The sequence below is a fragment of the Sneathiella sp. genome (genome assembly GCF_002694385.1).
GTDB lineage: Bacteria > Pseudomonadota > Alphaproteobacteria > Sneathiellales > Sneathiellaceae > Sneathiella.
In genome coordinates, this window is record NZ_NZMB01000023.1 from 57,672 (window position 1) to 115,342 (window position 57,671).

The window sequence follows — 57,671 nt, forward strand, 5'->3', positions numbered from 1 at the left end:
TCGTCTTCATCATGAGCATCATGATCGGCGGTATCACGCCGCCGGTCGGCATTACCCTTTATGTGGTCATGGCGATTGCAAAGGTGCCGCTGCCGGATTTCATGCGGTCCATCTGGCCTTTCTATTTCGCCATCGTTGCCGTCATCATCCTACTCGTGTTTTTCCCGGCTCTCTGCCTCTGGCTGCCGGATATGGCTTTCGGGTAAACGGCAGATACAGAATCAGAAACCGGAAAACGCATCCCGATGACAGAAATTATCTATTGCCAGCTCGGCTATGCCGCAACTGGCGCCGCTTTCAATCTGGTCAGCTGGTGGCGGATGAAGCAGGGTATGAAACCCCTGACCGCCACCAGCCCGGCCAAAGGTATGGTGTCGATGCTCGTGGTGGCACTCATCACCTTATCCTTCCCGCTGGTTGCGGGGTGGATTTATCGCGCGGGCTGGATCTATCTCATCCTGCGCATCGTTCCGGGGGGGATACTTAAACATTTGAAATCACTCTTTATTGACAGGGACATGACGCACTATGCCTCCTTTAAGGCCGGGGTCATTGCCGCCTCTATCAATATTGTCGGCATTTCACTCGGGATAATCGGGCTGATATACAGCTTTATTTCAGGGCTGCCCACATAAGCCTCGCCTGCCATCGCTGGCTGTATGCGGGAGTTGGCCCTCTTCTGTGCTTTGCACGTCATGCCGCTTAAACGGCAGCATGTCCCCTAAATGGCAGCGGACGACCCATTGAGCGAATTATGCTTGACAGGGTCGTCCTTGCCCGAATATAACAAACAAACATATTTGTTTGTTATTTAACGAGGCCATCAAACAGACAAACTGCCGGGAATGTCCGGCGGGCGGGAGGTCCGAAACATTGTTCAGACTGTTTGCATCCATCTTCATCGCCAGTGTTATGGCGTTTCTGGTGTTGCCAGTCATTTTCATTGTCTGGGTGGCTTTCTTTGACAGCTCATTCCTCACCTTTCCGCCGCCGGGTTATACTCTCAAATGGTTTGCCGCGGCTGCGGAAACCCCGGTTTTTCTGAATGGCTTTATCACCAGCATGATTGTTGCCGCCATTTCCTCGACCATTTCCGTCATTTGCGGAATTATGGCGGCGATGGTGCTTGTCCGGCATGAATTTCCGGGGCGGGATGTACTGAACGGTTTGCTGCTCTCTCCGCTCATTATTCCGAACATCGTGCTCGGCGTCGCGCTTTACATCTTTTTTATCGCGGTGACTGACCTTTTTGCCTTTGATCCGATCTCCAGCAACGTCGGCCTCATTCTGGCCCATTCCATGCTGGTGATGCCCTGGGCGGTACGTCTGATCGGCGCGAACCTCCTCGGCATGGATCGTTCCGTCGAAGAGGCCGCGCGCAATCTCGGCGCCTCCAGCAGCACGGTTTTTTTCCGCGTTACCTTGCCGCTGATGCGCGGTGGTATTGTTGCCGCCGCCCTCTTCAGCTTCATCATCTCCTTTGAAAATCTGGAACTATCCCTACTGATTGTCAGCCCGGGACGGACGACACTGCCGATCGCGCAGATGCAGTATCTGGAATTCAACATGGATCCCACAATCGCCGCCGTCAGCACCGTGCAGATCATTGTGATCGCCGCCCTGCTGCTGATCACCGACAGATTCTTCAAATTGAGCAGGATTGTGTAATGGCCTCTCTCCACATCGAAAATGTGACGAAAAACTTCGGCTCGGTCAAAGCGATCGACAATCTCTCCCTCACAGTAGAAGGTCCGGAACTGATTGCTCTTCTGGGGCCGAGTGGTTGCGGCAAGACGACACTGCTCCGGATGATTGCCGGTTTTATCGACGCGACTTCAGGCATCATCCGCATCGGCGAACGGGATGTCACCAAGGTCCCCCCGAACCAACGTAACACCGGCATGATTTTCCAGAGTTATGCCCTCTTCCCGCATATGACGGTCGGAGAAAATGTTGGCTTCGGGCTTGAAATGCGCAAAATCGCCAAGGAAGAACGCCGGAAACTGGTGAAAGAGGCGCTCTCTCTTGTCCATCTGGATGGTTATGAAGACCGCTATCCCAAACAGATGTCCGGTGGACAGCGGCAGCGTGTCGCCATTGCCCGCGCGCTTGTCATCAGGCCCGATGTTTTTTTGCTGGATGAGCCGCTCTCCAACCTGGATGCAGTTCTTCGCCAAAGTGTCGGCAATGAAATCCGAGCGCTCCAGCAGCGGCTTGGGCTGACTTCTGTCTTTGTGACCCATGACCAGAAAGAGGCCCTGATGCTCGCCGATCGGTTGGTCGTGATGAAAGCAGGACGGATCATGCAATCGGGCAGTGGGGCTGAAGTCTACAACCGGCCTAATTCGCGCTTTGTTGCCAGCTTCCTCGGGAAATCCAACTTTTTCACGGGCCATTGCAATGGCGGTGGTCATTTCAACACGACAAGCCATTTACAGCTTCATTGCCCGAAACCAGCCAACGGGACCGCCGATTACACCTTGCTCAGCGTTCGACCGGAAAGCATCCGTCTCGGCCCGGAAGCCAGCAGCTTTGATAACAGCTTCGAGGGCAAGGTGGAGCGGGTGACCTATCTCGGCTCCCTCACCGAAGTCGAGCTCAGACTGACGGCGGAGGATCTGATCACGGTTCAGCTACAGAACCGGCCCGGCCAGACTTTCAGCGCCGAGACCGGCGCAAATGTCGTCGCCGGCTGGTCTTCGGACAGCACACATCTGATTGCCGATACGGAAACCGCCGTACCGGCCTGAGAAAAGACAGAGTTTAACAGGAGGAGAGAAAATGAACAAATTCAACATCGGAAGACGCACATTCGTTAAGGGGGCGGCAGCCCTGACCGCCGGGGCCGCATTCGCGCCTGCGCTACCTGCTTGGGCCGCCAAGGAAATTGTCATGGCCACATGGGGCGGCGATTATTCCCGCCTGCTCACCGAAATTGTCCAGCCTCTCGCCTTGAATGCCGATGGCGTCTCGGTCGTGTTTGATACCGGCAATACCAGTGCGCGCAAGACCAAGGTGATCGCCCAGGCGTCTCGCCCGACCAATTCACTGGATGTCATCAGCTTTGGCGAATCCGACATGCATCAACTGCATGAAAAGGACTGCCTGGCCCCGCTCACATCGGCTGACGTCCCGCTGCTCGACAGTATCTTCCCGCAATTCGAGACCGGCTATTCCATCCCGCATATCTATAGCGGCATGGTCATTGTTTATAACAAGGACACCGTTGCGGCGCCAAAATCCTACAAGGATCTGTGGAACAAGGAATATGAGGGCAAGATCGGTCTCGCCAATATTCTCTTTGGTCAGGCAATTGTCGCTTCCGCCCTCGCCCATGGTGGCAGTAATGAAAATTTTGACCCCGGATATGAGCCGCTTCTGGAGCTGAAAAAGTCGGGAGTCAAAATCCTGCCCTCGAACGAGGCTGTCGCCAATGCCTTCAAGAGCGGGGAAATTTCTGTCTCTCTGATGTGGCGCGCCCGCGCTTATCAGTGGCAGCAGATGGGCCTACCCCTGGCCTTTTCGGTCCCGAGTGAAGGCGCCTTGCCTGTCGTTTTTGAAGCCGCAATGACCAAAAACGCCGCCAATCCGGACGCCGCGAAGGTTTTCCTCAATGCCATGCTGGATCCGAAAGCGCAGGCCGGATTTGCAGCCAATATGGGCTATGTTCCGACAGTAAAGGGCGCGGAGCTGCCTGCTGAACTGATCGAAGCCATCAGCTTCACCGATGCGGAGCGCGAGAATTTCTACAAGTCCAACTATGCCTATGTCGCAGAGCAAGGACCGAAAATGCTCGAATGGTGGAACCAGACCTTCAAGGCCTGANGCAGAAAGNATAATCTGATGTCCAACTCCAATGGCCTGACCCTCACTGCGTCNACGATGCTGATGCCGGCNACGCTCATCATCATCGTGGCGCTGGTCATTCCGACATTGATCCTGCTGCGATACAGCTTCAATGCCTTCGATCCGCTTGAATTGATGGTNGAAGCCTTCACTTGGGAAAATTACGCCCGCTTTTTCAGNGAGCCCTATTTTCAGAAGGTNCTTCTCACCACCCTGACGGTCTCGTTGGAATGCACCATCGTCAGNNTGNTGCTTGGATATCCGGTTGCCTATTTCCTGGCGACGACGAAGTCGCGATTTAAAAGCCTGTTTGTCATCCTGATCATTTTCCCACTNCTNGTNGGGAATGTGGTCAGGGCGGCNGGCTGGATGACGCTGTTCGGCGCCAAAGGNTTTATCAATGTGGTGCTGATGCATCTCGGCCTGATNGANGAGCCNATCAAGATGATGTACACCACCTTTTCGGTNTTTGTCGGTATTCTCTGCGTCATTCTCCCTTTCATGATCCTCACCCTGCAGGGGGTGCTGGANAGCATTGATTATTCCCTGACNGAGGCGGCGGAAAATCTTGGCGCAAGCCCGCTNACCGCCTTCCGTCGNGTCATCCTNCCCCTTTCGGTTCCCGGAATCGCAACGGGATGCATCATGGTGTTCATCCTCTGCATGAATGCNTATTCNACGCCGGTACTGCTNGGCGGNCCCAGTTTCGCNATGATGGCNCCNGCGCTTTACGAGCAGGTGACNGCCATGTCCAANTGGCCCTTCGGTGCGGCCCTNGCCTTTATCCTGACACTGGCGACCATTCTCGCAACCCTGGTTTCCAGCCTTTATTTCCGGCGGCGTCTGAAGGCGCTCGCCCTGTGAAAACGNAATGCCATCCTTATCAATAGTNAAAAACAAGACCAGAAAGGACAGAAGATGAGCTTTTTATCCACTGCCGTGTATGATTATCGGNGTAACATGCTGGACAAGATGATGGACGACANNGGGCTGGACGGTGTTGTCCTGTTCGGAGCCGATTTCTTCCAGTTCTTNTCAAACTTCCANGTNGANGTGCAGACATGGGAACGGCCTATCGCACTGNTCATGCCGCGCAAGGGNGAACCGGTTGCCATTATGAATGCGCTCTCNACCCATCATACNGGCTTCGCCACCGAACGCGGNAGCCTGTGGACGAAAAATGTCCGCTTCTATTGTGAATTTCCNCTCGGCCATGGCGACAACCGCGACTCTCGCNGNTTNCTGGAACAGCTTGGCGATACCATCGGAATGCTTGGNCTNGGAAATGGACGCCTCGGGGTTGATACNGGCGCCGGATGGCTCACAAAAGTCGCAGAGACACATAAGGGNCTTTCGGTCGAAACNCTGNCATCNGANTTCCGGCAAATGCGNTGGATCAAGCATGCGGAGGAAATCGCGATCATGAAGGAACTNTGCGCCCTCAGCGANTGGATGCAGGANTTTTATCGTGATGGCATTCGCCCCGGTCGCCTTGTGCACGAACTGGATTACTCCATCGCCACCAAGGCGTTCGAGGAAGCGGCAAACCGNTATCCCGGNGAGAATTTCGAGCTCCGCTTNTTTGCNCTGAGNGGCCCCTCCTCCTCCTCCCCCCATGGGGATACGGGACAGGCTGGCGCNCGCATCAAGGANGGGGACGCTATTGTCAACATCATCATTCCGCGCCTGAATGGCGTGACGATTGAGAATGAGCGGACCTATTTCTGCGGCAANCCCAGNGATATACAGGTTCGNGCCTTCGAGGCTGCGCGCCTCGCCAATCAGGCCGCCATTGACAACCTTGTCGCCGGCAATGCNCTCAGCAATGTGGACNAAGCCCCACGNCANGTGTTTGTNGANCACGGATTTGCCAGCAATATCATGCACCGCACCGGCCATGGAATGGGTTTGATCGGGCATGAGTTCCCCGAAGACATGGCCTTCAATNCCCGTCCNCTCATCGCNAATGAAGTCTATTCGGCGGANCCCGGTATTTATCTTCCCGGCNTCGGCGGCTTCCGTTTTGATGACACGGTTGTTGTCGGCGAANNCGGNCCAATTGTTCTNACCAACGCCCCGAAGGANCTGNCGAGCCAGACAATCCTTTANGGNGTGCAGATAAGGANATANNGCAAACGCANCNTCGGGACNNGCGCTATNTCCGGTTACTTTTATCTGGCAAGTGGTTCCTCCCAACCTTCTTGCTTTGGCGCCCGGCAGGTTTTTCTCATTGTGGCCTGCTGTGCGCGCCTTACTTGACCGGAAGGGGATAGGCTCCCTTCCGGTCTTTTTTCGACGCAACATAACCGCATCAAGCGACCAAAAAAAAGGGCTGCCCATTCGAGCAGCCCATCAAGGGAGGTTCAAAGATTAACCAGCCGTGCGTAACCGGCATAGACGAAGAGCAGTCAACGGACCCTTTACTCAGAACAGCAGCCTGCCGGCATCATATATTCAGCGCCTTACGGACAAGCTTGCTGCGGAATTTTTGGACGAAACCGGGTTTTGATGCAAAGGTCAGTGCATCCAGACTATCGGGGCTGCGTGTCAGGCATTCGTATCCATCGTCGGTCACCAGAACCGTATCAGAATGACGGACGCCCCCGACCCCACTCCGATAGATGCCAGGCTCATTACTGATCACCATATTCTTGGCAAGAACATGCGTGCTGCCCTCGGCGATCCAGGGGGCTTCATGCGCCCCAAGACCAAAACCATGACCTGTGCGATGCAATCTTACCTCGTCCCCGGAAAAGCCCTCTTCAGCCAGAAAACGGTTCACGGAAGCGTCGATATCGTGACAGCTTTGCCCCGGGCGGATCATCGCGAACATCCGGCGACGCGCCTCCTGCATTGCCTTGAAAGCAGCGACCGACCAGCTATCCGGGACGGCGGTGAAAAAGGTGCGCTCCACCTCCGCTGAATAGCCATTCACACGGGTCAGCACCAACGCCACATGCGGCCCTTCCTTCAGCGGATCGGAAAAGGCGGGAATCGAATGGGGCTGCGCACTCCTCGGCGCGGCCCAGGGGGCCATAAGCACACTGGAGTTGACCGGATCATAATCGGAAACGTCACGGATCATCTCCCGTGTAACCTTGCTTGTTTCGGCAAAACCCTCTACCGCAAGGGAGCCATAATAAGCCGCATTCAGCATACGTGACATGGCCCGGTCCGCATAATCAGATGCCCGCCGGATCATGGCGATTTCGGCCGACGATTTAATTAGGCGCAGTTCTTCAATCAACGGAGCTGTTTTCGGTTTCAAGATCCGGATCTCTTCATGCACTTCCATGGTGAGTCCCGGCTCCACTCCGATAGCCGTATATCGCTCAACCTGCTGGCGCAGAATTTCCGGCCAACCCCGTCCTGCCGGAGCCGGGTATTCCCAATAGCTGACCGTATTTTCGGCGGTGATATTCGCACCTTTTTCCATATGCGCCTTATCCAGCATCGGGGCGATCAACACCGGCGCACCGTTCGGCTTGACAATCATGAAGAAGGGTCGCTCAAGCGGCTCATATCCCGCCCCCGTGAGGTAATAAATGCTGTCTTTGCAGGAAACGATGAAGATATCGAGCCCCTCACGGGCGATGATCCGCTGTAAGCTGCCAAGACGTGCGGCAAATTCGGATGGCTGTATTTTCGGCATGTCTCTTATTCTCCGCATCTTGGAATAGGTCTACGTCATCCGCCCGCCTGGGTCTTACCAGACATATAATATTTTTGTGCATTTTATCCCGCTAATGTAATTTTTAGGATAATATCCCTTTTCCACATCTATTGGAGGATCTGATATCAGGCGGATACAATTAAGACAGGACGATTTCAGTCGCCTGTTCACACGGCTTGGCGCCGCGGAAATCACTGCCTTTCTGAAAAAAGGGTTAGCCGCGAAGTTCGATGGAAGCTTCCAGTTTCTAAGTGGAGTCCCGGGGGTAATCGGGTGGTATCTTGAGGGCGTGCTGTCTGAAGATATTCTCATCGAAATGCGGATGGCCAGTGGTTTGTCGCTGCAATTCGTTCAATCCATGGACGGGGCACGGCAAATTGACAGGCGTCGTGTGCGACATTTCACCGGGGGAAACTACTATCTTTCCTGTTTCCCGGATGGCGCGTTGCAACACCGGCATTTACGGAAAAACGCGCCTCTCAGATATGTCGGCATTTGGGTTACTCCCGATCTGCTTACCGCACGATATCTTGACCCCGAAGCCATACAGAATAAGGAATTGGATGATTTTCTGGATGGCCACCTTAAAACAACGCTTGATCTGGATGCGCCGCTCTCCGTCCGCATGCAAAACTGTATGGACGACCTCTTTGCGAGTGAATTTGAAGGGCTGCTGCAGCAGGAATTTGTCAAAATTAAAATGAGCGAATTGATCTGCGCCGCCTTGCCTCTCCTGATATCAGATCGTCAGCCTTCCGGTGATAATGTTCGGGCAGCACGGGAGTCGATTAAAATACAGCGGGTCGCCGCGCTGCTGGAAACCCGTCTGGCCGTGCCGCCAAATTGCCGGGCGCTTGCACGAGAGGTATCCATCGGTCACAACCGTCTGGCCGCCCTGTTTACGAATTATTACGGATGCAGCATCCATCAGTATTCAAAGCGATGCCGTATGAAGCAGGCGGAAATCCTGATCCGGAGCGGCAAGCACAGCATGTCCGACATCGCGGCCTGGACCGGATATAATGACCAGTCATCATTCAGCCGCGCTTATCGCGCCTATTTTGGCCACAAACCTTCCGATAGTCGAAAATACAAATGATAAATATTTAAATATTAATTTTAAATAAAAGAGAAATATATCATCACATAAGTAAATAAAACACGTCCTTTCAAAGTCAAATTGACAATAATTAATTTGAAAGGACTGAATATGTCAGACAAACCTGTCGATTTTCCAAAGTATGCCCCCCTCACTGTTGCCGGGCCGGAATATGATGGAGATCCAGAGAAAAATCCATTTAAAGGATCATCTATTGAAAATTACTTTTCAAAGCAATTCGTTCTGGAGTTGAAGCAGAGAAGAAAAGACGTCGGCATTTCAAGTCGCATCGCTTATATGCTCGACTTGGAAAGAGTCGCTATCGGTTTTATAAAAGGTGATGCTGACACACTTAATGCTGTCAGCCCACTCGTCATGAATATCAACCCCATACATCCCTTTCTGGAACCAAGCGGCGCCATTCGGGTTCAGGTTCCCCTACCCCAGAATATGGAGCAGCTTTATATCCTCTGCGAGCAGATTCTCGGCAACAAAACTGTTAATAAAATGCCCAATCTGGATAAATACAAACTAACACCGAAAGGTCTGGCCGACCCCGGATTTCCCTTTCCCTGGGTGGAGATGGAGAAAGAAGAAATCTACCTCAAGAAAGGCCAAAAGCCCTATAAGCGTGGGCTGATGATCTGGGATGATCCAAGCGGATATGCGGGTATCAACCCGGGCATTCGTTTTCCAAACCTGACCCTATTGCTCCTCAGCATCATATTCCAGCAGACCGACGTGGATGCCTATGGCGCACGCGGACGGTATGGAGATGCAACCCTGAAACGTCTGCTCGACGGACATGGCATCCAGTGCAGCGACGAAAAGCCGTCACACCGCATGCTGTCATTAATCTCCTTTGATTGCGAAAGCGGCATGCCCAAGGGATATATCTCCGCCGCGGTATACAAGACAACTGTTCCACTTCAGAGCGGAAAAACAGTTACGGTGGATACAATCTTCAACCACTATGCCTTTGTGCCAAATTGCAGCCCGACCTTCCGGTCAAATCTTAAAATGACGCAGGCGATGTATATTTACATGCTTGGGTATGTTTCCTGCTATATCACGGGTAAACCACTGCTGGATCATTATCTGGTGGCACATTCGGACAAGAGCCCGGCCATCAAGGCGGTTTGCGATGCCGGTAAGTATATCTCGGCGAATAAAGAGATTTATGCCAAAATCGCCGATGATGCCTTTGACGCTATCACTCCGATTGCCTCTCGCGGCAGTACATTTAAGGAGAAAGCCTCCATTGCGGAGTTTCCGCATATCCAGTTTTACGATCAATCCACTGTCCCGCGGGATGATCCGGGCGAGGAAGTCCCTGTCCCGAGTGATCGGTTCTACATCCCTGTGTATAGGGATTACATCAATCTGATTAAAGCAAAAAAGCCGGAAACCAATATGCCCGCCATATTGCTCAACGGTAGCCTGGAAGAAAAGCATCTTCCGGCACTGAGAGAGATTGCTGTGAGATATGGATATAAGGATGAAGCGCCCCTTCTCAAATGGATGCGAACACCTGGCAGCTACAAACCGTTGGGGGCCAGAGTATTGTTGCCGCTCCTTGATGACACGGATACCGTTCCGGACAATTTCCCGATCAATGACAGGAAACAGATTTTCAGGGTTGACCCGACCGGTTTGGACCCGCAACCCAACTCGGAAAGCGGAAAGCTTGAAGATTTCCGGGCGGATATCCTGTACTTCCTGATCAAGGTCGCCAAAGACGGTAACACGGGTAACATTGATTATCCGGGGGCGCTTCCACGCTTGACCGACTTTGCATTTATGGTGACCTATCAAATCCCGGCCGGATATAGCAGTGCAATTGCCTGGGGGACGACCTATGCGACATCGCACCTCATCACGTCGTTCTCACTGCTACAATCGAACAAGATCAAATATCTCGGCAAAACCGCCAGTGATCTTCACAACAGCCTCATAACAGTTGGCGCGTCTGCGATGCAAACTGCCGTCTTTAACCTCATGATAGGTACTTTGGGCGTTGCTCAGGGTGTCGCGGAATATATCCGCAGCAAACCCAAGAAAACAGAGAAAACTCCCAGCAAACTTTAGCATGCGTAAAAGTGGCTGCCGAGCAATCCGGCAGCCACCCCCTCCTGTTACACAACAGGAATCCCTCGCTATCCATCACATAAATAAAAGTCATAAGAACGATGGCTGCCTTTGACTTTCAGCGCCTATTGCGGTAGAAAATACCGGCCTGATTTTTCAACAAACCCGCCTGCCAACACTACCATAAATGGCTACTTCACCTCCGCATATCCCACGCCGCCATCTCCCCTCGCACGCGGTGCTGCGCAGTTTTGAATCCGCCGCCCGGCATCAGAATTTTACGCTTGCGGCAGAAGAATTGCATCTGACCCAAAGCGCCATCAGTCGTCAGGTCAAGGAGCTGGAGGCCTTGATCGGTTTCAGTCTGTTCCGCCGCGTCGGTCGGCAGGTCGTTCTGACGGAAGCCGGGCGAAATTTTGCCAGTGAGCTGGCCGTTGATCTCGAAAATATCCGCCAGACAGTGATGCGCGCCATCTCCGCCGGAGACGTTGGCGCAGCTTTGCGAATTGCCACCCTGCCCACCTTCGCCTGCCGCTGGCTGATCCCCCGCCTGCCTGATTTCGCTGCCCGCCACCCGATGATCGAAATCGGCCTTTATACGCGCCTTAACCCCTTTGATCTGGAACGAGAACATTTTGACCTCGCCATTCATTTCGGCGCCGATGACTGGCCACTCACGGACATGCAGACGCTCTGCTCCGAAACGATGATTCCGGTTGCCGCGCCCGCTTTCGTTGCCGCACAAGAAATTGAAAATGTGGCCGACCTGGCCCGCACGCCGCTTCTGCATATCGACTCCCGGCCGCTGGTCTGGCGGGATTATTTCCGGCAGGCGGGCCTGACGGGGGAGCCACTTCTCGCCGGCAAGTATTTTGACCAGTTTTCCATGATCATTGCGGGCGCCCTATCCTCGCTGGGAGCCGCTCTCGTCCCCAGTTATCTGATCGAGGAGGAACTCGCCGAAGGCAAGCTGATCGCGATCAGTAACGAGCCACTCACTACCCGCAACAGCTATTACCTCGTCACACCACAGGGGCGAACCAATGACAATGTCGAGACATTTATCGAATGGATAAAAAGCTGCGTCGGCAAACAGCTTGAATAGCTTTTTCATTCATTCCTTTTTAGAATGAAACCAGAAGTTTTCATTGCTTTCAAACGCACCGTCTAAAAGACTATAATCGGCATGCGGAAACAGCTTCAGAAATATCGTTTAACAAACTCGGGACAGGAAAGAATACCATGACCATCGCGCACCTCACCGAAGAAATTCTGAACCGTCTGGGGGTTGAAAAATCCGCATATTCCGGAGGGGACATTCGCGTCCAAAGCCCTGTTACGGGCGAGCAGATCGCTGCGGTGAAAGCCCAGAGCGTTTCGGACGTCAACAAAACTATTGCGATGGCAAAATCCGCCTTCAAAAGCTGGCGGACTGTTCCCGCGCCGGAGCGCGGGGAACTTGTCCGCCTGCTGGGAGAAGAACTGCGCAAAGCGAAATCCGATCTCGGCAAGCTGGTCTCCATTGAAGTCGGCAAGGTTCCTTCCGAAGGGGAAGGCGAAGTGCAGGAGATGATTGATATCTGTGATTTTGCCGTCGGCCTTTCGCGGCAGCTTTACGGCCTCACCATTGCAACCGAACGTCCTGGTCACCGGATGATGGAACAATGGCACCCCCTTGGTCCCGTTGGTGTGATCTCCGCGTTCAATTTTCCCGTCGCTGTCTGGTCCTGGAATACGGCGCTTGCCCTTGTCTGCGGCAATCCGGTGATCTGGAAGCCATCGGAAAAGGCGCCGCTGACCGCGCTTGCCTGCATGGCAATCGTGAAACGCGCACTTGATCGTTTCGGCAAAGCACCGGAGGGACTTCTCTCTCTCATAATTGGGGCGAGCGATGTGGGCGATGCGCTGGTTAGCAGCCGCGATGTGCCCCTGATTTCCGCCACTGGATCCACCCGCATGGGCCGGATTGTCGGCCCGAAAGTGGCGGAGCGCTTTGGCCGCAGTATTCTGGAATTGGGCGGCAACAATGCGGGCATCGTCAGCCCAAGCGCCGATCTCGACATGACCCTTCGTGCCGTTGCCTTCGGCGCCATGGGAACGGCGGGTCAGCGCTGCACCACTTTGCGCCGGTTGTTTGTGCACAGCTCAATCTATGACAATCTCGTCCCTGCTCTTCAGAAAGTCTACCGTTCTGTCTCTGTCGGCAATCCGCTCGAAACCCCGTCACTGGTCGGGCCCCTGATTGACAAAGCCGCCTTCGACAACATGCAGATCGCCCTCCAAAAAGCACGTGACACGGGCGCTACAATCACGGGCGGGGAACGCGTGGAGACCGGCCATGCCGATGCCTATTACGTCCGCCCGGCCCTCGTCGAAATGCCCACGCATGAAGGCATTGTGCTAGAGGAAACCTTCGCGCCGATCCTCTATGTGATAAAGTATGACGATCTCGATGACGCCATCGAGATGCAGAATGCGGTTGGAGCCGGGCTTTCTTCCTGCATCTTTACTCTAAATATGCGGGAGGCGGAACAGTTCCTGAGCGCCGCCGGATCGGACTGCGGTATCGCCAATGTGAACATCGCCACCTCGGGCGCGGAAATCGGCGGCGCCTTCGGCGGCGAGAAAGAAACCGGCGGCGGACGGGAAAGCGGATCAGACGCCTGGAAAGGGTATATGCGCCGCGCCACCAACACCGTCAATTATTCAAGCGCCCTGCCCCTCGCGCAAGGGGTCTCCTTTGATATCTGAGACTGCTATGATCTCTTTTCGCAAAAGTAAAAAGCGACAGGACGCGACCTTCGGCAAAGATTCCGGTCGGCCCGTCCGCCCCTTTGAAAAACGCTGAAGACGAGACCTGTGACCATGCCGGACCTGATCAGTGAGAGTTACTGGAAACAAGGGGTAGACAAACCGGCGGGCGATCAGGGTAATCTCCCGACAGAATGCGATGTCGCTATTATCGGCGCCGGGTTTACCGGTCTCACCGCCGCGCTGCATCTTGCCCGTGCGGGTCGATCTGTTACCGTTTTCGAGGCCCATGACATCGGTCATGGCTGCTCCGGACGCTCCGGCGGGATGTGTGGCCCCAGTTTCCACAAGCTTGGCCTTCAGGGGCTGACAAAAAGATACGGAGAGGCGAAAGCCTGGGAAATTCTGCGCGAGAGCCTGGCGTCGCTCGATTTTTTCTTTTCATTTGTCGAAGCCGAAGGCATTGACTGCGATCTGCAACTCGTCGGCCGTTTCCGGGGCGCCGCCACGGCCAGGGAATATAACGCACTTGTCAAAGATTCCACCCTGCTGGCAGACAAAATTGGCCTCAAGTTTCATCCGGTCCCACGCGATATGCAAAAAGCCGAGATCGGGACGGATCTTTATCATGGCGGCGTTGTCTATGAACGGGACGCCGGTCTCAACCCTTACAAACTAGTGACCGGCATCGCCACGCGCGCCATTGTTGCGGGCGCACACGTTTTTGAAAACTGCGCCGTTCTCGGCATTGATCATACGGGCAGCGTCAAGACCCTGCGGACGGTACGCGGGGAAATCCGCGCGAAAACCGTCATTATCGCCACGAATGGCTATACCGGACCGGAATTTCCTTATTTCCGGCGGCGGCTCATCCCGGTGACGGCTGGTGTTGTCGCGACAGAGGATCTCGGAATTAAAAAAATCCGTGAGATATCTCCCAAACTCAGAATGCATGGTGGGACACACCGTCTGGTTTTCTGGTACCGGCCGACGCCGGATGGCAAGCGGATGATATTCGGCGGCCGGGTCATGGACCGCAAGCGACGGCCGGGGCCAGTATCAAATGATCTGATGGTATTGGCACGGCGTGTTTTCCCGCAGCTTGAGGATGCCCGCGCGGAATATTGCTGGCATGGCGATGTCGCCTATACCTTCGATCATGCGCCGCATCTTGGCGAGGCGGACGGGATCCATTACGCCATGGGATATTGCGGGTCCGGCATTACGCGTTCGATTTATTTTGCGCGGCAGCTTAGCCGGAAAATCCTTGGGCAGGCGGATGACACGACCGCCCATGACGATCTGAAGTTCACAACCCTGCCCTTCTATTCCGGCAACCCCTGGTTCATGCCCTTCGTCCTGCGCTGGCATGCGCTGATGGACAAACTAGCTGGTCACTAAGATGATTATGTGTCGCTGTCCCCGAGGTCCCAGTAAAGACCGGCCATGACACCAAGCGCCTCCCGCGCGACGGAGCCAAGCATATGCTCATCCGGCGCATGCTGGGAACAGCCGGGATAGGAATGCGGTACCCAGACTGTCGGCAGGCCCAGCACGTCTGTAAAACAGCCATTTGGCAGCGACCCGGCGAGGTTGGGGAGGAGAACAACCTCCTTCCCCGTTGTTAGTTGTATTGATTTGCAGGCCAGCCGGACCCATGGATTATGCAGCTCCGTCCGGGTGGCGTCCAGATTTCCCTTGCCTTGCGGCACGACCTGCACATTTTGAAATCCATTCGCATCCAGATGGCGGCGTAAATTTCCGTCCCAGTCCTGCATGTCCATGCCCGGGGGGAAGCGCAAACCGCATCGTGCCCAGGCGTGCCCCGGAATGGCGCCGACAGGATGCGCAGGAGTGCCGGTCTCAAACGCCATAACGGCGAAGGAACTCCAGGCGTAAAGCTTTTCCGCCGTGCTTAATCCCGGCTCCCCCCAGTTATCCTCAATCAACGGTTCGCCGAGATTTTCCCCGCCATTAAATGTCAGGCCGGAAAGCACATGGCGCACATCGTCAGGTATTCCGGCCGGCCGCCATCCGGGAACCTGTATGGCGCCGTTTTTGTCAACGATGCAACCAATTGCCTGCGCAAGAACTGTCCCCGCATCGGCAATCACACCGCCCCAATTGCCGGAATGATGCGCACGGTCACGCAGATCGACAACCAGGTCGAAGGATCGATGCCCGCGTGACCCCAGATAGATAGTCGGCTTGTCCGCCTGCTGACGCGGCCCGTCAGAGGCAACAAGGAGATCCGCGCTCAATAATTCTTTCTTCTCAGCGCAAATCTCCAGAAGACCGGGAGAGCCAATTTCCTCGCCGCATTCAATCAGATATTTTGCGTTGAACCCGAGGGCGCCTTTCATCTTCAGGACAATGGCCAGCGCCGCCAGATTTATGGCATGCTGTCCCTTGTTATCCGCCGCGCCCCGGCCATAGAGACGATCCCCGTCCTGCTCCAGAACCCAGGGAGAGCGGGCATCGCGCCATTTGTCTTCCATGCCGAGAACCACATCGCCATGCCCGTAACCCAGTATGGTGAGACAGGCCGGATCCTCGATCCGTTCAGCATAGAGAAAGGGATAGGCCGGATTGACCGGATTATCCAGAATTTGACAGTCAAACCCCATCTCCCGGAATGCAGGGATCAGATTATCATCATAATATGTCAGCATAACCGCATGACGATCCGGATTCTGGCTTTCCGTCATGATGCGGACCTTGCCGGACAAGTCCGTCAAGTAGGCCCCGGAATCATAATAATCAAAGCCACACTGGATGGCGGCGTCACGCGAACACTCCATAACGATACGCATTCCTTTCAAGCGTTTTCAAATTCCGTCGGGATAACCCAGTCCTTGCCCGGCTCCGCCGCGAGGAGGGTTTTGGTGTAGGGATGCTGCGGCGTGCCGAAAACCGCCTCCACCGTGCCCCGTTCGACAATTTCCCCGTCTTTCATAACGATCAGATGATCGCAAATCTGGGCGGCAACACGCAGATCATGGGTGATAAAAACAACGGTCAGGCCAAACTCGTCGCGGATATCCGCCAGAAGTTTCAACACTTCCTTCTGCACGGAGACATCAAGCGCCGAGACAGACTCATCGGCGATCAGGACTTTTGGCTCCATGGCAAGGGCGCGGGCGATACAGATACGCTGCCGCTGGCCGCCGGAAAACTGAACCGGATAACGATCCACGCAGTCGGGATCGAGCCGCACGATTTTCAAAAGCTCGCGCGCTTTTTTCATGGCATCCGCCTTGGGCACACCGAAGTTTCGCGGCCCTTCGGTAATGATACTGCCCACGGTCCGACGCGGATTAAGAGAGCCATAGGGGTCCTGAAAGACAATCTGTACATCCTTGCGATGACGTCGCAATTCCGATGTTTTAAGCGTCGCAAAATCCACATCGCCAATGCGGATTACTCCACTGTCCGGATCAATCAGACGGATCAGGCAGCGGACCAGAGTCGTCTTCCCCGATCCTGATTCCCCGACGATGCCGAAGGTTTCCCCTTCGTTGACTAGGAAACTAACATCCTTGACCGCATGCACCGTCCGCGCCTTCTTGAACATTGTTGCGGGCGTGACAAAGGTTTTGCAGATATTTTCCGCCCGCAGTGTGACCGGCTTGCCAACCCCTCGCGCCTCAACAACGTCGGGCTTGCGGGGCACCGCCAGGATCAGCGACTGGGTATAAGGATGCTTTGGCCGGTTCAGGATTTCGTCTGCACTGCCCTGCTCCACCACCCTGCCGTGCTGCATCACAACAATACGGTCAGCGATTTCGGCGACGACACCGAAATCATGAGTAATAAACAGGATCCCGGCGTTGTGTTTCTTTTTCAACTCCTTGATCAGATTAAGTATTTGCGCCTGTGTCGTCACATCCAGCGCCGTGGTCGGCTCATCGGCGATCAGCAGTTTCGGATCCAGCGCCAGCGCCATGGCGATCATGATCCGCTGCCGCTGTCCGCCGGAAAGCTGATGCGGATAACTGCGGGCAAGCTGCTCCGGATTGGGCAGCCGGACCTCCTCCATCAGATTGAGGATGCGTGCCCGGCGGTCAGCAGCGGGCATATTGCGATGCCGCTGGATGACCTCCTCAATTTGCTCCCCCACCGTATAGCAGGGGTTGAGGGCGGACATCGGCTCCTGAAAGATCATCGCCATCTGGCTGCCGCGCAATCGCCGTCTGTCCCGCTCCGGCAAGGATAGCAGATCACGCCCGCCAAACAGTATCTTCCCCTCGCTCGGCTTCAATATCCGCGGTAGCAATCCCATCATGGAAAAAGAGGTCACCGATTTTCCCGATCCGGATTCGCCCACCACACAGAGCGTTTCCCCCGGGCGAACTTCCAGATTGAGCTTCTCGACAGCATATTGCCTGTCCCCATGGACCGGCAGCGGGATGGAGAGATTTTCTATGCGCAATATCGGTTCGATATCAGTCATATCCGTCTCCTTCTGCAAGTGAAACATGCACCCGATATGATGACCTTCATCTCAATTCCTCCCCTCCGGCGCGGTGACATCCCGCAAACCGTCGCCCAGAAGATTAATCGCCAGCACAACAATGAATATCGCCGTGCCCGGAATAGTAATCAGCCAGGGCATGAAAAACATGAAAGGCCGGGCTTCCGACACCATTAACCCCCAGGACGGTAGGGGCGGCTGCACGCCAAGCCCGAGAAAGCTCAGCGATGCTTCAAGAAGAATGGCATGGGCCATTTCGATGGACGCGACTACCAGCAGATGATTGGAGACATTCGGCAGAATATCCCGAAAAAGAATTTTGCGAACGGGAGAGCCCAGCACCTCCGCCGCCGCGACATACTCAATGGCCCGCACCTGCATGGTCGCACTTCTGAGAACAACGGCAAACCTGTCCCAAAGCAGAAAGCCCAACACCAGAATAACAATGATCAGCGAACTGCCGAACAGAGAGACCACCGCGAGCGCAACCAGAACCACCGGCATGGAGAGGCGATTCAGGATAATAAAGCTGATCACCATATCAACCCGGCCACCAAAATAACCGGCGGTAATGCCCATCACGGTTCCGATCAGGCCGGAAATCAGCATGGCGGAAAAACCAATTACCAGAGAAATCTGCGCGCCATATATCAGGCGGCTCAGATAATCCCGGCCAAGGGAATCCGTTCCCAGAATATGCGCCCAGCTTCCCTTCTCGCTCCAGACTGGTTGAACAAGCCGGTTGGCCAGATCCTGGGCATAGGGATCATGCGGCGCAATCCAGGGAGCCAGAATGGCAACAAGCGTAAATGTCACCAGCACGATGAGCCCGACCTTGAACCCGAAATGCCCGCGCATACGCGCGATCAACTGCTGCTTTGGCGATAATCTGGCGACAGGCACGGCGGCTATTTCATCCGGCGCCGTCTGGAGATGATTTTCAACTGTGTCAGACATCTCTCCCCTCCTCACGATATGCGAATGCGCGGATCGAGCCAGCCATTCAGAATGTCGGCAAACAGCGTCAGCAGGATATAGAGAATGGCCAGCGTCAGCACGATCCCTTGAATCATCGGAAAGTCGGACCGTTCAATACTGAGAAGGGCCAGATGGCCAACGCCATTGATGGAAAAAATCGTCTCCACCACCACGGATCCCCCCAGCATGAACCCAAGCTGAACAGCCAGCAGGGAAACCACCGGAATGATCGCATTCCGCAAGGCATGCTTAAAAAGGACGGCATGCGTGTTCAGCCCCTTCGCCTTCGCGGTACGAATATAGTCGGATTCCAATACCTCGATCATGCCGGCGCGGGTGATGCGCATGATTGCCGGGATCACATAATACCCCAGAACAATGATCGGCATGATGAAATGTCGCCAGCTATCGGTACCCGAAATCGGGAAAACCGGCCAGATCACCCCGAACATGAGGATCATCAGCAACGCAAACCAGAAAGATGGTGTTGCCTGCCCCAGCACGGCAATGCCAAGACAGATGCGATCTATTATACTGTTGGGAAAAACCGCCGCCAGCACGCCGAGCGGAATGGCCAGCAGCATGGCAAACCCAAGGGAGAGGATGCCAAGCGTCATGGTAACCGGCATTCTCTCGACCAGAAGCTGGACCACCGGCTCCCGATAGAAAAGCGAGTCGCCTAGATCTCCCGTCAGGACATCCCCCGCCCAGTCGAAATATTGCACAACAAGCGGACGGTCAAAGCCGAATTGTTGACGGATCGCCTCAATATCCGCATCCGTCGCCCCTTCACCGGCAACTGCAATGGCGATATCACCCGAAGCCCGGACAAGTGTAAAACTTATGATGGAAACGGTAAGCATAACGATCAATGCGAGACCCAGCCGTTTCACGGTATATTTCAGCATTGCCGATCTCCCCAAAAAAAGGAGGGGGAGGTTGCCCTCCCCCGAGGTGGAAGGGAAGGGTCTTACTTCCAGGAAGCCATAAAGAAGCGCGGAATTTCATCAGCCGACGGCTGGAAATCCAGATCTTTATTAAATGCATACAGATAGGAATAGGTGAACATGGGCAGCCAGTAGGCGTTTGAAGATATCTTCTTCAGCGCATCAGCATAAAAGGCTTTTCTCTTCTCCGGATCGACGGAGGTATCGCCCTTTTCCAGCAGCGCTGCAACGTCGGCATCCCGCGCCAGATCTTCCGGTCCCTGGCGGAAGAAGTTACTCGTGATCGCCGATACATCATTGATCGAATAGGATCCCCAGGTTGAGAAATTCAGCGTCACCTGACCATTTCTGACTCGATCCCGGGCCGCAGAATACTTGTTATAACTCAAATCCGCCTTAATGCCGACAGCACGCAGATCACCGATAATGGCTTCGGCCAGATCACGGTCCCGATAGGCATCAATAGTCACCTCGAAACCATCAGGATAACCGGCTTCGGCCAGCAATGCTTTCGCCTTTTCAGGATCATAGGTGTATTTCGTCACATCGTCGGTACAGCCAAACTGCTTGGGATAGCAGGCCGCATGGATCACACGCCCACCCTTGGGCATCAGATTATCGACAATCCCCTGCCGGTTGACCGCCATGGCGATCGCCTGCCGCACTTTCAGATCCTGCACCGCTTTGACACCGGAACGGCCGGCCGCATCCATCGACATAAAGCCGACACGCATGGTCTCTCCCCCGACGACATCCAGATTTGGCGTTTGCCCAAGCATTTCAGCCTGGTCCGCATTCACCCGCCAGATCCAGTCGACGCCCCCCGTCATCAACTCGGCAACGGCGGTATTGTCATCCGGAATAGTCCGCATTTCGAGCTTGCCGATTTTGGGCTGGCCTTTCGGGCTATCCTTGTAATAATCCTCATTCTTTTCGAGTTTGACGGACTTCGCCTGCTCCATCGCAACAACCTTGTAGGGTCCCGTTCCGACCGGGTTGCGGTTCATCCCCTCCGGCCCGACTTCCGCATAGTAGGCATGAGGATAGATCGGCAAAGGTCCGGCCACGAAGTCAAGCGCGGCGGGAAACGGCTTACTAAGATTGATACGGACCGTGTAATCATCGATTTTTTCCACATTCTTGATCCAGTCCACATTCCGTCGGCTGACGACCTTACTGTCCGGACTGGAAACAAAGTTTAATGTGTAAACCACGTCATCGGCGCTGAAAGAGGCGCCGTTATGGAAGGTCACTCCCTCCCTCAGCTTGAATTCCAGCGTCAGATCATCAATCCATTCATAGGAAGTAGCCAGCGCCGGTTTGTAACTGAAATCCTCCGGATCCCGATACAACAGATTATCCCAGATATGACGCGCCAGAATGATGCCAACCCGCGCATTGTTATAATAGGCATCGAGATTTTCGAGATCAGTTTTGGTTGCAAAAACCAACGTATCGTTGTCCTTGCCTGCCGCTGCCGGAGTTATCGAGAACAGAACAGCCATCGCCGCCGCAGCGATGGGAAGAGAGATTTTTTTCATGTCGAACCCCTGTTTGTATTGCAAAGAAGTATTTTATTGATATACTTAGTACATTATTTATAGATATACTCTCAAATTAATATATATAATGTCAATAAAATAAACTCGCTTTTCAAAATCCGGAAATGCTCTACCATGGGCAATCTGCCGGTGATCGCCAGACTCAACTGTGGAGAAACCTAAATTGACAAACAAAACCATCACCAAGAACGGCGATAATCTGACAATCGGAGCGCTGGAAAAAGGCTTTCGGGTTCTCGATGCATTTTCCACCTCACATCCTGAACTCGGCCTGTCGGAGATTGTCGGGTTGACGGGCCTCAGCAAAAGCTCAGCGCAGCAATATACGCATACCCTGCACAGGCTCGGGTTTCTTGATAAGAACCCCCAGAGTCGCCGATATACGCTCTCCCACAAGGTGTTGCGCCACGCCCATGCCTTTCTAAGCACGAACCGGCTGGTAGAGCGGGCAACACCCCATGTGGCGGAGCTGCGCCGGCAGTTCCACAATCGCGTCGGGTTCGGGTATCATGACGACACGGAGGTAATCTATCTGATTGCCCTGCAAAGCAACCGCGCCGTTTACGCCACGGCGCATCCCGGCTTTCGCATCCCTGTCTATTGCACCGCCACCGGAAAATGCATTCTGGCGTTTTTGCCTGAAGATCAGGCACAGGATATCATTAACCGGTCGGATCGCGTCAAGCGGACCGATATGACGGTCGTTGACCCTGAGGAAATCATGGAAGATGTCCGCCTCGCCCGGGCGCAAGGCTACGCCACAGCCAGAAACGAATTCAATCCGACCGAAATCAATATATCCGCGCCAGTGTTCAACATCTCCGGTACGCCCGTTGGCGCCATCGCCACCACCAGCCATAGTATTGATGGGGATAATGCACAACGGGCCGAAGAGCTTATTCAGGCCCTCCTGGAAGCGACCCGCGCCATATCCCACCAGAACCAGTCGATAACCTATGAAGGCATATAGGACGCCGCCCCGCTTTGCGCATCACCCGAACAAGCGACGAGCGGCAGGTTATCCTACTCCCGCATCAGGACTTCCTTGACCTTGCTCGCCACTTCCTTGAGAGAGAAGGGCTTGGGCAGGAAGTCGATTTTGCTGACATCGAAGTCGAGGTCTTTGCGGAAGGCATCCTCAGCATAGCCGGAAATGAAGATGACCTTAAGGTCCGGCGTTTCTTTCAGAATTTCCTTCACCAGCGCCGGACCATCCATCACCGGCATCACCACATCGCTGATCAGGAGATCAATCGCCCCGTCATGGGCTCGCGAAACCTCCAGCGCCGCTTCGCCGCAATCGGCCTGCAAAACTGTATAGCCCACATTTTCGAGCGCCCGGGCGGCAAAAAGCCGGACAGGATCCTCATCCTCCACCAGCAGGATTGTTCCTTTGCCGGTCAAATCCCGATGCGCCGCCTTTTGCGGCGCGTCTGTTGTGTCGCCTGCCCTTGCCTCTTCGGTGTATCGAGGCAGAAATATGCTGAAGGTTGTACCGATATCCTCATTATTTTCAGCAAAGATAAACCCGCCCGTCTGCTTGATGATACCGTAGACCGTACTGAGCCCAAGCCCCGTTCCCTCGCCGACTTTCTTCGTCGTGAAGAAGGGTTCGAAAATTTTGACGAGTACTTTTTCGGGTATGCCGGTACCGGTATCAGAAACCCTAACGAGGATATAATCGCCCGGTGGGATCAGATCATTGTAGTCTTTCTGGCCGGGTGATATGGTCAGATTTTCCGTACTGAAGGTGAGCAAACCATCACCCGACATGGCATCACGGGCATTGACGGCCAGATTGATAATCACCTGTTCAAACTGGCCGCGGTCCACCTTGACCAGCCATAAATCGCGCGCATGAGTGATTTTAAGCTGGATCGCCTCGCCGATCAGACGGCGCAGCAGGTTTGAAAGCTCGGCCAGTACATCGGTAAGATCCGTCACCTCCGGTCGCAATGTCTGCTGGCGGGAGAAGGCAAGGAGCTGGCGCACAAGTCCCGCCGCGCGGTTGGCGTTCTGTTTGATCTGGTTGATATCGGAATAGGACGGGTCGCCAACCTGATGGCGCAGCAACAACAGGTCGCAGAACCCGATCATCGCCGTCAGCAAATTATTAAAATCATGCGCAATACCGCCCGCAAGTTGGCCAACGGCCTGCATCTTCTGGCTTTGTGCAAACTGTACTTCCAGACTGCGCTGAATGGAGGTGTCCACCACATGGATCAATAGACGTTCATCCGCCGGGTCTTCCCCCGCAATGGCACTGATATAGAAGCTGGCCGCCCGCTCCTCCGTTGCGCCAAGGAGTTTCACCTCGATCGCAGGCGCTGCCAGATCGCTTGCCGATGCCTCCATCAGCTTTTGGCGAAGCGATTTCTGATCGGCCGCATCGACAAGGTCCGTTACATGGCTGCCGATCGCCTTGTTGAGAACAGTCCCGGTCAGGGCGCGAAATGCTGGGTTGGCTTCCATCACCACGCCTTTCGCGTCCAGCAGCAGAATGCCGATAGGCGCCGCCTCGAAAAACCGGCGAAAATGCAGCTCGGCATTAGCCACCCTCTCGCGCCACTCCTTTTCCTGCAGCAACTCCCGCACAACGGAGCGCGAACCGATCACTGCGCCCGCCTCATCCCGGACAATCGTCTGGGTAACATGAACCGGCAGCAGCGTCCCGTCTCGCCGTTTCAATGTCAGCTCCCCTTCATAAAGGGGGCCATCGGCCGTGACGATTTCCATCAGATCAAGTTGCGCTTCGTTCGCCTTGATCACCAGATCGCTGAAAATAAGCGCGCCCGCATTCAGCTCTTCCTGGCGATATCCGAGCCAGTCGGCGAACATACGGTTGGCGAACAACAGCCGCCCCTCCCCATCGAGAGAGTAAAAGCCGACCGGCGCATTATTGAAATATTCTGACAGCTTCTCGCGGGCAAGGCGTTCTTCCTCTTCCAGCCTGTGCTGCCCGGTTGTTTCGGTGACATACCAGATAATGCTGTCCGGGAGCGCCGCCAGCGAATGGGCAAGTATGGACAGCCAGCGCCCTTTCGCGGTTTCCAGATCAAATCGCCCGCCTGTCGTCCCGTCATAGACAGCGGCCTTCAGCATCCTCTCCAGCTGCGCCCTTGCCTTCTCATCATCGGCAAAATAGTCACCAAGGGTTATTGCCTCTTCCAGCCCTGAAAGATCGAGCAATTCACGATAGGCATCATTGGCATAGATGAAACGGCCATCCTTGGTCGTCAGCAGCCGCCCCTCCGGGCTGGAGGCGATCAGGTCCGCCATCATGTCAAGATTGCCGCTCGCCGCCTGTCGAAGCCCGTGAAAGATCAGGTACCACAGGCCGAGCCCCATCGCCGCGACGACCATGGCGCTCAGGATAATGATATTGACAAGGCCAAGCTCCCGTCCGAGAAGCGCGGATATGACAATCAGTACGGCGACCAGAAAGAAAGCCGCGGCAAGCTGGCGGGCATCCACGCCCATAAAGAATTTGCGGTTTCTCCGTCGCCTGTCGATTTGCTGGTCCATCGCGCCCGTCTAATTCTTCAGTCTTGATTTGTTAAGGCGCATGACATAGCTGATGATTTCAGCCACCGCCTTAAAATGTTCATAGGGTATTTCCTCATCCAGGTCACAGGCCTTGTGCAGGGCCCGGGCAAGCGGCGGATTTTCAACAATCGGGATTTCATTTTCCGTCGCAATTTCACGGATTTTCGCGGCGATATTGTCCATGCCCTTGGCGACAACGACAGGCGCGCGCTCCTCTTCCGGTTTGTATTGCAGGGCGACAGCGAAATGCGTCGGGTTGGTGATCACCACATCCGCCTCCGGCACCGCCTGCATCATGCGCTGCCGCGAACGTTCAGCCCTGAGCGCCCGTAGCCGCGCCCGCACCATAGGATCGCCTTCCGTCTGCTTGAACTCGTCCTTGATCTCCTGCTTCGTCATACGCAGCTCTTTATAATGATTAAAGCGCTGATAGAGAAAGTCGAGCCCGGCAATGACGCTCATCACCGCGACAATACCGGCGATCAGCAGCAGCGACTGTTCCTGAATGAGTTTCAGCACTTCCGGCACATCATAGGAGACGACAACGGGAAGCTCGTTCATGGAAGGGAGGACGAACAATACCGCAACCGATCCGACAATCGTCAGCTTCAGCAAACCTTTCGCGAACTCAACCAGTGATTTGGATGAGAAAAGTCGCTTAAACCCTTTAAATATAGATATTTTTTCCAGTTTTGGTTTGATCCGCTCAGCCGAGAGAATTGGCCGGTGCTGAATAAGGTTGCCGATCAGACCAGCCAGCATCAAGGTGCCGAGGGCAGGCGCAACCACCCAGATCACTGCCCATCCCAAATCTCCGAAGATCACGCCAAGATGAAACCGGTCGGTGGCAATGGCGTGAGGTTGTTCGATAAACTTCAACAGATCAAATGCCAGCCCTTTTCCAAGCCCGGCGATAAAGATCAGGACAACCAGTCCGATCCCCATGGTCATGAACCAGTGTCCGACCTCCTGCGATTTCGGCACCTGCCCTTTTTTGAAGGCGTCTTCCAGCCGTTTGGCCGTTGGCTCTTCGGTTTTTTGGGCGTCATCCGTATCTTCAGCCATCGGCCCTTATTCCCCGAGAAAGCGATACAGCGCTTGCTCGTAATAACTGATAAACCACATCATCGCGGCGCCGATTGTAATCGCCAGAATGGCAAAGGAAAGAATAATCTGCAGGGGGATCGCGACAAAGAAAATCTGCACCTGGGGCATCAGGCGATTAAGCAGGCCAATGCCCATATAAAAAGTGATTCCGAAAACCAGAAAGGGAGCGGATATCTGGAAGCCAAGCAGGAAGGACTGCTGTACGAAATCCGCGACAAGCTGACTGATGGAACCAAAATCCGGCGCCTGCCCGACAGGGAATACCCGATAGGTGGCGAAAGTCCCCTCAATAAACAGATGATGCATGTCGGTCACAAAAATCAGTGTCAGCCCCATCAGCGTCATGAAAGTACTGGTGATCGCCCCTTGAGTCATTTGCGCGGGATCGAAAAATTGCGCGGCGGCAAGGCCCGACTGCTGCGCAATGATGGAGCCCGCCACATGCAACGCGCTCAATAACAGGCGCAGCACCCCACCCATGACAAGGCCAACGAGCGTTTCACCGAGAAGCAACATCAGCAGCCCGACCGGCGTTGCAGGCTCCGGCGGCAGCTCCGGCGCGACAAAGGGCAGAACCAGAAAGCTGACCGCCAGTGCGATGGCCAGACGGATGCGCGGCGGGATAAATGCTTCGCCAAACCCCGGGACAACCATGAAGGCCGCCCCAAGACGCAGGAATACCAGCATGAAAAACCAGATATTTACGCTGAGGAATTCATCCAGCATCTAGCGCGCGTCCCTCATCCGAGACCAGATATCCGCTGGGCAAGCTGCTCCATCAGCTCAATCATCGAACTGATCATAAAGGGCATGAAAACGATCAGGGAAAGAAAAATGGCGAGAATTTTAGGGACGAAAACCAGCGTCATTTCCTGTATCTGCGTCAATGCCTGCACCAGCGCAATGATCAGACCGACGGCAAGGGCCACCAGCATGACCGGAGACGCCACCATCAGCAGCACCCATATCGACTCACGGACGACATCGACGACATCGGCGGTGTTCATGGTTTCAATCCTTTGCTGTAATACCGATTACAGCCTAGATTGGCATTTTTATGATGTCTTGATAAGCCTGAATTACACGATCACGAACAGCCACGACCGTTTCAAGGGTGGCCTCGGCATTGCTGACCGCGGTCACGATATCAGCGAGACCGGCATCCCCGGTGACGGATTCAAGACTGATCCGCTCGGCATTGACGCCATTTTCGATGGCCGTGCCCCCTGCTTCGGCCAGCATCTCGGCAAAGCTCGGACCGGTGAGTTCTTGCGCACCGCTCAGCGCCTCAGCCGGGCCTTTGGCTCCCACTGCGTTATTGATGGCCTTGGCATAGGCCTGCGTCGCAGCCAGTGCTGTCGTATCCGCCATAATCTACCCTTCTCTAACTTCTACTGCCGCAGGATATCAAGTGTGCGCATGATCATCTTCTTGGACGCCTCGATGGCCCCGAGGTTAGCCTGATAGGAGCGCTGGGTTTCCTTCATGTCCATTACCTCGATCAGGGAATTGACATTCGGCATTTTCACATAGCCATCGGCATTGGCCGCCGGATGGCTCGGATTGAATTTGAGATCGAACTCACTGCGGTCCACGCCGATATTGGAAACCGCCACCTTGGTAATATTCTCCTCGCGGTCCAGGACATTTTTAAATGAAATGACCTTGCGGCGGTATGGGTCCTCTTCCGGCGTCTTGCCCATGCTGTCCTTATTTGCCAGATTTTCCGAGATCACCCGCATACGCTGTCCCTGGGCATCAAGACCCGAGGCGGAAATCCGCATTGTTTTCAAAAGATCCATTTCACGGTATCCTTTCAGTTATTCTCAGCGACGGCCGAGGGCGGTTTTGATAAGACCGAGGTTTTTCTTGTAAAGCGAAGTGGTCAGCTCATACTGAATTTGCGTATCGGCGACCTTCATCATTTCTTCTTCCAGCATCACCGCATTGCCCGTAGGCGTCATTTCGGTGACATTCCGGTCAATCTGCGATTCATATCGGGATGCCTCGCCAACAAAAATATGGCGCGTATTGGTCCGGCTGATATGTACATTCTCTTCCTGAGGCCCCTGAATAAATTCTCTGAATTTCAAAGGCTTGAGATCACGCGCACGATAGTTAGGCGTATCTGAATTGGCAATATTCTGGGCCAGCACCTTCTGGCGGGCCGTCAGCCATTTCATTTTCTCCGTCAGCGCGGCGAAGAGCGGAATTTTTTCCAGGTTCATCTCAGGATCGTTTCCGTTCGCGGTTTATCCTGAGCCTACAATAAGGAACAAATCTTAACAGAGGATGAACATATATCGCCCATCACCGCAGCGCATAAAAAAACGCCCCCGCAAGCGGAGGCGTCTCATAAGCATTACAGTGCGTCTTTTCAGGCGGCTTCCCAAGCTTCCGGTTCATATTTGACGATACGATCCGCGAAGTTCGCAACCAGCGCCTCATCTGCCGACAGGCCCGTAACAAGCATGTCATCGACATGCAGTTCCCCATCATGGATTGCCACGCCTTTTTCCGTCAGCGTTCCAACGGCATCCTCAGTGGCGACGACGCTGCGCCCTTCCAGCAGACCAGCTTCGGCGAGAATACGCGCGGCATCCTGAACCAGAGCGACAGGCTTGTTATCTTCCATAAAGCCGCGCATGAAGCGGGCCGTTTGCGGATCCGAGGCCAGGCGGCTCACATGGCGGGAGCCCCCCGGGATGACAACCGCATCGAAATGATGGGACATGGACAGCTCAAGCTGGGCGTTTGCCGGAAAGAAATGGCCCCAGCCATTGCCGTGCCAGCTGTTGACGACGCCTTTTTCCGGCGAGACGATCTTGACATCGGCGCCGGTGGTCACAAGAGCCTTATGCAGGCTGGTCATATGGGATTCTTCGAATCCGTTAGCAACAAGAATGGCAACGGTCTTGCCGTTCAGCACATTTTCCATGTCATTCATTAAATTCTTACTCCTCTTATCTCTCGCAGGCACCGCGCGTCATCAAATTATTGAATGACGGGAGCATTCAACATTGCGGGGCTTTTCCTCACAGGAACAGCCGATCGTGTCACAACGACATTTGTTCAGTTTCACTTGTGCAAGTCGGAGCAATGCTCCTGCCAGTTTATCTGCACAGCGCCGGTCACAATTAATAGAGGCAATGTCGCCATTGTCCGGCGAACGGAACATAGTCTTTCCCGCAGCCCGTTGCAAGAAGGAACTTGCATATTTTCACCCCGCATTAATATGCTCCCGACGGTGTAAACAAAATTTAATCACATTTGCTGTATACCTACGTCACTGGTCAGGCACGACCGGAGCGAAACCATGACAGATGATGACAATTCAGCCCGCATGCGAACAGACGAGCCCCTTGCTGTGGCGCTGCGCTATGGGGATCGGTCTGCCGCCCTTGCGACGGTCACAGCAAGCGGCAAAGGGGCGCTTGCCGAACGCATCTTGCAATTAGCTTTCGCTCATGGTGTAAAGGTGCGCACTGATTCCGATCTGGCACAGATTTTATCGGAAATCGAGGTTGACTGCCCTATCCCCCATGAGGCATTCGCCGCGGTTTCGGAAATCCTTGCCTATCTTTATCGGTGTCAGGAAAAAACGCCAGATTGACCAGTGTACCATGGAAAAAATCGCAAATATAAATGCAGAGATATCCGATGTCATGAATGACATTTCGGATTATCTGGAACAGACCCGCCAGGGGCTGATGGTTGATATGGGCTCGTTGCCGGAAAAGATTGTCCGTCTTCAGGGAAGGGTGCAAAGCGCCCCGCGTGAGGATCGCCTTCGTCTGACGGTGTTCATGAACCAGATGATGCAGGCGCTCAATCTTCTTTCCGACGAAATCCAGAAGCAGCATGATCTGATCAGCCGGAATATTCAACGCGTTGAAGGCAGCGCCCCCTAAAGAATAGTTTTCAAATCCATGTGAGGCCGCTACTGTATGCCCGGAATGACAAACCGAGCGGACAAATTTTTGATGGCTGGCCAATGGAACCCGTACAATACCTGAAATATATTGTCGGCCTGCTCATTGTTCTCGGCCTGATTGCGCTGATTACTCTCCTGGCGCGACGGCTGGGCATGGTTCCCCGTGCAAATCGCGATCCCAATGCCCCCAAACGTCTTTCCGTGACCGATGTCATTGCCATAGATGCCAAGCGCCGTCTGGTCCTTATCAAGCGCGATGACCGGGAACATCTGTTGCTGCTCGGGCCGGAGCGGGATCTTGTGATCGAGCAGAATATCCAACTTCCGGCCTCCGCCGATCCAATAGAAATGAAGCGCCTATGACCGGAATTTCCAGACTTCGCTCCCTCCCCATGTCCGGCATTGGCAAGGGGCTTTGCTTTTTCGCCCTTCTCGCGCTCGTCTTCTTCGCCCTGCCTTCTGACAGTATTGCGCAGTCCATATCCCTTGATTTCGGGGAGGATGCCGGACCGCTGACCGGACGGATCGTCCAGCTTGTTGTCCTGATGACGGTGCTCAGCCTGGCGCCGGCCATCCTCATTGTCATGACCTCCTTTACGCGGCTGATCGTTGTCCTCTCGCTGCTGAGAAGTGCACTCGGCGTTCAATCGACCCCGCCAAATGTGGTGCTGATCTCCCTCGCGCTCTTTCTCACTGCCTTCATCATGGCACCTACGTTCGAGTCGGCCTATGAAAACGGCATTGTCCCGCTGATGGAAGAGCAGATCGACGAGACGGAAGCCTTCAACCGTACCGTCGATCCGTTCCGCACCTTCATGATGGAGCATACCCGCGAGAAGGATGTTCTGCTTTTCATGGATCTGAGCCAAACACAGGAGGCCGCCACGCCACAAGAAATTCCGCTCAAGGTGCTGGTGCCTGCGTTTATGATCAGCGAACTCAAACGTGCGTTCGAGATCGGCTTCCTGCTGTTCGTCCCCTTTATCGTCATTGATATGGTGGTCGCCTCAATCCTGATGTCCATGGGTATGATGATGCTGCCACCCGTGATGATTTCTCTCCCCTTCAAGCTGATTTTCTTTGTGCTGGTCGATGGCTGGAACCTGGTGGCGAAAAGCCTGGTGGAAAGCTTCTTCAATGGCGCGACGTAGCGGTATTTCACTTCGTGCTTTGTCGGGCCTGAAGAAAAGTGGCCTACTCCTTGCGCTGGTTGCCCTGCTCGGCCTGGCGGCGCTGTTCTTACCGCAATTTTCCGGCGAGAGCGCGACGCGAGGCGGCTGGTCCAAAACAAAGCCGACCATCAATCTCACCCATATTTTTGAAGGGGAGATCAACCGTTCCGGCAAGCCTGTCGGCTTTCATGTTGCCCCCAAAGAACCCATGGGTGCCAAATCCCGCATCCGCAAAGTGATGTCCGGCCCCAATCGGGCGGGCGTCTATACCGCGATGGTCGAGATTTATGACCCCGGCGAACGGCGCTGGAAAGAAAAATTCTCCAGCTTTTTTCCGGATGATTTTTCCCGCCAACAGGTCATCGACAGCATTCTCTTCGCCCTTGCCAATAACATGCTGCCCAAGGGCGCACGCTGGCGCGGCCCGTCCGGCCATGGTTTCCTGATAGAAGGCTACCGCTACAGCAGCGGTGATGTAAATACGGCCTATCCGCTTTACGTGGCCGACAGGGGGAGCCACAAATGATGGAGATCAAGATCCGGCGGGACCGAAAAACCGGCCTTCTGCATATTAAAATGTCACCTGAAAACAAACTTCTGGAATCTTTCTTTGAAACAGAAATTCAGAATGATCTTGCCCTCATTGACTATGTTTATGCCCGCCTCGCCCGGCAGGAAGACACCGAGACGGAGATTACCGGCAACGCCTTTTCCCTGTTGCTGACCCACGACCGCTATGTCATTACCCCGCTCTTTGAAGAGGACCTTCCTCCCTTTGAGGGTCCGCAGGAGGAATTTCTTCATATTCTCGACTGCTGGCGTAAACGACTGGAGAAAGACAACCCGAAACCTTAACGGACTGTTAACACTTTTCACTCATAAAGAGTATATATTGAATTTTTTATCCGCATAAAGTTTGCTTAAAATTTTACCGGCCGGAGAAAAACGATGACAACCATTCTGGGATCTGCAATCAGCGGCATGGCGGCGGCGGTGAAACGGGCCGAAGTTTCCGCACAGAATCTTGTCAACATGCAGAGCGTCGGCACTCCTGGCGCTACCGGGCAGAAAAGCTCCTACAAGGCGGTTGAACCGGTCCAGACAACCGATGCGACCGGCGCGCCGCATATCAAGGTGCGCGAACGTGATCCGGCAACCGTTCAGGGCCATGCCCCCTATCACCTGCTCGCCGATGAAAATGGCCTTGTGGAAATGCCAAATATGGATATGGCAAGTGAGATTATCGATCAAAACATGGCGCTCAATAGCTATAAGGCCAATGTGAAGATGCTGGAGGTCTGGGATGAGATGCAACAGGCCACGCTCGATTTAAAAAGCTGACGATCCGTCGCCCGGTTTCACTTCAAGCTAGTTATCACTTCAAACTAGTTATCAGTTCAAGCGGTTTCACCATCGCCCGAGGGTCAAACAGGGCGGCAACGCTACACGCGCCTTTTACTCGGGTAAGCGGCACTTGCTGAAGCCCTGCTTTTGGCTGTTCCGGCCGCCGATAGCCGATGAGCTGCCCTCCTTCAATCTCCACGTCAATTTCCCTCGGGTCAAGAGCAAGGCCTTCACCTGTCACTTTCATCCGCGCCTCTTTCGCGGTCCACAGGTGAAAAAACAGGCTGCGACGCGACTGTTCGTCAAGAACAGCAAGTTCACCTTGTTCGGCCGTGGTATAGTAGTGACGGCTGAGATCGTCGATCTCTACCTTGCGATCAAGCATTTCAATATCAATGCCGATTTCCCCCTCTCTGCTGATGGCATAGGCTGCCGTATCGGCGGAATGGGACATATTGAAATAAAGACCGCTATCGCGAAGGAAAGGTTTGCCCCGTTCTCCGGTTTCAAAAAAAAGCTGATCCGCAGGCACATCCAGATAGCGCGCAAGAATATGGCGTAATACGCCATGTGCGCGGATGTAACGGTTACGATGTATATCGAAGCGGAACCGTTTTGCACGCGCCTGCTCCGCCGCATTGAGGACAGACCAGCAGGCCGACAGCGGAACGCCCTGCATATCCCCAATTCCCGCGTGATATATATGCGTATTCTCCGCCCCAAAGGCGACCATGGCCGAAATTTCCATATGCTTTTACTGACTAACCATATTGAGGCGGATGATAATGCGCCTGCCGCATTCAACAAGTCAAATTCCGCGCGGCGGCAATTTGCCGGGTAAAAAAACTTGATCGCAATCAATGCATCCGGTGCTTCAGCGGCGCTAGAATTAATACAGAATTACAGCCCGGAAAACCCATATGTCGCAGGTTATTGCAAAGCTGCTGGAAGACCATCGGCGCATGACTGTGCTCCTTGATATGCTGGAGAGGGAAATCAGCCATTATCTTGCCGGCTTTGCGCTCAATCATTTCCTGATTGAGACCATTCTTGATTACCTGACAAACTTCCCCCGCAAATGCCACCATCCGGTCGAAAACCTCATACTTCGGAGAATGACCATACGGTCTCCCGCCCATGCCCCCTACCTGCGGGAGATCATCGCCGAGCATGAACGACTAAAATACCTTCTGGATATTTTCATAACAACGTTTGAACAGGAAAAATCAGGACAGGTTATTCGTCCATACAGGCTCGCAAAGGATATACGCAGCTATATGGAATATCTTCGCTGGCATATGGAGCGGGAGGAAAGCCTCTTCTTTCCTGCTGCCGAGAAAATATTGTTTCAATCGGACTGGGATATCATCGAGACCCGCATGAATGACAAGGGCGATCCGATATTCGGACGCGAAGCCGACCGCCAGTACCGTGCACTCCACAAGGTTCTGGTGGACTGGGGCGAGAAATAATCTCACCAAGTCCGTTCGTATCTCTGGGACCCGCTATCCGCCCAACGCCTGATAAAGCGTAACTTCCGTATCAAGGCGATTGAAAATATTGCCGAGCACGGCATTTTCCGCATTGCGGCGGCGTTGCTGCGCGTCCAGCCATTGACGAATGGGGATCGCTCCCGCCCGGTATTGCCGCTCATAGAGGCTTTCCGCCTCCCGCGCCGCCGCATAGGACGCTTCGAGAAATTCCGCCTCGGCCGCATACTGGATACGGGCGGACAGTGCATTTTCGACTTCACTGATCGCCTGATAGAATGTCTGGCGGAAAGTGGCCGTCGCGGCCTCATATTGCGCTTTCGAGATATCGACATTAAGAGCAATCCGGTCAAAATTCAAAAGCGGCGCCGCGAGAGTGCCCGACAGATATGCAATCGGATTGCTCAGAAAATCAAACAACTCATTACTCCCGGCACCAAGATCGCCGGTCAGCCGGAAGTTCGGATAAAAGCTCGCCCGCGTCGCATCCACGCTGGCCAGCAGCGAGCGCAAACGCAACTCATCCCCCTTGAGGTCCGGGCGTCGGGAAATCAGTTCCGCGGGCAACCCGGCCGCCAGCGCCGGAACCATCATACTGGCAAGGGTTTCCGGTTCCGGCCCGTCGTAGAGTTGCTGTCCGAGCAGCACCGCGAGAGCGTTTCGTGCCTCCACCCGCGCTTGTACAAGCCGGGTCTGGGTTGCCCGCTGCGCGGCGAGGGACTGCTCCGCCTCGCGCAGATCAAGCAGCGAAACACTGCCTGCCGCATACTGCAACCGCACGAGCTCCAGCGCCTGTTCCGTATATAAGATACTCAGTTCCCCGATACGGATCTGATCATTGGCATAGGCGAGTTGCCAGTAGGCGCGCACTGTCATGGCAATCAGCGAAAGCCGCGTCGCCTCCAGATCCTCGGCACTCGCCAGCGCTTCCCAACGGCTGGCATCCCGTTCTGATTGCAATCGCCCGAACAGATCCACTTCCCACGAAACCCCAAGGGAGGCGGAAGAGGTTCGGGACCAGCCGCGGTCATTCTCAAGCGACCTGTTTCCCGAGCTTCCAATACTTGCCGATACGCTCGGAAAAAGCTGTTTGTCGGCAAGCTCGCTGGAAAGACGCGCCTGATTGAGGCGAATGCCCGCCGCCGCCAGATCACCGTTGCTGGCCAGCACCCGCCCCACCAGCATATTAAGCTCTGCGTCAGTAAAAACAGACCACCAGTCACGCGCAGGCAGGCTATCCACCGGCGCCATCGCTTGCCAATCCATGGCAACGGGCAGGTTCGGCGCCTGATATTCCGTCTTCAGCAGCGAGCCGCAACCGGCCAGCGCAAACACACTGAACAAGACAACCATCAAGAACGGTTTTTTTAACAATGCACACATCTCGCTAATCCCGGGCCAGCGCTTCGACCGGATCGAGACGGGCCGCATTCCGGGCCGGAAGAAAACCAAAAATGACGCCAATCAGGGTCGAACAGACAAAGGCCGCAACAATTGAGCTGGTGGAGAAAATCATGGCAAAGCCCATCTCCGCCGCCTCGAAGATATATCCGAGGCCGAGCGCCAGCAAAATGCCAATAGCGCCGCCTAGCAGGCAGACAAGCACGGTCTCGATCAGGAACTGCTGTAAAATATCTCCCTGCCGCGCCCCGACGGCCATGCGAACGCCAATCTCGCTGGTGCGCTCGGTTACCGAAACCAGCATGATATTCATCACGCCGATCCCGCCGACAATAAGAGAGATGAGCGCGATGGCCGCAATCAGCAATGTCATGGTCTGGCTGGTGCTGGTAATCGTCTGGCGGATGTTATCGGTATTGAAAACAGAAAAATCCGCGACCCCGTGGCGCATGGTCATAAGGTTGGTCACCGCCTGCTCCGCCACATCCATGGCCACGTCATCGGCAACCCGAACGGTGATCGAGCTGAGATAATGCTGCCCCAGCAAACGGGACATCACGGTTGTATAAGGGCTGAAAATGGTCAGGCTGTTACTCTGGCGATATCCGAGCAGGTTGTTCTCGACAACACCGATAATACGCATGGGCACCGTGCCCACGATAATGACCGTACCGACCGGATTGTCCCCATTGACGAACAACGCCGCCGCACTGTTGTCATCAATGACGGCAACCTGCGCATAGTTCTGCACACTTTCCGCATCGAAAAAGCTCCCTTGCAGCAGTCGGGTGCCCCGAACCCGGAAATAATCCTCCCCGACCCCCTGCACCTCCGAGCTTGCGGCAACATTGAGATAGCGCGTGGTAGCGCTGGTCGAGACTGACGGGGTGACGCTGTCCACAAAACTCTGCGCGGCCAGCGCCGCCGCATCGGCAGGAACAAGCGTCTGCACCCGGGCCGAGCGCAAATCCCCCTGGCTTCGCCCGGGATAAATGCTGAGAGTGTTTGTGCCAAGGCTGCTGATGTTGGAGAGAATCTGTTGTTGCGACCCATTACCAAGGGCGACGACGGACACCACCGAGGCAATACCGATGATAATGCCGAGCATGGTGAGAAAAGTTCGAAGCCGGTGCGCCGACATGGCCAGCAATGCCATGTGAAACGCCTCCTGCAATCGGCCAAAGAAACCAAAAAGCCCATTTCCGCGTTTCAGGCTGGAGGAAAGTGCCCTCGCGCCGCCTGCGCTGCCCTTGTGCCTGTCAGAGATAATTTCTCCGTCGCTGATTTCAATAATACGATCCGCCTGTTCAGCAATCGTCGGCTCATGCGTCACCAGGATGACCGTATGACCGTCACCATGAAGTTCACGCAGGATTTGCATGACCTCCCGCCCGCTGCTGCTGTCGAGCGCACCGGTCGGTTCGTCCGCAAGAATAACCCGCCCGCCATTCATCAGCGCCCGGGCAATGGAAACGCGCTGCTGCTGTCCGCCTGAGAGTTGGCCCGGACGGTTTTCCAGCTTGTCATCAAGGCCGAGACGGGCGAGCAGACTAGCGGCTCTCTCTTTACGCTCGGCGCGTGACCGGCCGGAATAAATCGCCGGCATCTCGACATTGCCAAGGGCGGAAAGATCACCCAGCAGATGATACCGCTGGAAAATGAAACCGAAATGCTCCCGCCGAAGTTCGGCGAGATCATCCGACTCAAGCTCCGCCGTCTGTCGCCCACCGATCCGATAAATGCCGGATGTGGGCCTGTCGAGACAGCCAAGGACATTCATCAGAGTGGATTTCCCAGATCCGGAAGCACCAATGATAGCGACCATTTCGCCCGCATGGATATCCAGATCAATGTCTTTCAGCGCCACGAAAACGCCGTCACCGGATGGATACTCGCGGCGTACCTTTCTGAGTTCCAGCAGCGGTTTGTCCTGCATCGCAATCCTCACCGGAACATTCTTGTTGGCCTGAATGATCCGCTGCGCCCTGTCATGGCGGCAGCCGTGGCGGAGCTGACAACCACCTTGTCCCCCTCTTCCAGCCCTTCCAGAATTTCCGCCTGGACCTTGTTGTTGATCCCGACCGCCACAGACTTCACTGCAACTATATCGTTATCTTGTAAAACCTGCACCGGGTAACGCCCATCCTTGTCTCTCGGGCCCAGCGCCGTTGCCGGAATTAAGAGCGTATCCTTTGCCTCGGCCAACACGATGGAGACTTCCGCCGTCATCAGAGCACGCAGCCGACCTTGCTCATTTTCGATATCGAAAAGAGCGTTATAATATATGGCCGTACTGGTGCTGCTTGCCGTTGCAGTTGAACTGCTGACAAGATTGACGATTTCCTCCGGCGCTGGCTCAATCTGCTGCAGCATCGCGTGAAAGCGCGTTTCCGGATCGCCGAGCACAGTGAAATAAACGGGCATTCCCTCTTTCACCTTGATGACATCGGCCTCCGACACTTCTGCCTTGACCGTCATGACATCAAGATTGGCAATAATGACAACGGTCGGCGCCGATTGCACCGCATTCACCGTCTGGCCCTGTTTTGTTACAATGGCGACCACGACCCCGTTGATTGGCGCCTGCACACGGGTGTAACCAAGATTGACTTCCGCTGTTGCCTTGGCGACTTCCGCTGCCTTGATCTGTGCTTCCAGTGCCCTGACATCGGCGCGCGCCGCCTCAAGACTGGCTTTGGCGCTTTCAAACTCCGCCGCCGATGTCGCCTGACCGGCGATCATTTGCTGCTGGCGTTTGAAACCCTGCTCTGCCTGGATAAGTGAAGCCTGACGCGCCACAAGCTGGGCTTTCACATTGGCAAGGCTTGCCTCCGCCGTCAGAAGATCGTTCGTCCGGGTTCTGGCATCAATCTGCGCGATCATATCCCCCGCCCGGACATGCTGGCCAAGCTCAACAAACAAGGTCTCGATCCGCCCGGACACCTGCGCTCCAACACTGACAATTTCCTTTGGCTCCAGCGCGCCGGTAGCAACCACCGTTTCCTCGATGTTCCCACGATAGACCGGCACTGTCAGCACCGCCGGTTTTCCGGATGCCGCAAAGTAATAGTGCCATACGGCATAACCGCCACCCGCCGCAATGGCGATCAGCAGGGCTGTCATGATTATCCATTTCTTCTTCATGGTCTAAAGATGGTCCATCTTTCGCTCTTTGTGGGTAAAGCTATTGCAAAGGAACTGTAAATCTTTGGAAAAGCAAGATGACAAGCCGATATTCACAAAGATATGTTCAGTTTATGAAAGCACAAAGCGGCAGCGCACGCATTCTTCTTATCGATGACGATATCGACCTGACTGAAATGCTGACGGAATATCTGGAGGCCGAGGGCTTCGGGGTCGAAGCAGTATTTAACGGCCGAGACGGCGTTGCGCGCGCCCTTTCGGGTGAATTCGATGCCGTCATTCTCGATGTCATGATGCCGCAGGTCAACGGCATTGATGCACTGCGCCATATCCGCCAGACAAGCAATATTCCCGTCATCATGCTGACCGCAAAGGGCGATCATGTGGACCGCGTCGTCGGTCTGGAGCTGGGCGCCGATGATTATGTGGGGAAGCCCTATTATCCGCGTGAGCTGCTGGCCCGACTGCGTGCCCTTTTGCGCCGAAATACCCCGGTTGACCCAATCCCGGAGGCAAAGGAAAGCTTCGAATTTGGCCTGCTTCTCGTAGATGTACCCCGGCGTGAGGTGACATGGCAGGGTCAGCCTGTCCTCCTCACACTTTCCGAATTCAACATCCTCATTGCGTTGCTGAAGTCCGGGGAGACAGTCGCGACGAAAGACGACCTGTCTCTCAAGGTGCTTGGCCGACCGCGGCAGATGTATGATCGCAGCATTGATGTTCACATCAGCAATCTGCGCCAGAAGCTGCAGGATGTGGCGGGCAAGGCAATCGAGATTGAGACGGTGCGCGGGGTCGGTTATCGGCTGGTAACCACATCATGAAAATCCGGTTGTTCTGGAAAATCCTGATCGGTTTCTGGATCACCCTGTTCCTCATCATGCAGGGGGTCTGGCTGCTCGCCGTGCTGGTCCGCGACGGCCCCATCGCACCGGATAGATGGCTCATCGCCCGTGTGGCGCCCGTTGCCCTGCCCCCCTTGCAACAGGCCCTCACCGACGGCGGGCCCGCCGCCTTTGAAAGGGTTCTGGCCACCCTGCCCGAAGAAGATCGCGCCCGCATCCATTTACTGACTGCGGATGCGGCGGCAAATCGCCCGGAGGATCCGGAACTGATTGAACGGCTAACGGATGCAACCGCGCCCGATGGCGCCCGTTACGTTATTGCCTATCAGGGACGGCAATCCCCTCGCCGTTCCCATTTTCGTCCTCCGATGGAGTTTATTGTTGTCGGCGCGGCCGGCGGTTTTCTGTTCAGCGCCATTCTCGCCTGGTATATCACCTCCCCCATCCGGCGGCTGCGCTATGGCCTCAATCGGCTGGCCCATGGCGATCTGGATGTAAGGCTGGAGCCAAAAATTGGACGCCGCCGCGACGAGATTGCCGATCTCGCCCGTGATTTCGATCTCACCGCAACGCATCTAAGACAGGCAATGGAAGCTCGCGACCGCCTCTTCCATGATGTCTCCCATGAGTTGCGCTCTCCCCTCACCCGTTTGCAACTCGCCATCGAACTTGCCCGGCAGGATCCATCCCGCATGATCTCCTCCATGAACCGGATCGAGCGTGAAGCGCGCCGTCTCGACGATCTGATCGACGAGTTGCTCACCTTCGCCCGATCGGAAAACAGCCTGACCCAGTCAGACGAGTTTTTCGATCTGGTCGGCGTTGTCGAAAGCGTCATCGCCGATGCAACCTTCGAGGCAACAACGAAGGGCGTGCATATCAATCCCCACCTCGCGGATGCGCAAGCCTCGGCGCGGCCCAGCATACAGGGCCGTGCCGAGCTGATCCGCCGCGCCATCGAAAATGTGATCCGCAATGCCATTCGCTACTCGGCTACAGGCCAGCAGATTGATGTAACGGTCCGCTTCGATACCGCGGAGAATACCTATACTGTGGAAATCCTTGATGAGGGGCCGGGCCTGACCGAGGCGGAGATTGAGAAAATGTTCGAACCCTTTATCCGCCATGATGAACGCAGCGGCGGTTTCGGCCTTGGCCTGACCATCGCCAAACGCGCCGTCGATGCCCATAACGGCAATATCACGGCCCGAAACCGCCCAACCGGCGGCCTCAACTTCACAATCAGATTACCGATCAGCAGTGGTTAAAAATATCGATAGGTAATTATTCTAAAATTTTAACTACGGCAGTAAAGCCGCATAAGAGAAACCGAATAATACATTATTCTTCTGTAAATCGCTTTCTAAGCTCGGTTTTCAAGATTTTCCCATAATTGCTTTTGGGGAGTTCATCGACGAAGAAATACTCCTTCGGCCGCTTGAACCGGGCGATATTGTTGAGGCACAGCTCTTCAAGCTCTTCCGCTGTCACGCTCTCCCCTTCCCGCAGCACCACGAAGGCGACCACTTCCTCGCCCCAGTCGGCTTCCGGACGACCGACGACAGACACCTCATCCAGGCGACTGTCCATGAGCAGTACTTCCTCAATCTCACGGGGATATATATTTGTTCCGCCGCTGATGATCATATCTTTGGAACGGTCCTTCAGGGTGAGAAATCCGTCTTCATCCAGAAACCCGACATCCCCGGTATGGAGCCAGCCGTTCCGGATCGCGCTGCTGGTGGCTTCCGGATTATTCCAATAGCCCGCCATGACGACATCGCTCCTGAGGACAATTTCACCGATTTCTCCGGTTGGCACCTCATTGTCGTTCTCATCGAAAATACGAACCTCAACCCCCGTGCGCGGCAGGCCGACGCTTGAAAGCCGCTTCTCATATTTCGGATTATCATAATCGGCATGCAAATCCTTGCTGAGGCTGGTGCCGGTGTTCGGCGACTCGCCCTGTCCGAAAATCTGCATGATGCAAGGTCCGAATGTGGCAATGGCGCGCTTCGTATCCTCCAGATACATGGGGGCCCCGCCATAGTAGATCGTCTTGATATTCTCGGACCTGGCTTCGCTTGCCTTCGGATGGTTCGTCATCCGCGTCAGCATCGTCGGCGCGGCCATAAAGGTTGCGTTCTTATAGATTTCAAGAAGGCCGAATATCTCCTCCACATCAAATCCGCCGCTTTCCGGCACGATATGGTGCGATGCCTTGATAAGATGCGGAATGGCGTAAAGGCCATCCGCATGAGACATCGGGGCCGTGTGGAAATAGCTATCCTCCGGCGAGGGTTGATCGACATCCGCGTAATATCGCAATGTCATGGCCAGCAGGGTCCGATGCGTGAGCGTCGCCCCTTTCGGCCGTCCCGTCGTTCCGCTGGTATAGAAAATCCAGGCCGGGTCTGTCTCCGATACATCCACCATCTCTATCGGAGAATGGGTCGTCAGGGCCTCATATTCATCGTCACTGACGCAGAATACCCGCTCAAACCCGTCGATTGTTTCCAGGAATTCACTAATACCCGCGGTCAGGTTCTCGGTGACAAAGCAGACTTTGGCNCCNGCATTCTCNATAATAAAGGCAAACTCNTTGGGATGCAGTTTGGCATTCATGGGAACAGCGCAAAGCCCGGCGTGCCAGCAGGCAACGAGAATCTCCATATATTGCGGCGTGTTGGTCATGGCGAGNCCAACCCGGTCNCCNTTNNTCAGTCCAAGCTCACCACGAAGGGCNCCTGCAAGTGAACGCGCGCGGTCTGCAAACTCCTGATAGGTATGAAGCTGCCGCGTTCCCAGNGAGATGGCCGGTTTATCGCCNTAAACTGCCGCAACACGCGGCAGGAAATCCGCAATATTCATTCCTNACGTCCCTCGTTCTTATCATTATGCCAGGGCCATATGATCAGACGCCCNNCTTCCTATCGAAAGTCTAGATCGCCCGCTCGCCTTCCTTCCAGAAGCTTGCGCGAATATCCTTTTTGCGNACTTTCCCGACCGGCGTCCGCGGCAGAGTTTTCCAGAATTCCACCGATTTCGGCGCCTTNACGCTACCNAGGGCTTTCTTGCAGAGGCTGATGACTTCTTCTTCNTCNAGCGTNCAGCCGGGTTTGAGTTCNACCACCGCCTTGACGGCTTCGCCCCATTTTTCATCNGGNGCNCCNATNACTGCGCAGTCCTGAACNGAGGGATGACCCCAGATCACCTGCTCNATCTCACTCGGATAGACGTTGAAGCCNCCGGTGATGATCATGTCCTTCTTGCGATCGACGATATAGACATANCCNTCATCATCGACATAGCCGATATCTCCNGTATGGTGCCAGCCGAAGGNGGAAACTTCCTCCGTCGCCTCCGGGTTCTTATAATAGCCNNTCATCACNAGNTTGCCNCTGACNACAATTTCCCCCCGCTCATTNGNTGGCAGGAGATTGCCCTCGTCATCCATGATCCTGACACGCATCTGAAGTGTCTGGCGCCCACAGCTCGCNAGNCGCTTTTCNTTTGTATTGCTACCNATCACCAGATGCTCTTCCGGNGAAAGATAGGTNCAGAACATNGGCGCNTCGGCCTGNCCGAAGGACTGCGTCATNACNGGNCCGAAAACNTTCAGGCACTCCTTCAGCTTGTCGACGGACATNGGGGCCGCCGCATAGATGAAATGCTCCAGNCTGNNGTANTCGTATTTTTCGACACCNGGATGGGACAGCANCATATAGATTGCAGTGGGCGGNAGAAACAGATGCGTCACCCCTTCACGCTCGATCGCNTCCGCGACCATCTGCGCATCGAATTGNGGCAGNATAACCTGCGTTCCACCGTTCGCCATCGACAGAATGGCNAGCACACCCGCCGCATGCGACATCGGGGCGACGACNAGATGAACNGGNGGCTTNNTNGCNGGCATNGTGGTGTAGAACGCCGTCACCATGGCATCCCANACACGGTTGGTCCAAAGNACGCCTTTNGGNAGNCCGGTCGTNCCGCCNGATGAAAAGATCGANGCNAGNGTCTCCTGATCACCGGCAATATCNGGNTCNGTGCTNGNCTCNNCCTTGATTATCTCTTCCAGATAGAGNCCGCGNCCGCCCGCCTTGTCGATACAGACAAANTGCCGGATTTTNGGNCAGAGAGTGGCAAATTCGGCAACCTTTGNTTCATAGGAGCTGTGATAGAACAGGATTTCCACATCACANTTATCCAGAATATATGAGTTCTCCTTNGTTTCATTCTTGGCNTTNAGNGGNACCCAGACAANACCGGCNCGCAACATCCCAAGGCAGCATTCAAANGCCGGAACCGCGTTGGAGCTGAACACCGCNCCCTTTGCCTGAGGTTTCACCCCCAGNNTGATGAGNGCATTGGCAATCCTGAAGTTCCGCTCCTGCACCTCTGCGTAGCTGCGTGCGATATCNCNGTCCTTCAGGCAAANCCTNTCCGGATCNAGNGCNACACCNCGNTCNAAATANTCAATNACACGCACGAATNNCTCTCCCNTGNGNTCGATCAGTTTTTCTGCAANATGGTGATNCAGGCNGCNGCCTCTTCATAGCCCATAAAACCNCCNCCATTTTCNGCAATCGCCGTCCGGGCGCCTTCCACCTGNCGCGGCCCNGCCTCGCCNCGNAGCTGCGTAACNAACTCATAAACCTGCGCCANTCCCGTGGCGCCGATGGGATGCCCGCGCGATTCCAGACCTCCGGAAGGATTGACNGGNATNCGGCCGCCAANNGTTGTNNGNCCTTCTTCGGAAAGACGTCCNCCTTCNCCGAATTNNCANAAGCCCANCGCCTCCACCTGCAGCACTTCGGCAAAAGCCGTCGCNTCATGGACNTCCGCAACATCCATGTCTTCCGGTGCCAGGCCAGCCTTTTCATAGGCCGCATTNGCTGCCAGATGTGTAATCTGNTTNTCNAANTCATCGGGCTTGCGGTTCGTNCCGGAACGCAGAACAGAGGCCGCGACACGNACGGCACGGCCCANNCCAAGCTGGCGCGCCTTTTCTTCCGANACNACAATGGCNGCNGCNGCNCCATCACTGATCGGCGCGCACATGGCCANGGTCAGCGGCCAGGCGATNGGGCGNTCGTTGAGAACNTCCTCCACCGTCATTTTATTGCGNTATTGCGCCTTNGGATTNTGATAGGAATGCGTATGGTTCTTTGCNGAGGCCGCNGCNATCTGNGCCTGCGTAATGCCGAAAGTCTTCATGTGATTCTTGGCAAGCGAGGCGTAGACNTCCATAAAGACACTGCGCTGTCCGCCATTGTCCTCTGCCTCCGGCGGCAGTTCCATCCCCTTGGACATATCNAGCANCCGGGCGATGGATTCTTCCGCCGTATGAACATCCCATCCGCCGTCAAANACCGCAAANGAACGCGCGCGATCCGTCGAGTTCATCTTGTCCGTCCCGATGGCCAGCGCNANATCNCCCTGNCCGGACTGAACAAAGGCGCAGGCTGANTTGAGGGCTGTACTGGCGCTGGCGCAGGCATTCTCAATATTGGTAATCGGGATACCCTCAAATCCGGCAGAGCGCAGGGCGATCTGCCCCGGCACNAGATACTGNGCCTCAACTGCNGCCTGGGAGGCATTGGCAAAATAAGCNGCCTGAATGCTCTTCCGCTCCAGACCGGCGTCTTTCANCGCCTCTTCAACAACTTCGGCGGTCATGTCCTTGACNGAACGGTTCAGAAACTTGCCAAACGGCGTCATTCCAATTCCAATAATGTANACATCTGACATTGTTCAACTCCCGAAATTAGATGCTTATGAGTCCTTCNATTTTNTCNCGNTCGGCCAGCAGTTCATCNGTTTTACCNGACCANCGAATATGGCCGTTATCAATCAAATACTGCCGTTNAGCCAGTTTAAGGGGGACCTTCAAATTCTGCTCCACNAGCAGNATGGCCACCCCNTCGGCATTAATGAGNGCCATGGCCTTGATCAAATCNTCGACAACNAGCGGCGCCAGTCCNTCGGTCGGCTCATCCAGCANCAGCAATTTTGGNTTTGTCAGAAGGCCACGCCCGACGGCCAGCATTTGCTGTTCTCCGCCNGATAANGTATCGCCGCGGGAATTCTTTCGCTCCTTCAGACGCGGAAACAAATCATATACCCGNTTCAGATCCCACGCGCCTTCCCGNCCCATGACGGTNGCGATCCGCAAATTTTCATCTACNTTGAGNGTCGCNAAGATACGCCGGTCTTCAGGGACATAGGCAATTCCGGAGCGNCCCAGNACCTCTGTCGTTATTCGGGTCACATCCTTCCCGGCNAAAANNCGCTTACCGGACTTGATCGGATTGAGACCGATGATNGCCTTCANCAAGGTGCTTTTNCCNGCNCCATTCCGNCCGATCAGGGANACGATTTCCCCCTCTCCCACTTCGATGGAGACATTGTGCAATGCCTGGGCCTTGCCATAGAAAACATCACACTNCTGCATTTCCAGAAGGCTCATTCATCCTCTCCCAGATAGGCAGTACGNACNCGCGGATCNCGCCGTATNGTTTCAGGGTTGCCCGCGGCCAAAATCTCACCNGCGAGCATNACAATTATCTCNTCNGANATTTCCATAACCACGTCCATATTATGCTCNATCANCAATACNGTGCGGCCTTGTGAAATNCGACGGATCAGCCCGACNGCCTTNTCGACNACATCATGGCCAACCCCGGCGAGGGGNTCATCNAGCAGCAGCACCTTGGGCTCACTCAATAACGCAAGNCCNATTTCAAGNGCGCGNTGATCACCATGGGAAAGGCTGCCNGCGTTGACATGCCCNAAGCTCTCCAGCCCGATTTCCGCAAGGACACGTTCNGCATNTTCCGCNATTTCCCNGAATTNNCCGACCGGNTTCCAGAATGGCTGCAACCGGAAACGNTGCGCCTGTGCGGCNAGACGNAGATTNTCAAACACTGTCATCTCGGCGAAAATCTGCGTGATCTGGAAACTCCGNCCAAGTCCNGCCCATGTGCGGGCATGCGGGGACTTTCCGGTTATCTCCTGATCGTTGAGAAACACNCNCCCATTGCTNAGNCGCGCCCGGCCCGAAAGGGCATTCATAAGCGTTGTCTTNCCNGCACCNTTGGGNCCGATCAGGCCATAAAGNAATCCGGGCGTNAATTCGTAGCTCACATTGCTGACNGCTTTGAAGGCGCCATAGGATACTTCAATATTTTCACAGCGCAGGANAAGTTTGTTTTCTGTTGTCGCAATCATGACTTGCCTCCGGGCAAGATGCGATTCCAAATCTGTATGATCAGGCCCGCNATNCCTTTCGGCATGCCGATCGTACAANCNATNAANATAAGGCCCAGAATTCCGTACCAATGTGATGTCTGNNTNGAAAGCCATTCNCGCATNATTTCAAAGATGGCAACCCCNAGNATGGGGCCGAACAGNGTGCCCATACCNCCCAGCAGGACCATGATCACAATATCNCCCGACGTGGTCCAATGCAGCATCTGGGGGCCTACATANAAAATCAAAGAGGCCAGCAATCCGCCACTCACCCCGGCATAAACCCCGGAAATGGTGAAAACGGAACGCTGNAACCGCTGGACATTNAAGCCGATTTGCTCNGCCCGGACCGAATTTGATTTGATTGCCGACAGTGCCTGGCCCAATGGCGATATCCGGATAAGGCCGGAAATCAGCAACGCCAGAATGAACAACGCCAGCAGGAAAAAATAATAATTGCCGTCATCATAAAAATCGATACCGAACAATTCAGGACGCGGAACTCCGGCAATGCCGTCGACGCCGCCGGTCAGCATCCGCAGTTTTGTACCCGCCATGATATAAATCAACTGAGACAGGGCGAGCGTGAGAAGCGCGAAAAACAGCCCCGAAACCCGGATTGCAAAGTAGCTGAACAGCAGGGCGAGAGCCCCGCCAACAACACCCGCCGCGCCAAGCGCGGGCAGAAAGTCCCAGCCCATCCGCATTGTCAGAAGCGAAAGCGTGTAAGCGCCCACGCCAAAAAACGCCGCATGGCCGAAGGACAACATGCCGGCAACGCCAAAGACAAGGTCAAACCCAATGGCGAATATTGACCAGATCAGGATGGCATTGACCAGGCCAATCCCCTGCCCGTCTGGCAGCAAAAGGGGCGCGAAGATGATAACGGCAACCAGCAGTGCCAATAAACGATGCGCATTCATGCCGTGCGCCCCTTGCGGCTGAACAATCCTTCCGGTCGGAGGATCAGAGTACCGATCAACAGGATAAAGGTGAGAAAATCGACCCAGCTCGGAGCGTAGCTGTAACCAAGAGCCCGGGTCATTCCAATCAAGAGCGCTGCCATTACTGCCCCCCGAATATTACCCAGCCCACCGATAATCACAACGATGAAGCTGTCGATGATGATATTAAAGCCCATGCCCAGTTCGATCGGGAATAATGGGCCGGCAACAGCCCCGCCGAGCGCTGCAAGACCGGCGCCGAAGGCAAATACACCGGTCCGGACCAGCGACACATTTATGCCAAGCGTGCGAACCATTTCGGGATCGCCACTGGCCGCACGGATAATCATCCCATAGCGAGTGCGATCCAGCATGAAGAAGAGAGCGGCGGAAACAGCCGCGCCAAAGCCGATAATGAAAAGGCGATATGTCGGCACGGCACTGCCGAACATTTCAATCGTGCTGGACAGCATGGCCGGTGGATACATTTGCTTATATTCCAGCCCCCAGATAATCCGGACCGCCTCGTCCAGAACCAGAATAAAGCCGAAAGTCAGCAGTAGCTGGTAAACATGATCACGATCATACACCGGGCGAAGCGCGATACGCTCCATAATGGCGCCAACAGCCACGGCTATGATCGGCGCGGCTAACAGTCCCGCCCAGAAGTTTCCAGTAACATTGACGACCTGAAATGCCAGATAGGCACCAAGCATGTAAAATGAGCCATGCGCAAAATTGATTACGCGGAGCATGCCGAAGATAAGGGTCAGACCCGCCGCCAGCAGGAACAGGAGCATACCCATAGACAGGCCTATCACGATGGTAGACATAACCGGATCACCTAATCTGCGATTAAAATGGGGGCGGTCAGCCCTGGTGTGTGACCGCCCGGATTTTTATGATCAGACTATTCTGCACAAGCCGGGAAAAGGGCTTCCGGCTCGAAGACATTCGTGATCTTCATTTTCAGTGCAGGGTAAGGTGCTTCGCCTTTTTCAACGACACCCCAGAGACCGACCTGCAGTGCCTGATGGTCACAGGCCCGCATTTCCTTACGGCCTTCCACGGAATTTTCACGAACACTTCCGGCAAAGGCATCGACCCACTTCTCACGGTCCCATGACCCCGTATCATCGATCACATCGAGGAACCAGCTCATCCCGTCAAAGGCTTCACCGGCAAAGCTGTCAGGCCATTCATTGAATTTTGCGCGGTAGGCCTCAACAAACGCCTTGTTTGCGGGATTATCCACGGAATAGTGATACCGGACACCGGAGGCGGCCCCCACAGCATCAGGGCCTACGGCTGCGGCAAGGACCTCATCCTGCAGAACCGGACCGAACAGGGTCTTATTCTTGCCCAAACCGGCCTGCCCGGCCTGTTTCAGGAACGTGACACCATCACTGCCGGTCACGATCAGAACCACGCCATCCGCATCCGTTTTGGCGATCTTATCAATGATAACGGAATAGTCGCGATTGCCGAGCGGGGGATAATCCACATCAACAATCTCGATACCGGCTTCCTTGGCGGCTGCCATATAGGCATCCATTCCATCGCGCGTTACGGCATAATCCGCCCCAACGCCATAGATTTTCTTCAATCCGGCAGCCTTGGTGAATTCCATGGCCATGCGGATCTCCATTCCCAGCGTATTGGATGTCCGGAAAGTATAGCGATAGCCATTTGCCCGCGTGATCTTGTCATCGGCCGAGATGGTCACCAGAAGCGGGATTTTCCGCTGCTCCGTAATGCCTTGCAGCGCCGCCGTCGACGCGGAGCTGGCCGCCCCAAAAATCATCTGCGCCCCGGAAGAAATCAGCCTTGTTGCCTTTTGAACAGTTGGCTGTGGCTTTGTTTCACTGTCTTCCCAAGTTACCTCAATCGGCTTACCAAGGACTTGGCCGCCACGCAATTCAATCGCGAGCTCGGCGCCCTGCCTCATACCTTTGCCGATAATGCCGTATGGCCCAGAAAATGGCAGCACGGCGCCAATCTTGAAGGCATCCGGCTCATCCGCCCGAACACTGGCACCGCCCGCGACAGACAACGCAACAACACAGGCCGCAGATAAAATTGTGGATTTGATAATATTCATAGTCCCTCCCCTGTAACCGTGGTGGTTAATTATAAGCCGATCAATGTCGGCCGTTTTCTTCATATTTTTGTTGTGCGCTGTATTTTCACAGCGCAACCTCCCGAAGCCATGCGAATATATAACAGGTTGACTGTTTATGTCAATATGTTTGTTATAAATGCGGTCCGCCTTGCTATGAATTGGCTTGAACGTTCATTGGAAAAATACCGGAAACCTAATATAACAAACAAATTGACTTAATCAGCTATCCTGTTTTATCGTAAATGCCTTGGAAGATTTCGAATATCATCAAAGTGTAGAATAACAATATCCACAAAAAACAGGGCAGTAGGTTCCGAAGAATACAAAAGGTCGCTGTCAGATTGCGTTCCATTTGAACTCTTGGCCCCTCCCCGCGCACTCGATCTTCGACTCTCAAGGCTTGTCTCAATTGTGGCCGCACTGCTGCTTATTATGGATGTTTCAAGCGGCCTGACAAAGCAATCCAAAGTTGATATAAGAAGCATAGGGAGGTGATCATGAAAGAGTATGGCGTGGCTCTGGTGACAGGCGCGGGTTCCGGCATTGGCCAGGAAACGGCAATCAAGCTGGCGGAAAAAGGGGCCCGTGTTGTCGTAACCGATATCTCGGAAGTCGGTATTAACGAAACCGTGGAGAGAATTAAATCCCTGGGCGGCAAGGCACTTGGTAAAAAGCTCGATGTAACAAATGCGGATGATATCAACGCTGCCTTCACCGCAACGGAGCAGTGGGACAAATGTGTTGATGTCCTTGTAAACAATGCGGGCATTGTCAATATCCAAGGGTTTCTGGACTATACGCCGCAAAACTGGCATCAGGTGATCGGCGTCAATCTCACGGGCAGCTTCCTCTGCGCCCAGCGCGCGGCCCGCAACATGAAAAAGCAGTCATATGGAAGAATTATCAACATGTCTTCCGTCAGCGGCCTTCGCGCGGGCGTTGGGCGGACGGCTTATGGTACGACGAAAGCCGCCATTATCGGTCTGACACGCCAGATTGCCCTGGAAATGGGGCCGTATGGTGTAACCGCTAACGCCATAGCCCCCGGTCCGATCAAAACACCGCTGGTAGAAGCAACCTATTCGGAAGAAACCATCGCTCGCCTTCTGCCAATGATCCCCGTTGGGCGGTTCGGGGATTGTTCAGATATTGCAGAAGCTGTTTGCTATCTCGCAGACCCCAAGACCGGTTATGTCAACGGTGAGATTTTGACTGTTGATGGCGGTTATTATTCATCAGGAATGACACAAACCGGCACTCTTGATCTGGAAGAAAGTAAGGGATAGGAAAATAGTCATACACCCCTCAAAACCGATACCCGAGCTGCCCCATATTACGCCGTATGGCGACAAGCGGCGGCATTCAGGATATCGTTCATATGACTTCCCTAAATCTGGTTTCGCTTATAATATAGGTAGTTACGATCAAAATATGGTCATGCCGCGAGGGTAAAATCAAAATGTACATAGCAATGCCATGCCAAGACAAGGAGTGAACACCAAAATGACACTGGACGCGGAAAGGCTCTGCCCGGAAGAACATGCACATTGGCTCTTTGCTGTCATGTATCTAGGCTACAACAGCATGCTCGAAGCGGGTGATCGCTACCTACAGTCTATCGGCCTGCGCCGTCCGCATTTCAGGGCAATCTATGTTATCCAGCGTAAACCCGGCGCAACCGTAAGAGAGGTTCTCGCCTTTCTTGACGTAACGCAGCAATCCATCAGCCCGGTCATCAAAACCCTGATCGCGGAGGGGTATATCACCCAGAAAGAGAATCTCAAGGATCGCCGCAGTCGCCATCTGTATCTGACCGACAAAGGCCTGGCGGCATGGAAGGGCGTCATTGAAACCCAGAGACATTATCTCAAGCAAGCCTATCAGAAGGCGGGATTTGAAAATGCGAAAGGATATGCGCATACGGCCTATGCCATGATGAATGAGAAAAGCCAGCGTCAGCTCGATGTGATCTGGAAAGATCAGACATTTTTCCTGGATGAGCTAAAGCCCTAAAAGAGAGGACATCCGGGGACGCCAGCACGGCGCGAGGATAAATTCAAAGCGTAAGGATACCGCCGCCGTCTATGTATTCAGCACCGACGGCAAACCTTCAATATGACGAAGTAAAATGAAAAACTGGTAACATCATCACAAGGTCATGCTCTCGAATGATATCCTTAAATATCGGAACAGATTTTAATTTTTCATCTTAGAAAGCCGGAAAATGTACAGTTTTCCAACCGGATTTTATTCTGACAATTTCAATCGATTTAAAAAACGGGCGCGTCCATATATGGCGATCTCCCCCATTCAGTTAAGTGACAAAATCGCGGCAAATCCGTCAGATTTTCCCGGGCGCGGTGAGAATAGTTCCAGCTGTCCGCCGGCCTGTGCTATAATTGTCGCCGTGATTGACAGGCCAAGACCGACACTTTCGGGATGATTGCCGTGACGTTCAAACCGCTGCATTAACCGGGAAAGCATATCAGGCGGCACGACAGAACCAGCATTTTCCACAATAATTCTGTTAGGGCCATTGATTTTAACGACAACCGGTTCGTTTCGGCTGCCGTGCATCAAACCATTTTCCAACAGATTGCGTAGACAAATACCAAAAGCATCCGGATCAATCGCCGCATAAAGCGCAACATTGTCCTTTTCAACCCGCACGGTATTTTCAAAACGATTGCTGCGTTTTATATCCTCGACGACCATATCGACGATAGGATAAAGATGATGGGATTGAACACTTCTGCCAATTCCCGACTCGGCGCGCGACCATTGTAATAGCTTTTCCGACAGCCTCCGCAATCGATTGAGCGAGGCTTCAACTTTTTTTGCCCGGTCACGATACGGGCTTGCCTCCCCGATTTCGAGCAAAAGCTGCTGAAGCTGTGCCAGGGCGCTTGCAATCGGCGTACGCAGCTCATGCGCACTGTTAGCCGCAAAATTACGCTCGGCATTAAGCGCCGCCCGCAGGCGCACAAGCAGCATGTTGATTGCATTGACCATATCGGTCAATTCGTGCGGAGTTTCATCAAGCTGGATAGCATCAAAATTACCGCGACCACGCAGGCCGATCTCATCGCGTAGCCGCCGCACTGGCATCAGACCACTACGAACGTTGAGCCAGATAGCGATGACAATTGCCGGGATCAGCACAATCAGCGGCAATAAAACCGCCAACGAGCTCTCAAAAGTCGCTTCGTGACGATGGCCAATCGGTTCGGCAACTTGCAGGAACAAAGTACCGCTGACACTTGGTTCCGTATAATATCGAAAATTTCTATCTTCCCAAAACCCAGAATCAAGTGGGGCAGCAAAGGGCAAATCCGTGGTATCGTGAGAGCGCAGCAACACTTTCCCTGATTTGTCGCGTAGCTGATAAATCAGATACTCATCTGAACCATTACCATCCTTGTCGTCTTTACCATTCTCTCTTCCCTGCGATCCGCCGCCGTTGCCGAAAGCGGGGACATATACGGTTTTATCCGTATCAGCTCGGTTCATAACAAACTGCACCGCCAGTGGCAAAGCCCGGCGGGCGGTTTCCTGAAGCCCGGTATCGAAAGCCTCGCCCAGTTCATCATTGATGACAAGGGCGGCAAGCATCGTTGCAACGAGCCAAAGCACAAAAACGCATACCGTCACACGCGAGACAATTCGCCCAGTTAAACTGCTACGCGAAAATATACGCATATCTTATCCTTCCAGCCGATAACCAACACCGCGCAGGGTGCTAATCAAATTGCTGCCAATTTTCTTGCGTAAGCGGCTGATATAAACTTCGACAGTGTTGCTCTCGATTTCCGCACCGAATTCATAAAGCGCCTCTTCAAGCTGAGGTTTGGACAGAGTAGCGCCGGGGCGCCGGGCGAACTGATCAAGCAGCGCCCATTCCCGCGCCGTTAAATCCACCCTGAGACCAGCAACAAAAATCACACGCCGGGCTAAGTCAATGTCAACATTTCCAATACTTAACAGCGGATTTGGATTGCCCGCATAACGCCGGGCCACAGCCGAGAGCCGCGCATGCAGTTCACCCAAATCGAACGGCTTGACCAGATAGTCATCCGCCCCGGCGTTCAATCCTTGAATCCGGTCAGTAATTTGATCCTGGGCGGTAAGGATGATGCATGGCGTGACATCACCACGCCGACGCAACCCGCGCAACAAATCGACCCCGTGACCGTCAGGCAAATTAAGATCAAGCAATACTACATCATAGGGTGTGGAGGCCATCGCCGCATCGGCATCGGTAATATTTTCAACCCAGTCGGTTGCATGCCCCTGTGCAAGCAGATAATCGCGAAGCGCGTTGCCCAGAGCTTTTTCATCCTCGATCAGAAGCAGTCTCATGCGCGGCTTTTAACTCCTATGGCCGTTTCAGGCTGGCATCCGTGCAGGCCGGACAGTCTATCCTGCATTTCTGACAGCAGGCTAAAGCAATTTGATCACGCATTCAGCCTGTTGTCAGCAAGCGCACGTATGGTTGGCCGACATTGAGTTTTCCATATTCATACAGGAATTACATCATGAAAAAAATTACCGGTATTGCCATTACTGCCTGGCTGCTTGCCCTGTCCCATGCTCTGCCCGTTTCGGCAAGCGGCGATATGTGCACAGTTTCCATGGATCAGTGGCAACCGCGCGAAACCCTTCAGGCAGAGCTGGAAGCCAAGGGTTGGAGAATAAAGAAAATTGAGAGCGATGACGGCTGCTACGAAGTTTACGCCATCACGGAAAATGGCAAACGGGTTGAAGCTTATTTCAATCCGAAGACCTTTGATCTGGTCAAATCCAAAGAGGATTGATCATGATTGCCACCGTGAAAGTCTGGGATCCCTTTGTCCGCATATTTCACTGGGGCCTCGTGGCAAGTTTCGCGATAGCCTGGCTCACGGCTGATGAATGGGACAACCTTCACGAAGCGGTAGGCTATATCGCCATAGGACTGATTGGTTTTCGCCTGTTCTGGGGGATAGTGGGGCCGCATTATGCCCGCTTTTCCAGTTTTCTGCCTCGCCCCGGGGTTGTTGCCGGATATCTTGGCGATATTCTGCGCGGACAGGAAAAACGCTATATCGGACATAATCCTGCCGGGGCGGTCATGATCATTGCCCTAATCCTTGCCATGATCGGCACGGCAGCGACCGGCTGGATGTATACCACTGAACAGTTTTGGGGAGAAAGCTGGGTCGAAGAAGCCCATGAATTTCTTGCTAACAGTTTTCTGGTGCCGGTGATTTTCCATGTCGCTGGAGTAATCCTTGCCAGCATGCGGCACAACGAAAACCTTGTTCGATCAATGATAACCGGTCGCAAACGGCTGCCAAGCAGCGACGACATCCGGTAAAGGCGGTTCCTATGCTGCCTTTCTTTTGACTCTCCCGGCTATTGCCCTGCGGCCCTGTAATCAAACGCAGCACATCCTTTTATACAAGACAGACAGAATCTTTCCATGAAACATTCCATCCTCCGATTTTTGCAGTTTTTTTCAGGTCGCGTCTTTGATTACCGGATCGTCCTCTGCCTCATTGCGATTTATTTCGTTGCGTTGTTGAACTGGAAATTCCTGGATCATTTTTACACTATCCTCGGCAGGCTTGAAGATTATGATCTGCTTTTTGCGGCAAGCCTGCCTTTTGCTCTTTTCTTCGCAATGATGGTTGTCTTTACGCTGATTTCCTTTCGTCCGTTTTTCAAACCAATATTCATTTTCCTGATTTTAACCGCCTCAATCGTCAGCTATGCCATGATCCGGTATGGTATTGTGTTTGATCGCGGCATGATCACCAACTTCGCCCAGACTGACTCAAACGAAGCACTCTCATATATCAATCTGACGTCGGTTTCCCGGTTTATCGTCAGTGGACTGGTACCCGCCGGCCTTTTGCTGATTTTACCGATACGCTATCCATCCAGCTTTATGCGGAGTATTGGACAGAAAATGGTGATCGCTGGATTGGCCCTGCTATGTCTCGGCGGTATTACATCGCTCTATTTCAAGGATTACGCATCGGTCGGACGGAACAACAAAATTCTTGGCAAGGAAATCGTACCGGTGAATTACATCACCGCGAGCATCCAGTATGCCAAGCATCGCTATCAGGCGAACAACATCCCATTCAGCACCATCGGTAATGACGCCACACGTCGCCCCACTATCGATAAACCAACCCTGATGGTGCTGGTAGTTGGCGAAACAGCACGCGCCGCAAGCGTTGCCGCCAATGGTTATGGTCGTCCAACATCGCCTTTCACAAACAAGATTCCCGATCTTGTCGCCTTTCAAGATGTCAGTTCCTGCGGCACGGCAACTGCGGTTTCGATTCCCTGCATGTTTTCACCAATGACACGGGACAGCTATAACGAAGCGGTTGCGAACAATAGCGAGAACATGCTTGATGTTCTGTCGAAGGCAGGGGTCGATGTTTTCTGGGCTGAAAATGACGGTGGTTGCAAAGGCGTGTGTAATCGCATTCCCAACAAAACAATATCGGCAAATGAATTCCCCGATCTCTGTCCGGGAGAGCTATGTTTCGATGAAAGCCTTGTTCTGGCGACCATGCATGAAATCGATACCCGAAACATGCAAAGCCGGTTGATCGTCGTGCATCTGAACGGTAGCCACGGCCCGACCTATTTTGAACGCTATCCTGAAAAGTTCCGCTTTTTCACTCCCGATTGCCCACGCAGCGATATAGAAAACTGCACCCAAAAGGAACTGATCAATACCTATGACAACACCATTCGCTATACCGATTATGTAATTTCACGCCTTATCGACATCCTCAAGCAACGGACCGGCCATTACAATACAGGTCTTCTGTATGTCTCTGATCATGGCGAGTCCCTTGGCGAAAGCGGGCTTTATCTGCACGGCGCGCCGTATTTCCTGGCACCATCGGAACAGACACAGGTACCGATGATGTTCTGGGTGTCTTCCGGACTGGCCGCGGCACAAAAGGTCGATCAGGCCTGCCTCGCCAAACAGGCGCAAAACGGATCCTTTTCGCATGATAACCTGTTTTCGACGATTTTGGGCCTAATGCAGGTTGACACATTGATCTATAATCCGTCGCACGATATTCTTGACGCCTGCCGCAATATAAAAAACATACATGCCAGCCGATAAGCCTCCTGTCGTTCTCTCCGGGCGGCATATTATCAATATCATCGTAAATCCAAAGGCGGGCAGGTATTGTTCTAAACGGATGCACCGTATTCTGGCCGGGGTCGAAGCCACGACACATGTGATTGAAACCACACATGCCGGACATGCGAGCGAGCTTGCCAAAACTCTGCCTCCTGACTACCCTGTTTTTGTCGCCGGAGGCGACGGAACTATCAATGAAGTAGTCAACGGCCTGATCACTGCAAAACAACAAGGCCGGACTGTCCCGCCCATGGGGGTAATTCCTATGGGCACCGCCAATGTCCTGGCCTACGAAATGCGGATTGTCAATCGCACTCAATCCATCATTGATTACATCAATACCGCGCAAGTTATCGATGTTTATCCGGGAATAATGAACAATCGTGCCTTTATGCTAATGGTCGGGGCTGGCCCGGACGCGACAACGGTCGCCAGTGTATCCGCACGCCTGAAATCGCTTCTCGGAAAATGGGCTTATGTATGGCGAGGATTGCACACTATTTTACACGCGCCGAAGGAAGAGTTCACAGTCTGTGTCGACGGGTATACATACAAATCATCCGCCGTTATTGTATCGCGATCACGTCACTATGGCGGCCCGTATCTCCTCTCGCCGCTGGCGGGGCTGTCAGCCCCGAAACTGGTCGTTCTCTTGCTGAAGTCAAACAGATCATGGGACCTGTTACGATATGCGATATGCCTGATCTTGAGTCGGCTTCACATGCAGCCTGACATTCATGTTCTGCAAGCATCCAATGTCACGATCACATGCGAAAAACAAGTCAGCCCCC

55 protein-coding genes and 2 pseudogenes (2 of these 57 cut by a window edge) are annotated in these 57,671 nt (G+C 54.2%); 29 read left to right on the forward strand and 28 right to left on the reverse strand.

What is annotated here, in order from left to right; all coding sequences use genetic code 11:
* The 7 genes from CMN55_RS16100 to CMN55_RS17360 form a co-directional block, all read left to right on the forward strand.
* Positions 1 to 206: the 3' end of a TRAP transporter large permease gene (locus CMN55_RS16100; RefSeq protein ID WP_293951166.1), read on the forward strand. It extends 1,075 nt beyond the left edge of the window; 206 of the gene's 1,281 nt are visible here — the last part of the coding sequence; the start codon falls outside the window, past its left edge; it ends in the stop codon at positions 204 to 206.
* Positions 207 to 245: 39 nt separating this feature from the next.
* Positions 246 to 635: a hypothetical protein gene (locus CMN55_RS16105; protein ID WP_293951168.1), complete on the forward strand. Its 390-nt coding sequence runs from the start codon at positions 246 to 248 to the stop codon at positions 633 to 635.
* Between the two features lie 238 nt (positions 636 to 873).
* On the forward strand, positions 874 to 1,668 hold the full coding sequence (locus CMN55_RS16110) for an ABC transporter permease (RefSeq protein ID WP_293951170.1): 795 nt from the start codon (positions 874 to 876) through the stop codon (positions 1,666 to 1,668).
* Positions 1,668 to 2,750 carry an ABC transporter ATP-binding protein gene (locus CMN55_RS16115; RefSeq protein WP_293951172.1) on the forward strand — a complete coding sequence of 361 codons (1,083 nt, stop codon included), beginning with the start codon at positions 1,668 to 1,670 and terminating at the stop codon, positions 2,748 to 2,750. The genes CMN55_RS16110 and CMN55_RS16115 overlap by 1 nt, the downstream gene beginning before the upstream one ends.
* Before the next feature lie 31 nt (positions 2,751 to 2,781).
* The gene (locus CMN55_RS16120; RefSeq protein WP_293951174.1) at positions 2,782 to 3,825 is read left to right on the forward strand and encodes an extracellular solute-binding protein; all 1,044 of its coding nucleotides are present in this window, start codon (positions 2,782 to 2,784) and stop codon (positions 3,823 to 3,825) included.
* Positions 3,826 to 3,981: 156 nt separating this feature from the next.
* Entirely contained in the window at positions 3,982 to 4,710 is a 729-nt protein-coding gene (locus CMN55_RS16125) for an ABC transporter permease (RefSeq protein WP_459253676.1), read from the forward strand.
* Between the two features lie 558 nt (positions 4,711 to 5,268).
* Positions 5,269 to 6,105, forward strand: a complete 837-nt coding sequence (locus CMN55_RS17360) for a M24 family metallopeptidase (RefSeq protein ID WP_366932095.1) — start codon at positions 5,269 to 5,271, stop codon at positions 6,103 to 6,105.
* 187 nt (positions 6,106 to 6,292) lie between these two features.
* Here CMN55_RS17360 and CMN55_RS16130 read toward each other — a convergent pair whose 3' ends face one another.
* Positions 6,293 to 7,498 carry a M24 family metallopeptidase gene (locus tag CMN55_RS16130; RefSeq protein ID WP_293951177.1) on the reverse strand — a complete coding sequence of 402 codons (1,206 nt, stop codon included), beginning with the start codon at positions 7,496 to 7,498 and terminating at the stop codon, positions 6,293 to 6,295.
* 310 nt (positions 7,499 to 7,808) lie between these two features.
* On the opposite strand from CMN55_RS16130, the gene CMN55_RS16135 reads away from it, so the two are divergent.
* The 5 genes from CMN55_RS16135 to CMN55_RS16155 all read left to right on the forward strand — a co-directional run bounded on the left by CMN55_RS16135 (position 7,809) and on the right by CMN55_RS16155 (position 14,858).
* Positions 7,809 to 8,618, forward strand: a complete 810-nt coding sequence (locus CMN55_RS16135; RefSeq protein WP_293951179.1) for a helix-turn-helix domain-containing protein — start codon at positions 7,809 to 7,811, stop codon at positions 8,616 to 8,618.
* 111 nt (positions 8,619 to 8,729) lie between these two features.
* On the forward strand, positions 8,730 to 10,706 hold the full coding sequence (locus tag CMN55_RS16140) for a hypothetical protein (protein ID WP_293951181.1): 1,977 nt from the start codon (positions 8,730 to 8,732) through the stop codon (positions 10,704 to 10,706).
* A 187-nt stretch (positions 10,707 to 10,893) separates the two neighbouring features.
* Entirely contained in the window at positions 10,894 to 11,811 is a 918-nt protein-coding gene (locus CMN55_RS16145; RefSeq protein WP_293951183.1) for a LysR substrate-binding domain-containing protein, read from the forward strand.
* A 137-nt stretch (positions 11,812 to 11,948) separates the two neighbouring features.
* Positions 11,949 to 13,457, forward strand: a complete 1,509-nt coding sequence (gene amaB / locus CMN55_RS16150; RefSeq protein WP_293951184.1) for an L-piperidine-6-carboxylate dehydrogenase — start codon at positions 11,949 to 11,951, stop codon at positions 13,455 to 13,457.
* Between the two features lie 114 nt (positions 13,458 to 13,571).
* Positions 13,572 to 14,858, forward strand: coding sequence for an NAD(P)/FAD-dependent oxidoreductase (locus tag CMN55_RS16155; protein ID WP_293951186.1), 1,287 nt, complete (start codon positions 13,572 to 13,574; stop codon positions 14,856 to 14,858).
* Positions 14,859 to 14,863: 5 nt separating this feature from the next.
* Here the strand turns inward: CMN55_RS16155 and CMN55_RS16160 are convergent, their stop codons facing one another.
* From CMN55_RS16160 to CMN55_RS16180, 5 genes are all read right to left on the reverse strand, one after another.
* A complete protein-coding gene (locus tag CMN55_RS16160) occupies positions 14,864 to 16,258 on the reverse strand; it encodes a M20 family metallopeptidase (protein WP_293951188.1) in 1,395 nt (464 codons plus the stop codon).
* Between the two features lie 17 nt (positions 16,259 to 16,275).
* The gene (locus tag CMN55_RS16165) at positions 16,276 to 17,910 is read right to left on the reverse strand and encodes an ABC transporter ATP-binding protein (protein ID WP_293951190.1); all 1,635 of its coding nucleotides are present in this window, start codon (positions 17,908 to 17,910) and stop codon (positions 16,276 to 16,278) included.
* A gap of 51 nt (positions 17,911 to 17,961) precedes the next feature.
* On the reverse strand, positions 17,962 to 18,888 hold the full coding sequence (locus tag CMN55_RS16170; RefSeq protein ID WP_293951192.1) for an ABC transporter permease: 927 nt from the start codon (positions 18,886 to 18,888) through the stop codon (positions 17,962 to 17,964).
* An 11-nt stretch (positions 18,889 to 18,899) separates the two neighbouring features.
* A complete protein-coding gene (locus CMN55_RS16175; protein WP_293951194.1) occupies positions 18,900 to 19,817 on the reverse strand; it encodes an ABC transporter permease in 918 nt (305 codons plus the stop codon).
* Between the two features lie 62 nt (positions 19,818 to 19,879).
* Positions 19,880 to 21,397, reverse strand: a complete 1,518-nt coding sequence (locus tag CMN55_RS16180; RefSeq protein WP_293951196.1) for an ABC transporter substrate-binding protein — start codon at positions 21,395 to 21,397, stop codon at positions 19,880 to 19,882.
* Positions 21,398 to 21,581: 184 nt separating this feature from the next.
* On the opposite strand from CMN55_RS16180, the gene CMN55_RS16185 reads away from it, so the two are divergent.
* Positions 21,582 to 22,388 carry an IclR family transcriptional regulator gene (locus CMN55_RS16185; protein ID WP_293951198.1) on the forward strand — a complete coding sequence of 269 codons (807 nt, stop codon included), beginning with the start codon at positions 21,582 to 21,584 and terminating at the stop codon, positions 22,386 to 22,388.
* A 53-nt stretch (positions 22,389 to 22,441) separates the two neighbouring features.
* Here the strand turns inward: CMN55_RS16185 and CMN55_RS16190 are convergent, their stop codons facing one another.
* From CMN55_RS16190 to CMN55_RS16225, 8 genes are all read right to left on the reverse strand, one after another.
* A complete protein-coding gene (locus tag CMN55_RS16190) occupies positions 22,442 to 24,943 on the reverse strand; it encodes a hybrid sensor histidine kinase/response regulator (RefSeq protein WP_293951200.1) in 2,502 nt (833 codons plus the stop codon).
* A gap of 9 nt (positions 24,944 to 24,952) precedes the next feature.
* On the reverse strand, positions 24,953 to 26,029 hold the full coding sequence (gene flhB / locus CMN55_RS16195; protein ID WP_293951202.1) for a flagellar biosynthesis protein FlhB: 1,077 nt from the start codon (positions 26,027 to 26,029) through the stop codon (positions 24,953 to 24,955).
* Positions 26,030 to 26,035: 6 nt separating this feature from the next.
* Positions 26,036 to 26,797, reverse strand: coding sequence for a flagellar biosynthetic protein FliR (gene fliR / locus CMN55_RS16200; RefSeq protein ID WP_293951204.1), 762 nt, complete (start codon positions 26,795 to 26,797; stop codon positions 26,036 to 26,038).
* A gap of 14 nt (positions 26,798 to 26,811) precedes the next feature.
* Positions 26,812 to 27,078 (reverse strand): flagellar biosynthesis protein FliQ, encoded by a 267-nt coding sequence (gene fliQ / locus CMN55_RS16205; RefSeq protein ID WP_293951206.1) that lies wholly within the window; start codon positions 27,076 to 27,078, stop codon positions 26,812 to 26,814.
* 34 nt (positions 27,079 to 27,112) lie between these two features.
* Positions 27,113 to 27,442, reverse strand: a complete 330-nt coding sequence (locus CMN55_RS16210) for a flagellar hook-basal body complex protein FliE (protein ID WP_293951208.1) — start codon at positions 27,440 to 27,442, stop codon at positions 27,113 to 27,115.
* 20 nt (positions 27,443 to 27,462) lie between these two features.
* Positions 27,463 to 27,873, reverse strand: a complete 411-nt coding sequence (flgC, locus tag CMN55_RS16215; protein WP_293951210.1) for a flagellar basal body rod protein FlgC — start codon at positions 27,871 to 27,873, stop codon at positions 27,463 to 27,465.
* A gap of 24 nt (positions 27,874 to 27,897) precedes the next feature.
* A complete protein-coding gene (flgB, locus tag CMN55_RS16220) occupies positions 27,898 to 28,299 on the reverse strand; it encodes a flagellar basal body rod protein FlgB (RefSeq protein WP_293951212.1) in 402 nt (133 codons plus the stop codon).
* Between the two features lie 149 nt (positions 28,300 to 28,448).
* Positions 28,449 to 29,018, reverse strand: coding sequence for a DJ-1/PfpI family protein (locus CMN55_RS16225; protein ID WP_293951214.1), 570 nt, complete (start codon positions 29,016 to 29,018; stop codon positions 28,449 to 28,451).
* A gap of 369 nt (positions 29,019 to 29,387) precedes the next feature.
* On the opposite strand from CMN55_RS16225, the gene CMN55_RS16230 reads away from it, so the two are divergent.
* From CMN55_RS16230 to CMN55_RS16260, 7 genes are all read left to right on the forward strand, one after another.
* Entirely contained in the window at positions 29,388 to 29,684 is a 297-nt protein-coding gene (locus CMN55_RS16230; RefSeq protein ID WP_293951216.1) for an EscU/YscU/HrcU family type III secretion system export apparatus switch protein, read from the forward strand.
* A 52-nt stretch (positions 29,685 to 29,736) separates the two neighbouring features.
* The gene (locus CMN55_RS16235) at positions 29,737 to 29,982 is read left to right on the forward strand and encodes a hypothetical protein (protein WP_293951218.1); all 246 of its coding nucleotides are present in this window, start codon (positions 29,737 to 29,739) and stop codon (positions 29,980 to 29,982) included.
* Positions 29,983 to 30,065: 83 nt separating this feature from the next.
* On the forward strand, positions 30,066 to 30,368 hold the full coding sequence (locus CMN55_RS16240; protein WP_293951220.1) for a flagellar biosynthetic protein FliO: 303 nt from the start codon (positions 30,066 to 30,068) through the stop codon (positions 30,366 to 30,368).
* Positions 30,365 to 31,156, forward strand: a complete 792-nt coding sequence (gene fliP / locus CMN55_RS16245; protein ID WP_293951222.1) for a flagellar type III secretion system pore protein FliP — start codon at positions 30,365 to 30,367, stop codon at positions 31,154 to 31,156. Before CMN55_RS16240 ends, fliP begins: the two co-directional genes overlap by 4 nt.
* Complete coding sequence (locus tag CMN55_RS16250; RefSeq protein WP_293951224.1) at positions 31,143 to 31,703, forward strand: EndoU domain-containing protein; 561 nt, start codon at positions 31,143 to 31,145, stop codon at positions 31,701 to 31,703. The genes fliP and CMN55_RS16250 overlap by 14 nt, the downstream gene beginning before the upstream one ends.
* Positions 31,700 to 32,032, forward strand: a complete 333-nt coding sequence (locus CMN55_RS16255; RefSeq protein ID WP_293951226.1) for a YacL family protein — start codon at positions 31,700 to 31,702, stop codon at positions 32,030 to 32,032. The genes CMN55_RS16250 and CMN55_RS16255 overlap by 4 nt, the downstream gene beginning before the upstream one ends.
* 93 nt (positions 32,033 to 32,125) lie before the next feature.
* Positions 32,126 to 32,518 (forward strand): flagellar basal body rod protein FlgC, encoded by a 393-nt coding sequence (locus CMN55_RS16260; protein WP_293951228.1) that lies wholly within the window; start codon positions 32,126 to 32,128, stop codon positions 32,516 to 32,518.
* Between the two features lie 34 nt (positions 32,519 to 32,552).
* On the opposite strand, the gene CMN55_RS16265 is transcribed toward CMN55_RS16260, so the two are convergent.
* Positions 32,553 to 33,254: a 4'-phosphopantetheinyl transferase family protein gene (locus tag CMN55_RS16265; protein ID WP_293951231.1), complete on the reverse strand. Its 702-nt coding sequence runs from the start codon at positions 33,252 to 33,254 to the stop codon at positions 32,553 to 32,555.
* A gap of 187 nt (positions 33,255 to 33,441) precedes the next feature.
* Between CMN55_RS16265 and CMN55_RS16270 the strand changes: the two genes are divergently transcribed.
* Positions 33,442 to 33,993, forward strand: a complete 552-nt coding sequence (locus CMN55_RS16270; RefSeq protein ID WP_293951232.1) for a hemerythrin domain-containing protein — start codon at positions 33,442 to 33,444, stop codon at positions 33,991 to 33,993.
* A gap of 33 nt (positions 33,994 to 34,026) precedes the next feature.
* On the opposite strand, the gene CMN55_RS16275 is transcribed toward CMN55_RS16270, so the two are convergent.
* From CMN55_RS16275 to CMN55_RS16285, 3 genes are read right to left on the reverse strand one after another with little or no spacing between them, the layout of a single operon-like run.
* Positions 34,027 to 35,394 (reverse strand): efflux transporter outer membrane subunit, encoded by a 1,368-nt coding sequence (locus CMN55_RS16275; protein WP_293951233.1) that lies wholly within the window; start codon positions 35,392 to 35,394, stop codon positions 34,027 to 34,029.
* Between the two features lie 4 nt (positions 35,395 to 35,398).
* The gene (locus CMN55_RS16280) at positions 35,399 to 37,348 is read right to left on the reverse strand and encodes a MacB family efflux pump subunit (protein ID WP_293951237.1); all 1,950 of its coding nucleotides are present in this window, start codon (positions 37,346 to 37,348) and stop codon (positions 35,399 to 35,401) included.
* A gap of 8 nt (positions 37,349 to 37,356) precedes the next feature.
* On the reverse strand, positions 37,357 to 38,535 hold the full coding sequence (locus tag CMN55_RS16285; protein ID WP_293951239.1) for an efflux RND transporter periplasmic adaptor subunit: 1,179 nt from the start codon (positions 38,533 to 38,535) through the stop codon (positions 37,357 to 37,359).
* A gap of 134 nt (positions 38,536 to 38,669) precedes the next feature.
* Here CMN55_RS16285 and CMN55_RS16290 point away from each other — a divergent pair, with 134 nt between their 5' ends.
* Positions 38,670 to 39,380, forward strand: a complete 711-nt coding sequence (locus CMN55_RS16290; RefSeq protein ID WP_293951241.1) for a response regulator transcription factor — start codon at positions 38,670 to 38,672, stop codon at positions 39,378 to 39,380.
* Positions 39,377 to 40,669, forward strand: coding sequence for a sensor histidine kinase (locus tag CMN55_RS16295; RefSeq protein ID WP_293951243.1), 1,293 nt, complete (start codon positions 39,377 to 39,379; stop codon positions 40,667 to 40,669). The genes CMN55_RS16290 and CMN55_RS16295 overlap by 4 nt, the downstream gene beginning before the upstream one ends.
* Positions 40,670 to 40,742: 73 nt before the next feature.
* On the opposite strand, the gene CMN55_RS16300 is transcribed toward CMN55_RS16295, so the two are convergent.
* The 8 genes and pseudogenes from CMN55_RS16300 to CMN55_RS16320 form a co-directional block, all read right to left on the reverse strand.
* Entirely contained in the window at positions 40,743 to 42,272 is a 1,530-nt protein-coding gene (locus CMN55_RS16300; RefSeq protein ID WP_293951245.1) for an AMP-binding protein, read from the reverse strand.
* Between the two features lie 70 nt (positions 42,273 to 42,342).
* Complete coding sequence (locus tag CMN55_RS16305; RefSeq protein WP_293951247.1) at positions 42,343 to 43,893, reverse strand: AMP-binding protein; 1,551 nt, start codon at positions 43,891 to 43,893, stop codon at positions 42,343 to 42,345.
* A gap of 23 nt (positions 43,894 to 43,916) precedes the next feature.
* Positions 43,917 to 45,155 (reverse strand): annotated as a pseudogene (locus tag CMN55_RS17365) (thiolase family protein).
* Between the two features lie 16 nt (positions 45,156 to 45,171).
* Positions 45,172 to 45,873, reverse strand: coding sequence for an ABC transporter ATP-binding protein (locus CMN55_RS17370; RefSeq protein WP_366932096.1), 702 nt, complete (start codon positions 45,871 to 45,873; stop codon positions 45,172 to 45,174).
* On the reverse strand, positions 45,870 to 46,634 hold the full coding sequence (locus tag CMN55_RS17375) for an ABC transporter ATP-binding protein (RefSeq protein WP_366932097.1): 765 nt from the start codon (positions 46,632 to 46,634) through the stop codon (positions 45,870 to 45,872). Before CMN55_RS17375 ends, CMN55_RS17370 begins: the two co-directional genes overlap by 4 nt.
* Positions 46,631 to 47,578, reverse strand: a pseudogene (locus CMN55_RS16310) (branched-chain amino acid ABC transporter permease). The gene CMN55_RS17375 and the pseudogene CMN55_RS16310 overlap by 4 nt, the downstream one beginning before the upstream one ends.
* Positions 47,575 to 48,432 carry a branched-chain amino acid ABC transporter permease gene (locus CMN55_RS16315; RefSeq protein WP_293951249.1) on the reverse strand — a complete coding sequence of 286 codons (858 nt, stop codon included), beginning with the start codon at positions 48,430 to 48,432 and terminating at the stop codon, positions 47,575 to 47,577. The pseudogene CMN55_RS16310 and the gene CMN55_RS16315 overlap by 4 nt, the downstream one beginning before the upstream one ends.
* Before the next feature lie 77 nt (positions 48,433 to 48,509).
* Positions 48,510 to 49,700: an ABC transporter substrate-binding protein gene (locus CMN55_RS16320; RefSeq protein ID WP_293951251.1), complete on the reverse strand. Its 1,191-nt coding sequence runs from the start codon at positions 49,698 to 49,700 to the stop codon at positions 48,510 to 48,512.
* A gap of 518 nt (positions 49,701 to 50,218) precedes the next feature.
* Here CMN55_RS16320 and CMN55_RS16325 point away from each other — a divergent pair.
* On the forward strand, positions 50,219 to 51,007 hold the full coding sequence (locus tag CMN55_RS16325; RefSeq protein WP_293951253.1) for an SDR family NAD(P)-dependent oxidoreductase: 789 nt from the start codon (positions 50,219 to 50,221) through the stop codon (positions 51,005 to 51,007).
* A gap of 217 nt (positions 51,008 to 51,224) precedes the next feature.
* Positions 51,225 to 51,734, forward strand: a complete 510-nt coding sequence (locus CMN55_RS16330; protein WP_293951255.1) for a MarR family winged helix-turn-helix transcriptional regulator — start codon at positions 51,225 to 51,227, stop codon at positions 51,732 to 51,734.
* 297 nt (positions 51,735 to 52,031) lie between these two features.
* Here CMN55_RS16330 and CMN55_RS16335 read toward each other — a convergent pair whose 3' ends face one another.
* Positions 52,032 to 53,420 carry a sensor histidine kinase gene (locus tag CMN55_RS16335; protein WP_293951257.1) on the reverse strand — a complete coding sequence of 463 codons (1,389 nt, stop codon included), beginning with the start codon at positions 53,418 to 53,420 and terminating at the stop codon, positions 52,032 to 52,034.
* A 3-nt stretch (positions 53,421 to 53,423) separates the two neighbouring features.
* Entirely contained in the window at positions 53,424 to 54,080 is a 657-nt protein-coding gene (locus CMN55_RS16340) for a response regulator (RefSeq protein ID WP_293951259.1), read from the reverse strand.
* Positions 54,081 to 54,256: 176 nt separating this feature from the next.
* On the opposite strand from CMN55_RS16340, the gene CMN55_RS16345 reads away from it, so the two are divergent.
* From CMN55_RS16345 to CMN55_RS16360, 4 genes are all read left to right on the forward strand, one after another.
* Positions 54,257 to 54,535, forward strand: coding sequence for a PepSY domain-containing protein (locus tag CMN55_RS16345; RefSeq protein WP_293951260.1), 279 nt, complete (start codon positions 54,257 to 54,259; stop codon positions 54,533 to 54,535).
* A gap of 2 nt (positions 54,536 to 54,537) precedes the next feature.
* Positions 54,538 to 55,077: a cytochrome b/b6 domain-containing protein gene (locus CMN55_RS16350; protein WP_293951262.1), complete on the forward strand. Its 540-nt coding sequence runs from the start codon at positions 54,538 to 54,540 to the stop codon at positions 55,075 to 55,077.
* Between the two features lie 105 nt (positions 55,078 to 55,182).
* A complete protein-coding gene (locus tag CMN55_RS16355) occupies positions 55,183 to 56,859 on the forward strand; it encodes a phosphoethanolamine transferase (protein WP_293951264.1) in 1,677 nt (558 codons plus the stop codon).
* A protein-coding gene (locus CMN55_RS16360) for a diacylglycerol/lipid kinase family protein (protein WP_293951266.1) crosses the window boundary here: on the forward strand, positions 56,846 to 57,671 show its 5' portion. It continues 104 nt past the right edge of the window; only the first 826 of its 930 coding nucleotides appear in the window; it begins with the start codon at positions 56,846 to 56,848; the stop codon falls past the right edge of the window. Before CMN55_RS16355 ends, CMN55_RS16360 begins: the two co-directional genes overlap by 14 nt.

Coding starts and splice junctions, on each gene's coding strand:
- CMN55_RS16105 (WP_293951168.1), top strand. CDS start 246: ATGACAGAAATTATCTATTGCCAGCTCGGCTATGCCGCAACTGGCGCC.
- CMN55_RS16115 (WP_293951172.1), top strand. CDS start 1,668: ATGGCCTCTCTCCACATCGAAAATGTGACGAAAAACTTCGGCTCGGTC.
- CMN55_RS16120 (WP_293951174.1), top strand. CDS start 2,782: ATGAACAAATTCAACATCGGAAGACGCACATTCGTTAAGGGGGCGGCA.
- CMN55_RS16130 (WP_293951177.1), bottom strand. CDS start 7,498: ATGCCGAAAATACAGCCATCCGAATTTGCCGCACGTCTTGGCAGCTTA.
- CMN55_RS16140 (WP_293951181.1), top strand. CDS start 8,730: ATGTCAGACAAACCTGTCGATTTTCCAAAGTATGCCCCCCTCACTGTT.
- CMN55_RS16145 (WP_293951183.1), top strand. CDS start 10,894: ATGGCTACTTCACCTCCGCATATCCCACGCCGCCATCTCCCCTCGCAC.
- amaB (WP_293951184.1), top strand. CDS start 11,949: ATGACCATCGCGCACCTCACCGAAGAAATTCTGAACCGTCTGGGGGTT.
- CMN55_RS16155 (WP_293951186.1), top strand. CDS start 13,572: ATGCCGGACCTGATCAGTGAGAGTTACTGGAAACAAGGGGTAGACAAA.
- CMN55_RS16160 (WP_293951188.1), bottom strand. CDS start 16,258: ATGGAGTGTTCGCGTGACGCCGCCATCCAGTGTGGCTTTGATTATTAT.
- CMN55_RS16165 (WP_293951190.1), bottom strand. CDS start 17,910: ATGACTGATATCGAACCGATATTGCGCATAGAAAATCTCTCCATCCCG.
- CMN55_RS16170 (WP_293951192.1), bottom strand. CDS start 18,888: ATGTCTGACACAGTTGAAAATCATCTCCAGACGGCGCCGGATGAAATA.
- CMN55_RS16175 (WP_293951194.1), bottom strand. CDS start 19,817: ATGCTGAAATATACCGTGAAACGGCTGGGTCTCGCATTGATCGTTATG.
- CMN55_RS16180 (WP_293951196.1), bottom strand. CDS start 21,397: ATGAAAAAAATCTCTCTTCCCATCGCTGCGGCGGCGATGGCTGTTCTG.
- CMN55_RS16190 (WP_293951200.1), bottom strand. CDS start 24,943: ATGGACCAGCAAATCGACAGGCGACGGAGAAACCGCAAATTCTTTATG.
- flhB (WP_293951202.1), bottom strand. CDS start 26,029: ATGGCTGAAGATACGGATGACGCCCAAAAAACCGAAGAGCCAACGGCC.
- fliR (WP_293951204.1), bottom strand. CDS start 26,797: ATGCTGGATGAATTCCTCAGCGTAAATATCTGGTTTTTCATGCTGGTA.
- fliQ (WP_293951206.1), bottom strand. CDS start 27,078: ATGAACACCGCCGATGTCGTCGATGTCGTCCGTGAGTCGATATGGGTG.
- CMN55_RS16210 (WP_293951208.1), bottom strand. CDS start 27,442: ATGGCGGATACGACAGCACTGGCTGCGACGCAGGCCTATGCCAAGGCC.
- flgC (WP_293951210.1), bottom strand. CDS start 27,873: ATGGATCTTTTGAAAACAATGCGGATTTCCGCCTCGGGTCTTGATGCC.
- flgB (WP_293951212.1), bottom strand. CDS start 28,299: ATGAACCTGGAAAAAATTCCGCTCTTCGCCGCGCTGACGGAGAAAATG.
- CMN55_RS16225 (WP_293951214.1), bottom strand. CDS start 29,018: ATGAATGACATGGAAAATGTGCTGAACGGCAAGACCGTTGCCATTCTT.
- CMN55_RS16230 (WP_293951216.1), top strand. CDS start 29,388: ATGACAGATGATGACAATTCAGCCCGCATGCGAACAGACGAGCCCCTT.
- CMN55_RS16235 (WP_293951218.1), top strand. CDS start 29,737: ATGAATGACATTTCGGATTATCTGGAACAGACCCGCCAGGGGCTGATG.
- CMN55_RS16240 (WP_293951220.1), top strand. CDS start 30,066: ATGGAACCCGTACAATACCTGAAATATATTGTCGGCCTGCTCATTGTT.
- fliP (WP_293951222.1), top strand. CDS start 30,365: ATGACCGGAATTTCCAGACTTCGCTCCCTCCCCATGTCCGGCATTGGC.
- CMN55_RS16250 (WP_293951224.1), top strand. CDS start 31,143: ATGGCGCGACGTAGCGGTATTTCACTTCGTGCTTTGTCGGGCCTGAAG.
- CMN55_RS16255 (WP_293951226.1), top strand. CDS start 31,700: ATGATGGAGATCAAGATCCGGCGGGACCGAAAAACCGGCCTTCTGCAT.
- CMN55_RS16260 (WP_293951228.1), top strand. CDS start 32,126: ATGACAACCATTCTGGGATCTGCAATCAGCGGCATGGCGGCGGCGGTG.
- CMN55_RS16265 (WP_293951231.1), bottom strand. CDS start 33,254: ATGGTCGCCTTTGGGGCGGAGAATACGCATATATATCACGCGGGAATT.
- CMN55_RS16270 (WP_293951232.1), top strand. CDS start 33,442: ATGTCGCAGGTTATTGCAAAGCTGCTGGAAGACCATCGGCGCATGACT.
- CMN55_RS16275 (WP_293951233.1), bottom strand. CDS start 35,394: ATGTGTGCATTGTTAAAAAAACCGTTCTTGATGGTTGTCTTGTTCAGT.
- CMN55_RS16280 (WP_293951237.1), bottom strand. CDS start 37,348: ATGCAGGACAAACCGCTGCTGGAACTCAGAAAGGTACGCCGCGAGTAT.
- CMN55_RS16285 (WP_293951239.1), bottom strand. CDS start 38,535: ATGACAGCCCTGCTGATCGCCATTGCGGCGGGTGGCGGTTATGCCGTA.
- CMN55_RS16290 (WP_293951241.1), top strand. CDS start 38,670: ATGAAAGCACAAAGCGGCAGCGCACGCATTCTTCTTATCGATGACGAT.
- CMN55_RS16295 (WP_293951243.1), top strand. CDS start 39,377: ATGAAAATCCGGTTGTTCTGGAAAATCCTGATCGGTTTCTGGATCACC.
- CMN55_RS16315 (WP_293951249.1), bottom strand. CDS start 48,432: ATGTCTACCATCGTGATAGGCCTGTCTATGGGTATGCTCCTGTTCCTG.
- CMN55_RS16320 (WP_293951251.1), bottom strand. CDS start 49,700: ATGAATATTATCAAATCCACAATTTTATCTGCGGCCTGTGTTGTTGCG.
- CMN55_RS16325 (WP_293951253.1), top strand. CDS start 50,219: ATGAAAGAGTATGGCGTGGCTCTGGTGACAGGCGCGGGTTCCGGCATT.
- CMN55_RS16330 (WP_293951255.1), top strand. CDS start 51,225: ATGACACTGGACGCGGAAAGGCTCTGCCCGGAAGAACATGCACATTGG.
- CMN55_RS16335 (WP_293951257.1), bottom strand. CDS start 53,420: ATGCGTATATTTTCGCGTAGCAGTTTAACTGGGCGAATTGTCTCGCGT.
- CMN55_RS16340 (WP_293951259.1), bottom strand. CDS start 54,080: ATGAGACTGCTTCTGATCGAGGATGAAAAAGCTCTGGGCAACGCGCTT.
- CMN55_RS16345 (WP_293951260.1), top strand. CDS start 54,257: ATGAAAAAAATTACCGGTATTGCCATTACTGCCTGGCTGCTTGCCCTG.
- CMN55_RS16350 (WP_293951262.1), top strand. CDS start 54,538: ATGATTGCCACCGTGAAAGTCTGGGATCCCTTTGTCCGCATATTTCAC.
- CMN55_RS16355 (WP_293951264.1), top strand. CDS start 55,183: ATGAAACATTCCATCCTCCGATTTTTGCAGTTTTTTTCAGGTCGCGTC.